Genomic DNA, 57,410 nt, shown 5'->3' with positions numbered 1-57,410 from the left:
AAAAGGCCGACTTTAAAGTAACTAAGGCTGAAAGTGAAGCATCGGCAGGCAATCAAGAGGCTAAAGATAAAATTTCAGGATATCTGCTTATTAATGAGGATGGCCAGGGACTGCCATCTGGTGTGTATAAGTCTGAAACCATATCGGATTCGACAATCAGCTCACAGCTTCAGTCGGCGCTTCAGCAGGTAAAAGGTTTACAGGCTACCCAGAAATTAAATTTGAAGCAGGATCAGATAGCTTCTTTATACGAACCCGTTCAATTTGATATTGTTCCTTTAAAAAAGGATGCAAAAACACAAGAAGAGCTTAATCAGGCCAGAGGATTGGTTTACATCATTTTGTTTGTGATTTATTTTTCGGTTCTCATGTATGGCAATATGATTGCAATGGAAGTAGCACAGGAGAAAACTTCCAGGGTCATGGAAATTTTAGTGTCCAGTGTTTCTCCTGTAAAACAAATGTTTGCTAAGATATTTGGTATTGCCTTACTGAGTATTTCACAGCTTGCTTTGTTTTTTATCGTCGGATATGCATCATTCAAAAAGAATCTCGACTCTATTAGAGAGAGCGGGATCCCATTCTTCAACTTTGACGAACTTCCGGTAGCGACCATATTTTATGGTATTTTATTTGCTATTCTTGGCTATTTTCTATACGCCACACTTGCTGCATTCTTAGGTTCACTGGTAAGCAGGGTGGAAGACCTTCAGCAAACCATCGGTCCAATGACATGGCTGGTAGTAATAGGTTTCACACTAGCGATGTTTGGGCTGGGAGATCCGGAGCTTTCATTTATTAAGATTATGTCGTTTATTCCTTTTTTCAGCCCCATGCTTATGTTTTTAAGGGTTGGGATGCTTGAAATCCCAATCTGGGAGGTACTGCTTAGTGTAGGGCTGCTTATCGTGACAATCATTGTGCTGGCCATCTTTGGTGCAAGAGTCTATAAAGGCGGTGTACTTCTTTACGGAAAATCAAGTTCCTTTAAAGATATTAAAAAAGCACTTTCACAAAATTAAAAGGGTCAGGCCAAATTTCTTCGTGAAGTTGGGCCTGTCCCTTTTTCCTATGATAAAATAAGATTAGGCGATCCTCTGTTCGTATGGGGACCTTGCTGGTGAAAGCGCCCTGTTTTAAGATCAAGTAGAAATTTATAAAAAATAACCTTTTTCAGGAAGGTGACTAATGAGCGAAATTACGTTTATTCATACGGCAGATTTACATTTGGACAGTCCGTTTTCTGGCCTTAAGCATATTCCAGGCGGACTAATGGAGCGATTAAGAGAATCGACATTTACTGCTTTTGAAAAAGTAGTAAACGCCGCAATTTTCCATAACGTAGATTTTATGCTGATAGCCGGAGACCTTTATGATGGAGAAAACAGAAGCATCCGGGCTCAGGTCCGTTTTCGGAGGGAAATGGAACGGCTCCAGGCTCATGACATACCGGTTTATATTATTCATGGAAATCATGATCATTTAAGCGGCAGCTGGGTTAAACTTACCTTTCCTCCCAATGTTCATGTTTTCTCAAGCGAGAATGAAGTAAAACGATTGGAAAAGCAGGATGGGACAAAAATACATATTTATGGTTTTAGCTATCCAAAGCGGCATGTATATGAACGCATGGCCGAAAAGTATATAAAATTGGAAGGGGCGGATTTTCATATTGGGATGCTTCATGGAAATCTGGATGGACACTCCGAACATGGCCAATATGCTCCTTTCACTATTCAAGAGTTAATAGACAAAGATCTAGATTACTGGGCTCTTGGGCATATTCATAAGCGGCAGGAGCTTTATCAGTTTCCTGCCATTCTATATCCGGGGAATATTCAGGGGCGGCATCGAAAGGAAACCGGTGCAAAAGGATGCTGCCTTGTAAAATTATCTTCTAATCACATTGAAAAATCCTTTATAGAAACTTCTGATATTATCTGGGACAGTAGAAAAATTGAGATAAGAGAGCAGATTAGTTTTGATTCGCTTGCAGCAATCTGCCAAGAAAATATTTTTGCGGCCGGCAGAGAGGGTAAGGGTATCTTACTAGAATTACATGTGGACCTGAACATAGACGCCGAAGATATTATGGCAGGAGCTGACGAACTTCTAGAAGTCCTTCAGGAGGAAGACCAGGGTGAAGAGGACTTTATCTGGCTTTATGCTTTAAAAATTACAGGTTCTGGAGAGGAGCTGTATGATTCTTCAAATCCCTTTATCCGCGAACTTGTGAACATGGCTGCCAGCGAAGAACTTGATACCATGTCTGCACTTGGAACTCTATTTAAACATCCACAGGCAAAAAAATACCTGGATGATTTTGATGAAGAAGAAATGCGGGAATTAAAAGAACAATCGGCTAAGATGGTTCTGAATCTTCTTAAGGGAGGTATAGAATGAAAATTAAGGAGCTTCACATTTATGGCTATGGAAAAATTGAAAATCGTTCCTTTACAGGCCTCCAGGATTTGCAAGTGTTTTTCGGAGAAAATGAGGCAGGCAAATCTACTATTATGTCATTCATTCATGGTATCTTTTTTGGGTTTCCCACAAAGCAGCAGAACATAGCCAGATATGAGCCGAAACTTCATTCGAAATACGGTGGAAGGATCGTGGTGGATACTAAAAGATATGGAACGGTAAGTATTGAAAGAGTTAAAGGCAAAGCTTCCGGGGATGTTACGGTTACACTCCCGGGTGGCGCGGCAGGAGGAGAAGAAATCCTTAAGAACATCGTTCACGGCCTTGATAAAACCACCTTTCAATCTATTTATTCTTTTGATTTAACAGGTCTGCAGGGGCTTCACAAATTAAATGAGAATGATATAGGGAAATATCTATTGTCAGCAGGAATGATTGGGAATGATGCTTTAGCTTTTGCGGAAAGTAAAATTCAAAAAGAAATGGATTCACTTTTTAAGCCTGCCGGGCAAAAGCCGGTCCTGAATGTCCAGCTTCAGGAGCTAAAGCAGATTCAGGCTGAATTGAAGAAATCTCTGGATGTCCAAAAAGATTACGAAACCCTTCAAGCAGAGCTGATTGATAAAAAAAAGCTGCTTGAAGACACACGAGATTCATCCGAATCAATAGAAAATCAATTATACACATACAAAGAATATCTCCGTGTCAGGCCTCTGTTAGAGCAAAAAGTCAACGCGTGTTCAAAGCTTGAGGAGATAGGAGATATTCATTTTCCTGTTGACGGAATGAGCCGCCTGAAGGAGCTTATAAATTTAAAAAGCCACTTTGATGCTGAGGAGGCAGCTAATACCGCTAAAGTGCAGGACCTATCAACAAGGCTTGCACAGGTGACTCCGAATGCTGTCATACAAGAAAAAGAGGCTGAAATGCAGCTGTTGGTAGAAAAATTGCCCCTACTGGAACAAAAAGAAATGGAAAGAGAACAAGTGGAGCTGCAAATTAAAAATAAGGTCCTTGTACATGAGAATCTGGTAACTGATATTCGATGTTCCTTAACTCCAAGCGAAGTGATGGAACTAGATACAAGTACATTTACAAGGGAAGCTATATATGCTTTGGATTTAGAAAGACAAAAAAGCCTGCATGTTAGGGAACAATTAGATGAACGGTTAAAAGAAGCGAGAGACTCTCTAGAAAGTACAGAAAAAAGCATAATTGACTTAAAATCGCAGCTTTTGCCTGAAGAACAAAAAAAGGTTTTGGACGAAAAGAAAGCCTTATTTAGGAATTCAGAAGCCGAAGAAATGAAAAAAGAGCTTCTTCTTACACAAATTAAAAGGATAAGCATGAGGTTAGATCAACAAAAGAAAGCACAGGAAGCGAGCAAGAAAAAACAGTCCTTATTTAAGATAACAGCTCTTATTTTCTTGGGTTTACTTGCTGCTTATGCCATTTATTCAGGTGAGTACCTGCTTACAGGGCTCTCTTTACTTGCAGGTATATTCCTTTTAGCTTCACGAGCTTTCAATAGTTCAGACCGTTTGGAAAAGGATCTGGAAGCAGAGCTGAGAGATCTTGAGAAGCAAAGACAGAAGCTGGATTCCTCTGGTGCACTTTCTTCGGAAAATTGGGATCCATCTATGGAGGCTGTTCTTAACCGGGATACGGAGCTTCGGAAGTTAGTCCGCGATAAAGAGATCAAATACCGTGAACAGGAGCTATCTTTTAACAGAATCATAGATTCCTTTGAAAAATGGGAAAAAGATTGGAAACAGATGGAGAATAGAATTAAAAGCTCATTTACAGGGCTGGGATTTCCTGAAACAACGGAGCTTCATCATCTGAAATTCATCTTTGATGTTCTTACAAAGGCAAAGGCTAATTTAATCGAACTTCAACAACTAAAAAAAGATCAGGAAGAACTAACAAAACTCACAAATATATTGAAGCAGGAGATTTATACGTATGCTGAGATGCTGGGTGCTTCCCATCACTCGTGGCGTGAAGCTGCCTCTTTCGTAAAAATGTCACTCCAAAAAAATAATGAGACCATTCAATTGTGGAAGCAGGTTCGTGACCAATATGACAGTGTTCTGCAAAATATAAAGGATAGTAAACAAAAAGTTTCATTTATCGAAAAAGAATTGGCAGATCTTTTTAGCCAGGCGGCTGTAAAAAGTGAGGATGAATTCAGGAAAGTGCATAAAAAATGGCAGGAAGCCGAAGAGGCGAAGGACGTTTATAGGGGTATTGAGATCCAGCTTGCTAATTCCATGCTCTCTGCCAGCGCTATTGAAGAATGTGAAAAACTCCTGGTAAATGAGTATACCATTGCCAATCTTGAAGAAAATCGGCGAAAAAAACTAGATGAAGCAGCATCTTTGATCAAAAGATTAGCAGAAATCGAGCTGAAAATCACCCAGTTGGAAGAAGGCGGAACCTATTCAGAGCTTCTCCATATATTCCACCAAAAAAAGTCCATTTTTCAAGAAGAAGCAAAAAAATGGGCTCAGTATGCACTGGCAAAAACCATGCTGACACATACGATCAATAAATTTAAGAATGAAAAATTCCCGAAAGTTCTGGAGCAGGCTGTTCATTACTTTACATTCCTGACTGAGGGCAATTATACAGCCATTCATTTGAATTCAGAGGTCAGCGGCCTTCTACTGGAACATAAAAGCGGGATCCTTTATGAGGCGGGGGAAGTAAGCAGGGGAACAGCAGAACAAGCTTATGCCGCGCTCCGTCTTGCACTTGCGCTGTTCACTGCAGAGGAAGACTCTTTTCCTATTATTATTGATGATGGGTTTGTAAACTTTGACCAGGCTAGAACGAAAAGAATGCTGCAGCTTCTTACTGATATTAAAAAGCATCACCAGATCATCTTTTTCACCTGCCATGAACATTTATTAATGTCCTTTTCTAAGGACGATGTCATCGATTTACAGAAAAAGGACCTCCACACGGAGGGTTTATAAAGTTCATTCAGCACGAGGACCAGAGACAAGGCTCATAGAGATCTCTTATGGATACTAGATTTCATCAGGCATCTATCAGTATGGTATACTATGAATTAGCAAAAATACGGAGGAGAATATGATGGAAAAAGGGATCGTCCATTATGGAGTTGGCGAGTCAATTGATGCATATATGTTTATTAAAAGCAGCGTGAAAGGTATTGCAAGTAATGGCAAACCATTCTTAACGCTTTATCTTTGTGATAAAACCGGAGAAATCGAAGCTAAATTATGGGATATAAGCGATGAAGATGAAAAAAATTACAGTCCGGAAAGCACAGTTAAGCTCTCAGGCGAAGTACAGAACTACCGAGGCAGAAGCCAGCTGAAAATCAGAAATATCAGGCTTACAAATGAAAATGATTCGGTAAATCTTTCTGAGCTGATTCCTACAGCTCCTATCAGCCAGGATATTATGGCAGACAAAATTACTCAGTATATCTTTGAAATGAGAAATCCTAATATACAGCGTGTTACACGTCATTTGCTTAAAAAGCATTATCAGGATTTCCTTACCTATCCGGCTGCAACGAAAAATCATCATGAATTTATGTCAGGGCTCGCCTATCATGTTGTATCCATGCTGGATTTAGCTAAAGGAATTGCAGCCTTATATCCTAACCTGGATAAAGACTTATTATTTGCTGGTGTCATTCTGCATGATTTAGGCAAAGTGATTGAGCTCTCCGGCCCTATCTCAACCAGTTATACAATAGAAGGCAACCTGCTTGGACATATAACGATTATGGTCAATGAAATTGGTAAAGCCGCAGATGAATTGGGAATCCAGGGAGAAGAAATTATGGTTTTGCAGCATCTTGTCCTATCTCATCATGGAAAGGCTGAATGGGGAAGCCCGAAACCTCCAATGATTAGAGAAGCAGAGGTTCTTCACTATATAGATAATTTAGATGCCAAAATCAATATGCTGGACAGAGCACTTGAAAGAGTAAAACCAGGAGAATTTTCAGAAAGGGTATTTGCCCTTGAGAATCGGTCTTTTTACAAGCCGATGTTCCAAAAATAATATCGAAATATATATTTGAATCGTTAGCGTATGCCTCTCCTGACTAGGAGGGGCATATTTTCTTTTAAAGAAGCATAGATTGGGAAGTAGAAGGACAAACCCGGAATTGAGAGGGGAGAAGCAGGATGCCTGTATGGATTTGGTTTGTCATAGCAGGGATAGTCAGCAGTGCATTTATGACCGTTAAAACAGCCAGGGAAGATAAAAAGCTGGAAATGGCCTGGATTGAAGAAGAAGGAAATAAGTATATGGCTAGAATGGAAGAAGAAAAGCGAAAGAGGCAGGGCTTTATTCAGACTGCCGAGGAAGAAATAAAGCCAGAACTAATTGTTTAATGGTTCCATTACAAACTGCTGCTTGTAAGCCTGCTTTAATGAAAGAAAAGGGACGAACCGTAAAAGTTCGTCCCTTTTCTTATTGGATGTATCTTATTGTGGAGTCTCAGCAGGAGCTGCATCTAATGCTTTCTTGAGATCCTTGTCTTTGATTTCAACTTTAGCAGCCTTCAGCTCACGATCCATTGCTTTTTGTACAATTTCAGGTGTAAGCTTGGACACTTTAACTTGATACTCAAGTTCTTTTTTCATTTTATCAAGAGACTCTTTCTCTTTTTTGTCAGTCAATTGAATAATGTGGTATCCGTGCTCCGTTTTAACTGGATTACTGATTTGATCTTTATTCAATTTGTAAGCTGCCGCTTCAAATTCCGGTACCATTTTTCCTGGGCCAAACCATCCTAAATCTCCGCCTTTTTCAGCAGAACCAGGATCTTTAGAATATTTCTTAGCTAGATCTTCGAATTTTTCACCTTTATCAAGCTTTTGTTTAACTTCTGCAGCTGTCTTTTCGTCCTGGACAAGGATGTGGCGCGCTTTGATCTCAGGAGTAAAGTTATCATATGCATCTTTTATTTCTTTATCTGTTGCTTTTACATCTTTGATGGCTGCTCTTTCCTGTAGCAAACCTATTTTGAAGGAGCGTTTCAAGTCAGCTTCATCTTTATAGCCGTATTGCTGAAGGGCCATGGCAAATTGAGGGCCAAGCTCTGCTTTAACCTTATCAACTTTTTCATTTACTTCTTTATTGGAAACCTTATATTTTTCAGTTAGTACTTTTTCATAAACAAGCTCTTGAAGTGCTTTATTACCGTAGCGGGTTTTCATTGAATTATATAGCTCGTCCTTAGTTACGTCTCCTGCTTTGGTTTCCACGACCGCATCGGAGCCTCCACCATTATTGTTACAGGCGGTTAATCCCAAAAGGCCAGCTGTAACGGCGATGGATAGTGCCCATTTCTTCATGCTTAACAACTCCCGTTCTTTATTTCGTGGCCTATGTAAATCCACAAATCTAACTATAACATAAATTAATTCGAAGGGAAAAAATTATTGATAATAATTGGTTTTTTTAAAAAAATTGATTAATTTGCCCATCCAATCAACCAAGAGGTACATATGATAACTTGAAGTGAAATAGGGAGGCTTTAACGCTGACAATGGACCCAGTTCTATGATTGGATATTCCATTTTCTGATTATTACATGCTGGGATATGGATACTTTCATGATTCCTGTGTCAGCATTGCCTTGCAGCCGCCTGAACAGCATTCACTTTTTTTCAAAAATGAAAGGAGGAAAAAGCATGTCTGGAGCTTACGGAGGAGGCTTTGCGTTACTTGTTGTACTTTTCATCCTTCTTATTATCATTGGTGCAGCATGGTGGAGCTAATAAAAATAGAAAAAATAAAAAGGGGAAGCGGACTGCTTCACCCTTTGTTTTATAGATACAAATTGCTTGCTTTATCACCTTAAAAGTTCACTATGTAAACAAAACTTCAATATAAGATGAAATAAGAAGAATGGTAATTAGTATATTAATCGTTCGAAAGACACCCGGCTGGCGGTCTTCAGGGATTTCTTTCTGTGTACATAGCGAGGCAGTCATTTGATTAGTAAAGAATAATATAATCATAGCAAGTAAACTGAAAAAAAGTGATATCAATTTGAAATCCCCTCCTTTATGAAAAAACACAAATTGTATAAATACGATATCAAAAATTGAGAAAAAAAGATAGTGAGAAGTGTGGGCGGAAGTGTAATATTCATAAATGGCCGGGGACTAGAGTGATTGAAAATAAGAATGAGCTGTAAACATTGTGAAATTCCGAACAATGGGCTTCGTACTAAAAGCGGATTCCATTCTTATCCGCTTTATTAGTTTTATAGCTGTCTAGAGGCAAAAAGAGTTAACTTTTTGTTTCATTTAAAGCTTCCTTTTTGGTGAGAGTGCCATTTATATCTGTAAATTCTTTTTCAATATTGGAAAAAGAGCGTTCGAAAATTTCCATAAAATGTTCTCCATATATATTTTTGATGACTGCCATCATCTCAAGCATATCGGGGAACTTGCCATAGAGTTCACGCAAGGGGAGGGCACCGGTAAATGCAGCATTATTAGCAGGGTCATATTTTTCCATAAGATCCAGGAGGATTTTCTCGCCCTCTTCGGTGATCTGGATATAAGTGTTTCTTTTATCCGTTTCCTTTTTAGAAAAAAGAAGGAGACCCCTTTCCTCCAGTTTCTTTGAAAAGTTAAAGGCGGTGGATACATGCATTACTCCGAATTTCGCCACATCTGAAATGGATGCCCCATTTAGATGATAAGCAATCCATAAGATATGATGTTCATTGATATTTAGATTGTAAGGCTTAATCCATTGCTGCCAATCTTTTTCAATTGATTTCCAGAGAGCTTTACTTAGCTGGGCTATTCTTTGGCTGAATAGCATCGCTTCTTTCATAGAATAATTTTTTTCAGGCATTCGAGATTCACCTACTTTTTAGTTGTGTACTTTTATTATGACAATAAAATAAAAACTTATAAAGTAAAAAAACAAAATTTTTTGAATTTAAAATGAATATTTTTCTTGAAATTAATAGAAATGGCTTGATATAGACATAAATAAGGATTTGAGAATGGTTATGTAGAACAGTCATAGATTGTTAACGACATGAAGGTGGTAAATAATTCTTTTTTCTAAAATAACGTTTGAAAAGCTGAAGGGCTGTTTAAAAAAGAAGACTTGGAGAACCAAGCCATTCCTTAGCTGTAGAAAATACTGAATGTTTATACTGCCTTTTTGAAGAAGAAAATCGGTTTACACGGTACTGACTAATAGGTGTAAACCGAGTTCAACTGTCAGGTTATTTATTATTTTCCTTTTCAGCGGAAGTGGGTTTGCTTACCACCCCTTCTAATTCCTGAATCGCTCCTTCAATTTCTGAAATTCTATGCTGAATTTCTTCCTTGTGCGGCTGAATGTCCTGTTTCCAGTTCTCCATCAAGGTTTTTACTTCAGAAGTAAAGGCCTTCACACTTTCTTTGCTTGTAAGGGTGGCTGATAAAGCTTCATTTTTTACATCCATGGCTTTACCCTTGATTTCATTCAGAATAGCAAGAATTTCTTCCTTATTCTCCAGGATTCGTTTTCTAAGATCTTTACCTGAAGCAGGAGTTGAAAGAAGAGTTCCTGCACCAGCAACTATCGTACCTGTAAGAATGCCCAGTAATAGCGATTTGACTTTCATAAGATCACCTCATATTTATATTTTTCTACAAAAAGGAAGAAAACTCCTTTTTTACACATTAAAAGCTTAAAAAGAAAATAATTCTCCTCTTAATTGTATATCACAAAAACTTTATCTTAAAACAACATATTTAAAATTAAGTTCCCTAAATAGACCAGGTTTTAATGCCAGCGCATGTACTTACAAGCTGTATAGGTGCATATATGATATTAAAAGGTTTTTTTACTGGGAGGAAAAATGGGAGCGATTGTATCAGCATTTTATTTTATAAGCTTCTTGTTTGCCATAGGTATGGTATATTTTTTTCTACATTCATTAAGAACCATCTTCTTTCCTGCAAAGAGGCTGTTTGTGAAAAAAGCAGCTCTTCTGGGGGCTGGAGGGGCAGCATTCTTTTTGATTGGCTTGTTATTAAGCAGCTAGTCTAGTTCATAAATAAGAAAAGCCGCCCGGTTATAGGGCGGCTTAATGTATATGTTCAGTTTTTTACGGCTGGCTGCAAGCTGGTCCGCTTTAAAATCTTTGTGACCATTGGGTAAATAATCGCCATGGCAGCTAAATTGAAAACAGCTGCAGGCAATACCACTATAGAGTAAAGTCCCAGAAAACCAGCTGAACCCGGAAGTCCGGAAATTAACAAGGCTGAACCTAGAAACACTGCACCAGAAATCAGTGTACCGATTCCAGTAAGGGCACAGACCATATAAGTGGAGCTGCTTTTTTTAACAGCTGTGTATAAAAAGTAGATCAAGAAGGCTGTAACAAATTTATCTATAATGTTTGGCAGTAATCCGCCTGGAAAAGTTGAAGTTAATCCCGATATGATTCCGGTAAGAAGGGCCAGCAATAAAACATTTTTCTTTTCAGTAAAAAGGAAGATTCCTAGAAACATCATAATTAACATTAAGTCTGGCTTCATTCCTAGAAAAAATCCAGGGATAATTAAATGCAAGGCTGCGCCAATCCCTACCAAAAGGGAAAGGGATACAAGTGTCTTCGTATTCATTTCTCATCTCTCCTATGCTTTGCTAAGCTAATTTTTTGTAAACTTCTCCGGCAGTGCACTCTTGCCTGACGCGAAAAGATTATGATGCAAATTATAGCATGTTAAAGGTGAAAGATAAAGCTAATTCCTACTCTTAAAACGAAGCATGAAATCTGCTAATCTTTCACAATGTGCTAATGGAATGGCATTGTAGATGGATGCGCGGCATCCTCCTATTGAACGGTGGCCATTTAAGCCTATAAAACCTTCCTCTTTTGCAAAAGAAAGAAACTTCTTAGTCATTTCTTCATTCTTTAATGTAAAGGTAACATTCATGTGAGATCTAAATGGTTTTTCAGCGTGACCGCTATAAAAACCCTCGCTTTCATCTATCGTTTTGTAAAGAAGATCTGCCTTTTGGCGGTTTATTTTTTCAATCCCGGATATGCCGCCTTTATCTTTTGTCCATTGTAATACTAGGGATAACAGATATATGGCGAAAGAAGGGGGAGTATTATAAAGAGAATTGTTTTTATAATACGTGTGGTAATTGAGCATCGTTGGCAAATGGGATGCATCTTCCCTTATTAGATCTTTTTTAATGATAACTACTGTCACACCCGAAGGGCCGAGGTTTTTTTGTGCACCCCCGTATATAACCCCAAATTTTGAAATATCTACAGGCCTGCTAAGGATGTCGCTGGACATATCAGCCACTAGCGGAATGGATCCTGTGACAGGGAAGGAGGTCCACTGTGTTCCATAAATCGTATTATTGCTTGTAATATGAAGATAGGCAGCATCGTCCCCCATTTGTATATCGTCTATAGATGGGATAAGGGTATAATTCATTGCCTTAGCAGATGCGGCTGTTTTTGGGTCTCCTAATTTCTTGGCTTCGTCCATCGCTTTTTCGGACCAGACACCAGTCAGAACATAGTATCCTCTTTTTTTTTCTTCTGTGATTAAATTATAAGGAACCATTGTAAATTGAAGGGATGCGCCTCCTTGAAGGAAAAGAACTTCATGAGTATCAGGAATATCTAGTAATTCGGCCAGCAGTCTTTTGGCATTATTTAGAACTGACTCGAATTCAGTGCTGCGATGGCTCAATTCTAGAATAGACATACCTGTTCCGTTGTAATTCAACCATTCTTCTTTTGCTTTTTCTAACACCTCAAAAGGCAGTGCAGCAGGACCTGCATTAAAATTTAATGCTCTTTTCATTCTTATCTCCTCCGCTTTAAATCACTAAAGTTAGAATATGTATCTTCATCCTATCAGAAATAGCAATTCATTTTAAAGTGCGAATTACCAAATTTTCAAAAAACATAAAATAGGAATTGAAGTTTCATGATAAGTATATGTAAGATTTATTCATATTTAATCAGAAACTTAGACTGATAACCTTGCAATTTAGTTTTTCTTACGGCCGGCTGGTTTTTTAGGAGGGGGAAGCAGTGCGAAGTGGCTAGTACCAATATGCTGACAACTATCGTTAGGTTACATTCCGGATGTTTTTACAAATATATAAGAAGACTGGTCAGTTATCCAATAGCTGAAATATTAGCTTAAAGAAGCCTGCAAAGAATGTTCCTTGCAGGCTGTGCGCTTTTATGTAAGATGCTTAGCGATCGAACCAGCAATTTTAGACAGGTCCTCAGATGTATAGTCGCTTGTGTGAGTTTTCCAGACCGCTCCAAATCCATCTCCTTTTCCATATCGTGGAATGAGGTGCATATGGTAGTGGAATACAGATTGTCCAGCATGCTCGCCATTGTTATTTAGAATGTTTAAGCCGATTGGATTGAATTCTTTTTTTATGGCGTTCGCTATATCGGGCACAGCAGAGAATAACTGGCTGGCTGTCTCGGATGTTAATTCATAAATATTTTCCTGGTGTACCTTAGGAATAACAAGAGTATGTCCTTTTGTTACCTGGCTGATATCCAAAAATGCCATAATATGCTCATTTTCATACACCTTTGATGCGGGGATATCTCCTTTTAGAATACTGCAAAAAATACAATTGCCCATTTATAAAACCATCCTTTCTTGAAACGGATACCCAAATTTTATCATAATGCTCAGAAGGCAGTAAAATAAATAGAAGACATTTTGATAAGCTGAGGGTCTGAAGGGGAGGATCCTGTAATAACCTATCGTCTTATGGCATAAAGAAAGCAGGATGGCTGCTGCCACCCTGCTTCTTGAGGAAGGAATCTAATGTTCAAACGTCTATTACAGGCAGAGTCCTCTTTGATAAACACCTCATTTTTTTAATGAATGGTTATCTCGGGAAGAGCTTCTTTGTCCATTCGGAACATCTCCTTGTCCTTTATAGGTTTCACAACTTATAAAGCGGTTGAAGTCTGCATCACTTCACTTTAATGAAGAATGCCTCAGTGGAACAAATATACCTTGTGCAAGAAAATCACGTCTCCTTCTTGCTAGACCAATTTGAATGATGAAATTCAGTTAAATATCTTTAACTGACACCTCATTTCAATGATGATAAAAACCACAAGTTTTTAAAACATCATTGCTGATTCCTTCCTCTACATTATCTTGGGCAATTTTGCTCGAAAACTTACTTGTAATTTTTGGTAATATGCTTTTATTCAGTTATGTACGCCATCAAAAAATTTGTTACTATAAGAGCAGGATCGTAAGAAGAAAGGAATGTATATATGGCATTGCTAGAAGTAAACCAGCTGACAGGCGGCTATACCAGAAATCCTGTAGTAAAGGAAATTAGCTTTTCAGTTAATAAAAATGAATTAGTTGGATTAATAGGCTTAAATGGTGCAGGGAAGAGTACCACAATCAAGCATATCATTGGGTTAATGGAGCCGAAAGCCGGCAGCATTCATATCAATGAGAAACTCTTCAGTGAAAATCCTGAGCAGTACCGCAGAGAATTCACCTTTGTACCTGAAACTCCTATTTTATATGATGAACTTACCCTAGAAGAGCATTTAAAACTGACTGCAATGGCATACGGATTAAGTGAGGCGGATTATAAGGAGCGTATCGAGTTTCTGCTTAAAGAGTTTCGGATGGAAAAGCGCCTTAAATGGTTCCCTGCTCACTTTTCTAAGGGAATGAAGCAAAAGGTAATGATTATGTGTGCTTTCTTAGTACAGCCTTCTCTCTATATAGTAGACGAACCATTTGTTGGCCTAGATCCTTTAGGCATACAGTCACTGCTGGACTTAATGAACAAAATGAAGGAAAGCGGTGCAGGTATTCTTATGTCTACTCATATTCTGGCGACTGCAGAACGATATTGCGACTCATTCATTATTCTTCACAATGGAAGAATAAGGGCAAAAGGAAAACTCGATGACCTGCAAAGAGAATTTTCAATGCCTGGCGCCAATCTTGATGAAATCTATATAGCGCTGACGAAAGAAGAACAAGACAATGAATAAAAATGCTTTGTGGCAGGATCGATTTAAAGGGTTTACAAAGGAGACCGGAAAATATCTTAAGTATATTTTTAATGGGCACCTTGTTTTTGTCATGATTTTTGCCGTCGGAGGCTTGAGCTTTTATTATAGTGAATGGGTTAAAACGCTCTCTCCAGATTTTCCGGCAGCTATTATTATGGCTGTAATACTGGGACTCGCAGTCACCAGCAGCCCGGTTATGACATTTTTAAAGGAGGCTGATGTTGTTTTTTTGCTTCCGTTAGAAACTAGGCTTACTCAATATTTTAGTAAATGCATTAGGGTCAGTTTTATACTGCAGAGTTATTTCTTATTAATGATTCTAGCTGCTTTTATGCCAATACATGCAAAAGTAAACGGAGCATCGCTGGCTGATTTTTTAACTGCTTTTATCCTGCTGGCTGTTTTGAAGTATCTTAACGTCCAGATACGATGGAGAATCCTAAGGTATGACGTGAGGGAAGTATTATTTATCGACAGCCTGATCCGGCTTTGCCTGAATATAGCCTGTTTATATTTATTTTTTAGGGGGGCATCCATTTTCTTCGCTGTTATGATAGCAGGGATACTGATTTTGCTGCTATTCTACTTTGAACGTGAAACCAGGAAGAAATCTTTGAAATGGGAGCGTCTGATTAGTCTGGAAGGCAAAAGGATGTCTGCATTTTATAGAGTGGCTAATTTATTTACGGATGTGCCGAAATTAAAGGAAAAAGTATCTAGAAGAAAGTGGCTTGACTGGATAGTGTCCTATATTAAATTTAAAAATTCTTCCTCGTATATCTACCTTTATGCCAGGACATTTTTAAGGTCGAATGATTATTTAGGATTATCCGTTAGGCTCACTATTATAGGAGCAGCTCTCAGCATTGTATTTGTTTCAATCTGGGCTAAAGCGATAACGGTGCTATTCATCCTTTATCTAACGGGTATCCAGATTCTTCCCATAGCCCGCCATCATGATTTAAAGATCTGGCTGGATCTCTATCCGCTGACCGAGGATATGAAAAAACGAGCTGTCGCGGCTATTATCAATCGCGTTCTGCTCCTTCAAAATATGATATTGTGCTTAGTTATTTTAACAGCTGGGAATATTATTGACGCTGTTTTTTGCTTCGCTGGGGGAATTCTGTTTTTGTTAGTTTTTTCTGGCTATGCCCGAAAAAAAATGACTGGATTAAGATAACTGATATGAAAAGGCCGGTGCTCCATCGGCCTTTTTCTGATGCACATTGAAACTTTTAACAGCTTAATGCGTAAAAAGATTACTAACCTTAAGGAGCTGCCTATGGAAACTTATGAACAGCTAATAAGCACAGAATTGGATAAATGGAAAAGCAAGATGCAGACCCGTTCATCCATTTTAAATAGATTATCTAAAAAGGCTCAAACCAAAATCAATAGCTATATTCCAGAAAAAGCTCATCAAATCATAACTGACAGCATTAAAAACATGGTAAAAGTGACCCTTGCAGGTTCAGACTGGACTACTAAGGAAAAGTCAGTGGAAGGTCTGTCTCTCGAGGAAAAAGAAAAACTAGTGAGAGAGGCTATTGTCCGTTACCGTAAAACCGCTTTGTGGGAAGGAGCAGGGACCGGTGCAGCAGGGTTATTAGTGGGATTAGCCGATTTCCCCTTACTGCTGGGAATTAAAATGAAGTTTTTATTCGAAACAGGAAGTTTGTATGGATTCGACGTCAAAACTTATGAAGAACGCTTATTCATCCTGCATATTTTTCAGCTCGCCTTTTCAAGCGATGACCGAAAAAGAGAAACTTTCTCCATCATCAATAACTGGGATGAACATAAAAGCACGCTGAGAGAAATGGACTGGAGAGTATTCCAGCAGGAATATCGCGATTATATTGACTTTGTCAAAATGCTCCAGCTCGTGCCGGGCATAGGAGCATTTGTAGGGGCCTACGCCAATTACAACCTTCTCGACCATCTCGGCGAAACCGCCATGAACTGCTACCGTCTCAGAATATTGAACTAGGATGAGGGCTCGCAAGCTGGCGGTCTGCCAGCAGCTTTGGAAAGCTGCTCGTTGGCTGGGAGATTGCTCGTAAGATTTTAATTTTTGCGCGCAGACTAAGTGAACTTGCCCGCAAGTGGCGGGCCTGCTCGCAAATTCGGAAAGCTGCTCGCATTGGCTGGAGTTTGCTCGTAAGGTTTTAATTTTTTCTCGCAAACTAAGTGAACTTAATCGCAAGCTGTCGGCCTGCTCGCAAATTTAGAAATCTGCTCACATTGGCTGGAGTTTGCTCGTAAGGATTGAATTTTTTCTCGCAAACTAAGTGAACTTGATCGCAAGCTGTCGGCCTGCTCGCAAATTTGGAAAGTTGCTCGCATTGGCTGGGAGATTGCTCGTAAGGATTGAACTTTTGCTCTCAAACTCAGTAAACTTGCTCCGCAAGCTGGCGGTCTGCTCGCAAATTCGGAAAAGTGCTCGCATTGGCTGGGAGTTTGCTCGTAAGGATTGAATTTATGCTCGCAGCCAAGTTTACCGCTTAATACATTTTGTTTTTCAATTAAAGTGTATTTTATAACGTGTATATCATCTTTATTTTTCCAGCGGATATAATAATAGGAGCGTTTAAAAAAATTAATGTTCCTGGACGCTTTGGGTCTGGTAAAGTAATTTTGTATATATAGTTGAAAGAGGAGAGAGTGTATGGAAGGCAAATCGGTGAAAAGTACAAACCTGCTGTCGATAATATTTGCTGGATTTCTGTTTTTATCAGTTCTTATATTTTTTTTGATTGTAAAAACGGTGCACGGCGGGTCATCCTTAGAAATGGATGGGAGCTTTCAAAAAGGGCTGATGCATGTTGTGGGAGATTCTTATTCCGGCTTTTTTACTTTCATAACTGAATTTGGTTCTAAAACGATCATCGGATCAGGGACTCTATTGCTGTTAGCTTTTTTGTGGTTTAAAAGCAGAAATTATTTGGCTATGGCAGCAGTTATTCTTGCAGTGGCAGGCGGGGATCAAATAAATAAGCTTGTAAAAAGGGTGCTAGAGAGAGAACGCCCATCTATTTTAGCCAATGTTGATGGGGTGGGCTATAGCTTTCCTTCGGGACACGCGATGGTTGGGTTTATTTTTTATTTTGTTACTGCGTATTTTTTAACTAAATATTGTAAGTCTCAGGGAGTTAAAATATTAATTTGGGCTGCTGCATTTATTATGATCCTGATTGTAGGATTAAGCCGGATTTATCTTAATGTTCATTATCCTTCTGATGTTTTGGGAGGCTATGCCCTTGGTTTTATTGTCGTAGCTGTATTGCTGCATTTTTATGAAATGATATATGAATATATGAAAAACAAAAGAGAGATTCATGACGATTCTGAGAAGACAGCCTAACCATCTGGTTAGGCTGTTTTTAGTGTAGTCCGGAGCAGAGAAATACTCATATAGTAATGAAAAGATATTATTCGCCAAAGGGTGTGATTTTATATTTTCTTTACAATCACTTTCAGGATATGTACAGCAATGGTTTGGGAAACCTGAACCTGCATCACGGCCGATTCTCGATTGTGAACAATTTGAAGCTATAAAGTACGATTTACTGCAGGATTTGCTGCGTCCAGATAACAGTCCGAAAGTGCTGCTCTCAGGAGAAAAAGGACTGATTAAGAAGGTAAGGGATAAAACGGAAGAGTATAATCGGAATAACGTAACAAGGACTAAAGCCTATTTAGACTTTTACCTGAGAAATCCTGAGGTTCACTGGGCTTTTTTGGCACATATGGTCTCTCGAAATGGAGGTTACCATATGACAGACTTAAGAGGATCGGCTATGGATCATCTTTTAACGGAAAATGAAAAAGAAAAGTATTTTGTTTTTTTGGAAAGAGCAAATTCTTCGATATTCTCAGATGCTTATCCCCAGCTGCTTCTTTATGAAGAAGCGAAAAAGAATCCAGTTTCTCTTCGAACATTCCTGCGTTTTTTTCATGTTTCACGGTTTATGTACTCCATATGGGAATTGTTCTTAAAAGAACAGAATTCTAAGCTGTTGACGATGGCCCTGATTATCAATGAACAAAGAATGCTTGAGGACAGAATTATAAAGCGCTTTGGATATGCTGAACTTCTGGCTGGAATCGATTTTCAGCTTCAGGAATTTTTCGGCTTTACCACGGTTGTTTTTCCTTATAAGCAAAAAAAGCCAAGCAAATTTTATAAGTTAACAGGATTGTCAGTTGAGAGGTTTGAAGATCCATTACATCGCATTCTTACCGGAAAAAAACTGTACAGCCTTTTGTTTCATAAAAAAGATGTCTTTGAAGGTGTCCTGAAGTTCGCTGCAAGCAGCACGCATTCTGCTTCAAGGGCAGATTATTGGAACACAATTTTCACAAGCAGCTTAGCCCACAGCAGCAAAAAGATTTATAGTCCCGTGCTTAATTCTGCCTGGAAAGACAGGACCCTTGATTCTGCAGCTCTATCAGACTGGTTTATTAGTGAAACCTTCATAGAGGATTTAAGGACGGAGATCATGGCGGGCAGAGAGGATATTACAAATAAAGTAAAAGATAATCTTACAGCGATTAAAGTCATGAATGAAATAAAGTCTATTATATAGAAAAAACGACGGTATTCCCGTCGTTTTTTGCTATTAGATAAGGAACATAGCCACGATCGTAGTGGCAGCTAAACCAATTAACACTGGGATTAGATTTCTTCTAGCAAGCTCAAAGGGATCAACATTACAGATGGCTGCGGCAGGAATCAAGGCCCATGGAATGATGGTTCCTCCTCCTACCCAGATAGCGGCTGTCTGGCCTAAAGCTGTAAGGGTGGCAAGGCCCGAGCCGATGGCATGAGAAAACAAATTGGCAACAGAACCTGCTAATGAAATACCAGAGAATCCTGAGCCATCCAGACCGGTGATCGCACCTATGCCTGTTAATGTTACAGCCGCTATTCCTGCATTTAAAGGCACGGCATGTGCAAGCGCGACTCCTAAATCATTTACAATACCATGGGATCCCTTTGGAAGAAAGTCACCCAGTATTTTAACAAAGCCTGAATCTCCAAGGTAAAAAAAAGCGGCGATCGGAATGACGGGACCAAACACTTTAAATCCAAACTGAAAGCCCTCAATAAGGAAAGCAGTCGATTTTTCAAATCCCTTGGATTTATGAGCTGTCAGGGCAAGCAGCGCTAGGATAACAATGGAGGTACCGCCTACGAGCGCTGTCGCATCTCCTCCTTGAAGATTAAAAACAATCATGGCAGCTACGTCCAGCAAGAAGGCAATCGGTATTAAGATGGCGAACAATCGCTTCTGAAAAGAGGTCAATAATTCCCTATCTTGAGATTCCTTTCCAGTGTGTACATCAACAGAAGATGAAGTGACAGTCAGGACTCCTTTTTTCATATCTTTTCTTAACATAACGAAGGCGGTGATGGTTGTGACTAATCCCATGGTGATCACGAGAGGAATACTGGCTTCAATTACCTGTGTGACCTGCAGACCTGCGGCATCAGCGGTGAGCTTTGGAGCCGCCTGGATAATATAATCACCTGAAAGAGCTATTCCATGGCCGAAGAGGTTCATTGCCATAGCCACTCCAAGTGCAGGGAGTCCAGCTCTAAGCGCCACAGGAAGCAGAACGGCTCCTATCAAGGCAACTGCAGGAGAAGGCCAGAAAAACCAGGACATAACCATCATCAAGGTTCCAATAATCCAATAGGCTTGACCTGGCGATCGGATTAGCTTTGCAAATGGAGAAATCATGGTATCATTAACTCCGGTGCTTGAAAGAATTTTACTCATGGCGACGATTATGGAAATAACTAATATGGTGGGGAGCAGTTCGGTAATGGCATAGGCAAAGCTATTAAATATGCTGCTGATTGAGGAAGATAAATTGCCTGTTGCCAGCAGAGCGATGGAGACAATTCCTGCTATGGACACTAGAGTCGTATCTTTTTTCATAACCATGAAGCCTATAATAAGGACAATAAATAAAACATAAATCCAATGTATAAGAGTTATCTCGATGGCCATAGTGATCTCCTCCTGTAAAGACAGGGCGAATGCCCTGAATTAATACAGAATATGAAAAACTGCGGCTGAGGTGATTAAAAGGAATATAGAAGAGCGGTCCCATTTTCATGAACACCGCTCTTAGAGTATTATTCCTCACTTATCGAATATTTCGTAACATAAGAAGAACCGGAAAAGATCGTCTGCTGCGGTGCATGATCTGCAGGCGCCCCTTCCTTTTTAGCATGAGCTTTTGAGAAGGACTGCGAGTTTTGCCAGTTCGCGAAATCTTCCGGTTTATTCCAAACAGTTAAAATAACATATGTGTTTGAATTTAAAGGACGAAGGACTCTAATCGCTATGAATCCGGGTTCGTTCTCAATTAATCCTGCCCGGTTTTTGAACCGATATTCAAAAATGGGCCTGCCCTCATCTGTGACCGGAATATTATTCATAACCACAAAGCCATGCTCGCTAAGCTCACCGGCAGATTCGACGACTTCATACTTTCTGGGCTGGCTGAATACTGATTTCCCTTCGGTTTCATGAAGCAGAAGGGCATCTTCCATTCCGTTCATTAAAATCATATGTTCCTGGGTATGTTTCTTCTTTATGATACTTAAGTAATCTGCAGTTCCTGCGGTAATAAATACATTCATACATGTACACCCCTTTTTTTCGTATAACTCACTCTTAATTGTACCTCAGTCCCTTTTTTGTAAACAATAAAGAAGGCCGTATATAAAAACGTCGATTTTTTGACAATTTTCGTTGTTATCTATACAACAATAGTAGAAAAGTCTATATTGATAACATAAATTAAAATAAATATAATTTAGCTTTATTTTTGGGTAATTTTGAAAGGTGGATATATTCTAATGACAAAAGTGATTAATGAAACATTCTTAAAGGCAGCAAAAGGGGAAAAAACGGATCATGTACCAGTCTGGTATATGAGACAAGCAGGAAGATCGCAGCCTGAATATCGCGAGTTAAAAGAAAAATATTCGCTTTTCGAAATTACTCACCAGCCGGAACTTTGTGCCTATGTGACAAGGCTTCCCGTTGAGCAGTATAACGTTGATGCTGCCATTCTATATAAGGACATCATGACACCTCTTCCTGCTTTAGGCGTGGATGTGGAAATTGTTTCGGGCATTGGCCCTGTCATTTCTAACCCGATCCGCTCTCTAAAGGATGTTGAAAAACTTGGGGAAATCCATCCTGAACAGGATATACCCTATGTACTAGATACGATTAAGCTGCTGGTAAACGAACAGCTGAATGTTCCGCTTATCGGTTTTACAGGGGCTCCATTTACGGTTGCTTCGTATATGATAGAAGGCGGACCCTCAAAAAATTACAATAAAACGAAAGCATTCATGTATACAGAACCTAAAGCATGGTTCGCCCTTATGGACAAGCTTGGTGATATGGCAATTACATATGTAAAAGCCCAGATTAATGCAGGCGCTAAAGCAATCCAGATTTTCGATTCATGGGTCGGCGCTCTTAATGTGGAGGATTATCGTACATTTATTAAGCCGACAATGAACCGTATCTTCTCTAGTTTAAGAGGGGAAAACGTTCCGCTGATCATGTTTGGAGTGGGAGCAAGCCATTTAGCAATGGAATGGAATGACCTGCCGCTCGATGTAGTAGGACTCGACTGGAGACTGCCAATAAACCAGGCTAGAGAAATGGGCATTCATAAAACGGTTATGGGAAATCTTGATCCAGCCATTCTTCTTTCTTCATGGGACGTAATTGAAGACCGGGCAAAAGCCATTCTTGACCAAGGAATGCAGCAGCCTGGATACATCTTTAATCTAGGCCACGGAGTATTTCCGGAGGTACAGCCTGAAACCCTAAAACGTTTAACTGCTTTTATCCATGAATACTCAGCAAATAAAAAGTAAACGAACTCTTTTAATATAGTGAACGAGGTGCAAGCAAAAATGGGAAAAAAGAAAGTCGGGTTATTGGTAATGGCCTACGGTACTCCATACAAAGAGTCTGATATAGAAAGGTACTATACTCACATCCGGCACGGAAGACGGCCGGATGATGAAGCACTGGAAGATTTGAGATTAAGATATGAAGCAATCGGCGGGATTTCTCCGCTGGCGAAAATTACCGAAGAACAGGCACAGGCACTGGAACAAAGATTAAATGCCGTGCAGGATGAAGGGGAATTTAAATATTATTTGGGACTAAAGCATATAGAGCCATTCGTTGAAGACGCGGTTCAGCAAATGAACCAGGATGGTATTCAGGAAGCAGTCAGTATCGTTCTTGCCCCCCATTTCTCGACGTTCAGCGTTAAGTCTTACAACGGGCGTGCCCAGGAAACAGCCGAAAAGCTTGGCGGACCAGTGATTAAAAGTGTTGAAAGCTGGTATGACGAACCTAAATTTATCGGCTACTGGGTGGACCGGATCAAAGAAACGTATCAATCCATGTCCCAGGAGGAAAGAGACTCTGCAGTCCTTGTGGTTTCCGCCCACAGCCTTCCTGAAAAAATCTTAAAGGCCGGAGATCCATATCCTGATCAGCTTCAGCAAACGGCTGATTTAATCGCAAAAGGTGTCGGTATTGACAAGTATGAATTAGGCTGGCAAAGTGCGGGCAATACACCGGAGCCTTGGCTGGGGCCGGATGTTCAGGACTTAACGAGAGACCTTTATGAAAAAAATGGCTACCAGGCGTTTGTTTACGCACCCGTTGGATTTGTATCCGACCATTTAGAAGTGTTATTTGATAATGATGTAGAATGTAAAATTGTGACCGATGAGATTGGAGCGTCTTATTATCGTCCGGAAATGCCCAACACACGTGAACAATTTATCGATGCGCTGGCGACAGTCGTTCTCAGAAAATATGAGGAGTAAACTATGCCTTTTTTTACAGTAACCTGAGTGAATTGGTTCCTCGCGGGCGGCGGATCGAAAGGTAAATAATCCATTGCTGCATTGAGCATGGCGGTCTGAAAAAGCTATGCTTGCAGCACAAGGGACCAGCTTTTTAAGAAATTGAAAAAAGAAGGCGATGAACTGTGAATCAGCAAAAGCAAAAAGTTGTAGTCATCGGCGGTGGAATAACCGGCTTGGTTTCAGCTTACTATTTGCTAAAGAGGGCAAGAGAAGACAAGCTTTCTCTTGATGTGATTCTAATAGAAGCTGGTCAGCGGTTAGGCGGAAAGATACAGACAACAATAAAGGACGGATTCGTCATTGAAAAGGGACCAGAGTCAATTCTAGCCCGCAAACAGAGTGCATCGCGGCTTGCAAAGGAAATAGGCATGGAAGATCAGCTCGTCTACAATACCGAGGGTAAGTCCTTTGTGCTTGTAAGAGACAGATTGCATGGACTGCCCGGCGGTTCGGCAGGAATTCCCCCAAAGATTGGACCATTCGTTACCACGGGACTAATCAGTCCTATTGGGAAATTAAGGGCGGCAGCGGACTTTTACCTGCCGCGCTCTAATAGTTCTTCCGACCAATCACTTGGAGGGTTTTTCAGACGAAGATTTGGAGACGAAGTAGTTGAGAACTTAATTGAACCTTTATTATCCGGCATCTACGCAGGTGATATTGACCGAATTAGCTTAATGGCGACTTTTCCTGAATTTTATCAGGCAGAACAGCAATACCGCAGTATGATTTTAGGATTAAAAAAGGACAACCCGGCTGGAGAAACATTAAATACAAAAGACGGCTTTTTAACCTTTACAGGCGGGCTTGAATCCTTTGTGAATGCAATTGAATCCAAGCTTAAGGCTGCATCTATCCTGAAAGGGGTCAAAGTAGAGAAGGTGATAAAAGAGGGAGCAGACTACACTCTCACTCTTAACAGCGGTCATGTGATGACCGCAGACGCTGTTATTGCCGCTGTCCCCCACCTGGCTGTACAGCAGATGTTTTCAGCGTATCCATTTTTCGATCACCTGAAGGAAATGCCCGCCAACAGTGTAGCGACCATCGCCATGGCATTCGATGCATCGGCCATCAAAAAAGATTTCGATGGCACAGGCTTCGTTGTCTCCCGCAACAGTGACTATTCCATCACCGCCTGTACCTGGATCCACAAAAAATGGCCTCACTCCACACCAGCAGGAAAGGTACTGCTGCGCACCCAAGTAGGCCGGGCCGGCGATCAAACAATAGTGGACCTTTCAGACGAAGAAATCGAAAAAATCGTCCTGGAAGACCTGAACAAAACCATGGACATCACCTCTCACCCAGACTTCACAATCGTCTCCCGCTGGAAAGATGCCATGCCGCAATACAACGTAGGCCACAAACAACGAGTCGCTGCACTCAAGCAGCACGCAGCAGACGAACTGCCCGGCGTCATCCTGGCCGGAAGCTCCTACGAAGGCCAAGGCCTGCCAGACTGCATTGACCAGGGAGAAGAAGCCGTCGAACTGGTTCTGGAATATTTGGTCAAGAAATAATTAATTTGGATGAAGAGACCTGTCCCGAGGGTGTGTGGGGCGGGTTTCTTTAGTGAATGATATTATATTAAGTTCTAACTTAAATGCATGTAGTAAGCAGGTCTCTGAGCATAAGCATAAATTCTAATGGGCAAGCAAAAATTTGAAAAGATCAGCGCACGTCTTAGGCGATAAGCATACTCCTGAGAAACTAAGCATGGAATCCGAAGACATAAGCATAAAACCCGAAAACATAAGCGTAAAACTCGAAAACTTAAGCATAAAACTCCAAAACTTAAGCGTAAATTTCAATAAGTTAAGCATAAATCTTTTTATTACTAATAACACATGATCAAAGTCTGCCTTCTTAATGTTTACCAGCAGGAATTTCCACCTTAAAAGTAGAAATCTACTAAGATATTAAAAGGAGAGTGATAAAATTGATTGTAAAAGAAAGAAAAATCCCCATACACATTTTAAAGCTCGAAGCATTACTAAGAAGATTACCAGACAGCCATCCTAAGTATTCTAAAATAGAAGGAGACTTAGCAAAAAGGTGGGCTGGTTATAGAGGTGAGCAGTCTTTAGAATATTATTTAGAATCTTTATCAGAGAATGAATATTTTATCCTTCACGATCTCCGATTGAAAAATGGGAATTACTTCTTTCAAATTGATACTTTGATCTTGTCTACTAAGTTTGCTTTAATTCTGGAAGTTAAAAACATTGCTGGAGAACTATTTTTTGATAAATCATTTAATCAGTTAATTAGAAAACAAAACAATAAGGAAGAAGGATTTAGTAACCCAATAACACAAACAAAACGCCAGCAAATGCAGTTGAATTCATGGCTGGCCCTCAACAAAATATCCCCTCTGCCAGTTGAATACCTTATAGTAATTTCAAACTCGGCTTCCATAATTAAAACTCAAACTTGGAATACAGAAGCATTCAAGAAAGTCTGCCATGCTGGAGAAGTCGTTGAAAAAATTGAGAGAATAGAAAATTTGTATAATAAATATGAAATTTCTTCTAAAGAAATACGAAAGTTAATTAAGGTACTATTAAAAAGCCATCATCCACAAACCCAAGATATCCTCCATTCATATGACATAAATAGATCTGAAATTAGAACGGGCATACAGTGTCCTTCTTGTGCAGTATTTTCCCTCATCAGGGCATATGGCAGATGGTTATGTAACTCGTGTTTTCAAAAGTTTAAAGACGCTCACCGAAGTGCTCTTGCCGATTATTTTCTTTTGATAAATGGTACTATTAAGAATCAAGATTTTAGAGAGTTCTGTCATATTCCTTCAAGACATATTGCCACCCAGCTCCTTAACTCCCTCAACCTCCCCCACACAGGAACCAACAAATCTCGTATCTATCACGAGCCCCCAAATTTCCTGGAATCCATGAATGAAGTGAATTAATTTCTCTTTGTCGAAAACTTTTATAAAAAGTTAACGATATTTGTAATAAAATAGCAGTATATGGCGGGAAGGGTAGTGGGCAGATGAGAAGGAAAGGCCGTATAAAGCAGAAGGAGAGATCGAGTGCTGTCCGTATATGGGATGGACTGGTCACTATGTTTTTAAACTGTTGTTTTTTTATTTTCATTGCTTGTATGATTATGTACCTTTTACAATCCTGAACCGTGGCTTTAACAGAGAACATCCTAGAAGGGTGCCTTGACATCAAGAAAACTGCCCCGAAGAGAGGTGCCTCTAGGAATCATAAAAAATAACCATCCAGCTTGCTTTTGCGTTAATACGTAAACAACAAAAGTACCATCCTTGCTGTTTCTTTTTTACAAAGTGCCATAACATCTCTGCAAGAAGACCAATTATTTCAGAGGTTCTACCCAACCCGATTCCTTTTAGCACGCTTGCCTCCCTCTGTTCATTTTGTTATGATACTTAATAAAAATGACTGCTTTGTTCATTGGGTCATAACAGCGGAGGATAAGGGATGTCCGTTAATAGAAAACAGTTGATATTGGATGCTGCTGCAAAATCCTTTTCTTTGTTTGGGTATAAAGCAACTACTATGGATCAGGTTGCGAAGATAGCGAATGTAGGAAAAGGGACGATTTATACGTTTTTTCGTAACAAGGAAGAGCTGTTTAAGGAGATTGTTCACCGGCTGATTGACGAAATGAAGGCAGCTGCCGATGAAACCCTGGATCCTTCCTTATCACTTCATGAAAACATTCATCAAGTTTTGTATAAGATGCTGGAGTATCGGCGTGATCATCAGTTCATGATTAAGCTGATTCAGGAAAAAAGAGAAATGGGTACACTAGCTGTTATACAAATGGTCGATGAGATTGAAGAGGCGGTTATTTCCTTTATCAGCGGGCGAATAAAGAAAGGGATTGAGAACGGCAAAATTGTGGAGTGTGATCCTGAACTTACTTCGTTTTTATTATTTAAAATGTATATTACTCTAATTTTTGACTGGGAGAAAAAACATAAGCCTCTGGAAAAAGAGGAAATAGCCCAATTATTGGAGCTGTATGTTTTTAGAGGACTCTCCTATCCTTAATACACATATGACAAAAGGCCATCTGTTTTACAACAGCTGGCCTTTTATTATAATCAACGGGTAATCTGTAAGCAAGTTTCGCATTTGCTGCCATAGCATTCATGCTGTTCCTGAATATGTTCACCACATTCTGTACATTGTTTGGCTGGAAGGTTTTTAAAAAATTCGATACTGCTTTGAATCATTTCGGCCGCCTCCTTTATTTTTGATTATTCAGAATTTATTAAGTTATTAATATTGTATTATAACAGGGTTGATTGGTCAACTGATGTGATATAACAAATTTTAAAAAGATGAAAAAATAGGCACAATGATTTATAGTTTATATCATCCAAGTCATTTTGAGAGAGGACGGTCAAAAATGAAACTTACTATTCTAGGCTGCTGGGGCGGGTATCCGGCCCAAAATGAGGCTTCTTCTGGATATTTACTTGAGCATGAAGAATTTACGCTTCTGCTTGACTGTGGAAGCGGAGTTCTTTCTAAACTTCAGAATCATACAGCACCAGCTAATTTGAGTGCTGTTATTTTAACTCACTATCATGCAGATCATGTGGCAGACATAGGCGTTTTACAGCATGCTCTTTTGATTCAGGGAATGCTTGGGAATAAGCAAGATACCCTGCCGATTTATGGGCATAAAGAGGATGAGGCCGGGTTTAACAGTTTAACGTATAAGGACATTACAAAAGGCATTGCTTACAATCCGGATGAGACCTTGGAAATAGGTCCGTTTTCCATAACCTTTTTAAAAACCCGCCATCCGGCTCCCTGCTTTGCCATGAGAATTGAATGTGAAGGCCGGTCTCTGGTTTATACTGGTGATACATCCTATATCGATGAATTGGCTGAGTTTGCATCTGAGGCTGACCTGCTTTTGTGTGAGAGCAATTTTTACCATGGCATGGACGGCAGCAAAGCCGGTCATATGACCAGTATGGATGCAGGAAAACTGGCTCAAGGGGCGGAAGTCAAGCTGCTGGTATTAACCCATCTGCCTCATTTTGGTGAATTGAACAAACTTCAAGAAGAGGCTTCCCAGGAGTTCGACAGGCAGATCATTATTGCCAGAAGCAGCATGGAGTATTATATCTAACTCAGGAGGAAATAGAAGAATGCTTTTTATTGATAACAAAGGAATTACCGATCCGCGTATTAATTTAGCTATAGAAGAGTATGCATTGAAAAATCTAGATATCGGGGAATCATACCTGCTGTTTTATATTAATGAGCCATCTATTATAATCGGCAAAAACCAAAATACGATTGAAGAAATTAACAAAGATTATGTGGAGAGCAATGGGATTCATGTTGTCCGCAGGCTTTCAGGCGGGGGAGCTGTATATCATGACACAGGCAACCTCAACTTTAGCTTTATTACTAAGGACGATGGAGACAGCTTTCATAATTTCAGGAAATTTACAGAGCCTGTTGTTGAGGCATTAAAAAAATTGGGTGTAAATGCAGAATTAAGCGGCCGGAATGATCTCATTGCAGAAGGCAGAAAAATTTCCGGGAATGCGCAATTCTCGACTCGCGGCAGAATGTTCAGCCATGGCACCTTATTATTTAACTCCGAAATGGAAAATGTGGTATCGGCCTTAAATGTGAAGCAGGAAAAAATAGCATCCAAAGGGATTAAATCGATCCGCTCCCGAGTTGCCAATATATCAGAATTCTTGAAGGAACCAATGAAGATTGAGGAATTTAGAAGTACGTTATTGCGCTATATTTTCGGTGAAGAAGAAATTTCTGAATATGTATTAACAGAAGAGGATTGGAAAAATATCCATGAATTATCCGAACAGAGATACCGCAATTGGGATTGGAATTACGGTAAATCACCTAAATTTAATTTGCAGCGTACACATCGATTTCCTGTTGGGGGCATAGATGTCCGCTTAGAAGTAAATAAAGGCAGAATAGAAGAATGTAAAATATTTGGCGATTTCTTTGGTGTAGGTGATGTGCAGGATATCGAAGAAAAGCTGATTGGCAGAAGATATGAAAAAGAAGAAATTATTGAGGCATTAGAGGATATAAGCATCCAGCACTACTTTGGAAATATATCAAAAGAAGACTTTATTCAATTCATTTACTAATGAGAAAGCGGCTCCTATATGCAGGAGCTGCTATTTTTGTGAAAAAAATCCCTTATTTTTCTACTATTTTGAAAAAGAATAGTTGAAGAAGAGATTTTCTTTTAATATAATATATTTTGAAAATTAAAAATATGAATGACTATTCATTCAGGAAGCAGCAGGGAGGGAAAGTATGAACTTATCACAAAAACTTCACGAGACCGCTGAAGTCTCAGCTGATAAAACGGCTTATATTTTTATGGATCAAAAGACGAATTATCGAGAATTAGACATGGCTGTTTCAAAATTTTCTAATGGAATAAAGAAATTGGGAATTAAAAAAGGCGATCATATTGCGTTGATTGTTGGAAATACCCCGCATTTTATTATCGGGATGTATGGGGCTTTAAGAGCAGGTGCTACAGTTATTCCTATTAATCCAATTTATACTCCTGATGAGATTGGGTTTATCATCAACAATGGCGATGTAAAATTGGTTGTGACTTTAGATGTTCTTCTGCCATTGATGGAGGGAATAAATCGCGTAACTCCACAGGTCGAACATATTGTGGTCTGCCCGACATCTAAAGAAGCAAGCAGCGAAGATCTGGAAACATTAAATATTTATCCAAAAATGAAACCGATTACATATGTTCTGGAATCCGGTGAAGCTGTTTATGAAGAAATATCCGTAGATGATGATGACACTGCCGTTATTCTTTATACCTCGGGAACGACAGGCAAACCAAAAGGAGCCATGCTTACTCATAAAAACCTCTACTCAAATGCTTCTGATGTTGGCTCTTATTTAAAAATGAATGAATCTGATTACGTTATTACTGCTCTCCCTATGTTTCATGTCTTTTGCCTCACAGTGGTGCTGAATGCTCCTCTTATGACTGGTGCCACCTTGCTGATTATGCCTAAATTCAGCCCAAAGGAAGTATTTCACTTTGCAAAAGAATATTCGGCAACGGTTTTCGCCGGAGTACCAACCATGTATAACTTCCTGTATCAATACCCGGATGGAACAGCTGAAGATTTAAAGTCTTTAAGATTATGCATTTCAGGAGGTGCTTCTCTTCCTGTCTCGCTTCTCAAGGCTTTTGAGCAGAAATTTAGCGTTCTTGTGTCAGAAGGCTATGGATTATCTGAGGCTTCGCCTGTAACATGCTTTAATCCTTTAGATCGTCCAAGAAAACCGGGCTCCATCGGAATGAATATTTTAAATGTCCAGAATCGGGTGGTTAATGAATTAGGTGAAGAGGTTCCCGTCGGGCAGGTTGGTGAACTAATTGTTAAGGGGCCGAACGTTATGAAGGGGTATTATAAGCTTCCTGAAGAAACAGCTGCAGCTCTTAAAGACGGATGGCTTTATACAGGAGACCTTGCAAGAGTGGATGAGGAGGGCTACTTTTATATCGTTGATAGAAAGAAAGATATGATTATTGTCGGCGGCTATAATGTGTATCCACGTGAAGTTGAGGAAGTTCTGTTTGCTCATCCGAATTTAGTTGAGGCAGCGGTTATCGGCGTACCTGATCCAAATCTTGGTGAAGCCATTCATGCTTATGTAGTTTCTAACATAGAAACTCTTACAGCAGAAGATCTGGCCCTATATTGCAGAGATCGTTTAGCCAAATATAAAGTGCCGGCTGTCTTTGAATTTCTGGAGGAGCTTCCTAAGAATACCACAGGAAAAATACTCAGGAGAGCATTAAAAAATCAGGTTTCTCAGACTATATAAAACAAGGAGTAAAAGCAGTTTTGCTTTTACTCTTTTTTTCTGGTTACTTTACCCTAGATAACAAAATTTGTAAAATTTATATATTCCTGTTTTTTATGATATTCATTTGGGAAAAGAATAAGCAATAGATTAGGAGGGTGGAAGGAAGGTGTCATCCCATGAACATATCAAGAGAAAGAGAAGAGTCTTATACACAGAATGCACCTTTTCGTACAGACAGCAGGTCAACGATCCTTTATGAGGTGGATTCTTTCGTTGCTTATGTTACTCTGAACAGGGAAAAAAACCTGAATGCCGTTAATTCTTCTATGCTCGCTAGATTAGCTGAAGTAGTTGGTGACATTAAACACAATAAGCAGGTACGGGCTGTTGTATTTTCGGGAGCCGGCAAACGGGCCTTCAGTGTAGGGAAAGATTTGCAGGAAAGAAGGGAATCTACGCCCCAGCAGGCAATTGAATTTAATGAGAGACTTAATACTGTACTTAATGCAATTGAAAGTCTGCCACAGCCTACTATAGCGGCTATTAATGGCTACGCCTTCGGCTTGGGTCTCGAGCTTGCCTTAGCCTGTGACTTCAGAATTGGCATCGAACAAACTTTGATGGGCTTCACAGAGGCAGGCTTTGGATTAATACCGGGAGGCGGAGGAACACAGAGACTTCCCAGACTGATCGGTGAATCAAAAGCATTGGAATTAATTTTGACCGCAAAGAGAATTTCCTCTGCGGAAGCGCACAGCTATGGGCTGCTGACTAAAGCGGCTGCAAAGAATATCTTTGATGAGGTTTGCCAGGACTTTGTAAAATTATTGTTAGAGAATGCTCCTATCGCGGTCCAGCAGGCCAAATATGCAGTAAAGCAGGGAATGAAGGAGAGTTTTCAGCAAGCGCTGCAGATCGAGGAGAGGGCATTTCACGCAGCTGTATTTACGGAGGATAGTCAAGAAGCGCTGGACGCTTATATGGAGAAACGAAAACCTGTATTCAGGGCAAAATAATATTCAAATCCCATCAGACAATTCTCTGATGGGATTTTTTATTAGTTAAAACTACCGAATTTTATCAAGAAAGGTTGAATAATAGATTTATATATAAGTATAATTTTAAGAAAACATCCGTAATTAAGGAGACTTAGAGTCAATTAGAGGAGATGCTTGCATGGCTGATTTAGCTTTTGAAAGAGAACTATCCTCCTTTCGCAGAGGCGTACAGGAGGGAACCAGTATTGCAATCGGATATTTTCCTATTGCGATTACGTTTGGATTAATTGCAAAGAGTACAGGCCTTTCTTTATCAGAAACGGTACTAATGAGCCTGATCGTATTTGCAGGGGCTTCTCAGTATATGGCACTGAATTTGCTGACATTAGGAACAGGAATCTACGAAATCATTTTAACGACATTTATAGTGAATATCAGACATTTTCTTATGTCTGCCTCTCTAAATGAAAAAGCAGAGGACGACCATCTACTAAAAAAAGCGGGCTATGCTTTTGGAATTACAGATGAAACCTTTTCGGTTGCATCCATGAATAACAAAGAAGTCACTTCAGGATATATGTATGGAGTGAATGGAATCTCTTATGCCAGCTGGGTCGTAAGTTCTGGCCTTGGATTTATTTTTGGAGCGGCTCTGCCGCATGTTTTGCAGGAGAGTATGTCTATTGCGCTGTATGCGATGTTTATAGGGCTGCTTGTCCCGTCTTTAAAGGGCCATGTAAAGGTCGTTCTGCTCTCCCTTACAGCCGCGTGTTTGAATAGTGCGTTTACCCTTTCACATCTTCTAAGTACAGGGTGGTCCATTGTGGCGGCTACTCTCTTATCTGCCGTTGCAATTGAAGCGGCAGCAGTTTTAAAAAAGAAGAGGGGAGGTCAGGAGATTGAATAATCCTATCATCTGGATGATTATTGGAATGGGCATTGTTACCTACATACCGAGGCTGCTTCCGTTTATTTTATTTAAAGGAAAAGAACTTCCTCCATTTTGGCAGGGAGTTTTGAAAAATATACCCTTCGCCACTCTTGGCGCCCTCATTTTTCCAGCAGTTCTATTCATTCAGGATAATGTCCTATATGGTCTGCTGGGAGCTGCATCAGCGTTTCTCTTGTCCTATTTAGGTCTAAACGTCATAGTCTCGGTCCTCGGTTCCATCGTAGTGCTGACTGTGTATTCATCTTTCGTATAGGCTGTTTTCGCAAACTTTGTTGCTATCAAACAAGGAGGTTGATTTCCTCTCCAGGATGCTCGCTTTCCGCGGGGCGGGCGGTGAGCCTCCTCGGCTTTGCCTGCGGGGTCTCACCTGTCCCGCTGCTCCCGCAGGAGTCTCGCACCTTACGCTCCAATCAACCTAATTTAACAATGAGATGACTTTGTAAGACTTATTAAATAACAACAATCTTTAAGAAAAGAGCCTTCGTACAAAACGCAAGAGCCGCTTAATTCGGAGAGCGGCTCTTAAGATTCTTACTCTGCTAAATCTCATCCATTATCCTTTCAAACACCCAATCCTGGCTAAAGCTTTTGGCTCCCATGCCGAATTCCTCAATTACCTTATTTTCTTCGTTAAGTAAATAGACCGTGCTTGTATGTGTGAGCATACCCGTCCCTGAATCACGGAAGGTAAAATTGAATTCCTCAGCGAGTTTTTTAGTGCCGCTTTTGTTCCCGCGCAGAAGTTTCCATCCCTCCGTTTCTTTTATATCAAATGTCATTGCATAATGCTTTAAAACTTCATCTGTATCCCTGTCAGGATCTATGGTAACCGTAAGAAACTCGACCTTATTTCCAAATGCCTTTTCTTTGATAAGCCGGTCTTTGACTTTTTGCATCTGAAAGGTTGTACTTGGGCATATATCCGGGCACCGAGTATACATAAACTCGAGGAGCCGCACTTTAGGCTTCATAGTGTTAAAGCTAAACGGAACGCCTGATGGTGTCTTCATAACGATATTCTCTGGGAAATTCATTTTTGACTGTTTATAATCGAAAAAAGAATAAACACCTAAAAAGGCGCCTGTACATACAAGACAGCACAATAATATATATACTATTTTCATCCTACACCTCGAATTGATCCTGTTAAGGAAAGCTATATAATGATGATACATAAGATTGACAAGGATTGGTAAAACAATAGATACAAGCCTTTTAAATCTGGTTCTAAAACGATGCCTTGTCTGCTACATTTATAAGGAAAAGATAATCAAGAAGGGAGGATTTTATGTCTAGAAAATGGGCTTCAAGGACAATAATTGTTTATTTGATATTCATTGCGGCCATATACTGGTATTTATTTTATGGAGCGGATACAGAGATACCAGCGGCTTTAAAAGGGACAAGCGCTGATCCTGCTGTATTCTTAAATGGGCGTGAACAGGAAATCAGCAGCGAATACTCAAAGATAAGAAATTTCCTTTTCTTTTTATCCACTCCTTATGAATGGGTCTTTTATATGTTAATTCTTTTGGCAGGGCTGCCCCGTCTTTTTGAACGGTGGGCCCAATCTTCCTCTAAGAAGACGGTTGTGCAAAACGGGATATTTCTATTTTGGATTTCTGCGTCAACTTTGCTGGCAACCATGCCTTTGAATTATATAGGCTATCGGCTGTCCAGGTTTTACCATATCTCTACGCAGACCGTCCCATCCTGGATGAAGGACGAGCTTATTGGTTTCTGGGTGAATTTTGGTTTAATGTGGATTGTCTTGACTGTCCTTTACTGGCTGATTCGCAAATATGAAAAAAAATGGTGGCTGTACGCCTGGCTCCTATCCGTTCCATTTACTTTATTTCTTATGTTTATTCAGCCTGTAATCATTGATCCATTATACAATGATTTTTATCCTCTGAAGGATAAACAGCTTGAGAAACAAATATTACAGCTGGCTGCAAAAGCTGATATCCCTGCTGAACATGTATATGAAGTGAATATGTCGGAAAAAACCAACTCTATGAATGCATATGTGAATGGAATCGGCTCGAATTCTAGAATCGTATTATGGGATACAACTTTAGAAAAACTGAGCGATGATGAAATTCTGTTCATAATGGCTCACGAGATGGGCCATTATGTAGAAAAACACCTGTACTTCGGTATAGCGGGCTATCTGTCACTATCGCTTGCCGGCTTATGGCTGGCCTCGCGTATTATGAATTACTTTATTAGAAGATGGGGAAGGACCTTTAAGATTTCTTCCGTTTCCAGTCTTGCATCCTTTCCATTGTTTCTGCTCATTACTTCTGTTCTTCTCTTTATTTCGAGTCCGCTCGCAAATTACGTGGCACGGTATGAGGAAATGAGAGCCGATACATATGCCATTAAGATGACAGAGGATAAGGAAGCAGGAATTCACTCCTTCCAGGAACTTACGAAATCCGGATTAAGCGAGGTTAATCCACCTTTCTTAGTCAAGCTGTTTCGGTATACGCATCCAACTATGCTAGAAAGAATTCAAATGCTTGAGAACTGGGAGGAGAAGAATTGATGGGGCCTGAGCCGGATTTGTGCTGCTGACAACTATGTATAAATCATAAGCGAATAATTTTAATATAAAGAACAAAATCTGAAGATCCAGAATAAGCGATAAGGTTAATAAATAAGCATTTAGACTGTACCTTCAGCATAAGATTGTGAAGGTAAGCAAAGATAAGCATATAATTTTAAAACTTAAGCATAATTTCCGGGTTCTTAAGCATAAATTTCCAAAAGCTAAGCATAAAAGAGAAGAACAGAAGCATAAGTCTTTGGTATAAACTTCTATAGTCAAAAAGTAAAGCAGACTTGGTTAAAAACATTAATTTTTGAGGGCAAATCAGCAAATAAAGGGGATTTAAAGCTCGAGAAGCTTTAAATCCCTTATTTTCTGCTATGAAAGTTTCTTGTTAATCTGCCGTTCACTACGTACCCAGCCTTTTTAACAGCGCTGTTTTTTCGGTGGAAAGCTGATGAAATAAAGCTTGATCTTTGCTGTCTAAGGCGGAGTCAATCTGCCTGCTTATTTTATCTAAAGAGTGGCTGAGAAGTACTTCATTAAGGAGCATTTCTATAAATAAATTCTGCATGTAATTTATGTTGTGCTTCTGGCGGTCCATGACTGTTTTTTTCATTAAATCAGTGTAGGAATTTTTTTTACTCATCCAGATCACCCCGGGTCCTTTTTTTTATTATATGGGGTTTTAGAGAAATACTAAACAATAATTTTAAATTTTCAAAAAATAATTTTAGTCTATATTGAGGAATCGTGATATGATAAAAATACATATATATACCATAAATTGGATATGTAGAAAGGAGAAGGCTATGACAAGCCTGAAATCGACTTTAGTTGAGGAATATGAAATCAACCCGTATACATTAGTAGTGATGCCTTTGGAGTATGGAAGTAAAATATACTCTCATGTGCTTGAGGTAAATGGAGAATTTACTTCACCGTTTAAGCCTATGGATATTATAAAAAAAAGCTGTGAATATTTCTATAGTTCTTTAACGATAAATTAATTAAAAACAAAACACTACATACTATACGCGAAAGAGTTTAAAATCAGTGAATTTATGTAATGGTTAAATGGTTTTTGAAGGAGGACGTAGCCCAAAGCGGGAGGCGTTCCACAGATGCGTTAGCATCGAGGACCTTAGAAAACAAAATAATGAACTAAACAAAGGGTAGAAAATCTATAAGTACATAATATTGAGTCCGTTCTCTGAAGGCAGCTCAATTTTTATTAAAAAATTTTTCTCCCAGAAAACCACAAAAGGAAGCTTCTCAGCTCCCTCTTCTGCTAATCTTTCTCAATTGTAAGCTGAAAACAGCTATCGCTAACGATTTTTTATTTACTAACAGCCATAAATAACCTTTAGAAATTATGGACAAATACACACCTGTTACATATAATGGAAATAGCCAATGTAACTGTATCCAAAATGTGGGTACGCTTAGTAGCTGTAACTCTTGTGAATATATTGGAGCATTGGCATACATATATAGACGATTGAATGTTTAGAATATATAATATAATGGCTAGTGCAGCCCTCTGTTAAATGTTGGAACTACTTACAAGTAGTATCTCTTTAAAATATTTTGGAGCATTAGCAAACCTAAGAAAAGGCTCAGTAATGGGTCTTTTTTTATTTCTTGAAAGTAGAATGTATGTTCTGATATGATGAATAAAAAAAGGTTATTGCTAAAAATAACCAGTTCAATTCTTAAATGAGGGTGTGCAGAGCCTTGCACTATAGTGGAGTGCCCCACATTAATATAAGAGGTCTAGGAATTAATAATACTAGCCCCAATCCAATTGTGGTCGGAAACACCTTAAAAGGTCACTGCACAGTATTATTATAACAAGAAATAAATAAAAATTTTAGTTATTTTGACAGAAAAGAAGGAAAAGTCGTACTTTAGAACGAATTTTATTTTTTAAGAGTTTTAAAGACTATATTAAAGCGTAAAAGATACTTAATATAGCTTTATATTTAACGATTGAAACCTTTTGACAATTTGGGGCTAGTTTTCGCTAGACCTCTTTACAAAATGTGGGATTTTCCATCTGACGTTATAGTCCTGACATACTACATTGGGCATTAAGCTCTAATAGAAAATTGGACAGTCGGATGTTATATATCGTTATGGAGGCTTTAAAATGAGTGGAAAACCAATAGTACCATTTAGCTTTGTAGAACCTGAAAAAGAAGAAAAAAAGATTACTAGAAAAATGTATCAATTCTTTGTTGGCGTTGATATAGGAGCAAAGTTTCACGTTGCAGCTTGTATCCCATTTCAAGCTTTTACCGACCCAAAAGGGGTTGAATGGAAGCGTTCTAAAACAATGAAGTTCAACGCAAATAGCGTAGGATTAGCAGGGTTCCTTCAAGCATTAAAACATACTGAAGAAATAACTGGATCCAAAAAGGATGAATTCCTCATACTTTTAGAGCCCACAGGTGGTCATTATTCATATCTGGTTCAGCAAGTGCTTTTACAAGAAAAATATGAAGTCTATTTGGTGGAAAATTCGGCAGTAAAAGACTTCCGTGAAAAAACTTTGGGTATCACTGAAAAATCGGACTCAGTAGATGCAAGAGTTATGGCTTATATGGGTTGGCACAAGATTTTACATCCTAGCATGAAAGGAGTTAGTCTCCTTAAACCTGCCTCTGTAGCGCAGTCCATTTTTCGTACCGTAACCCGTGACCGGTGGTTAATGAATACTCAATTGACACGTCGAAAAAACCAGGTTCAACAACTATTAACCGTTACACATCCGGACCTGGGTGTAGCATTTAAAAATCTCGGTTCAATTTCTGTTATGAAATTTGTTTTAAAGTATCCTACAGGGCAAGATTTAAAGAATCAATCACAAGAGAATATTCGTAAAGCAATGATTGAAGCAGGAGCAAAGAAGGTAGCTACAAAAGCTTCTCAAGCACTAGCCGAAGTTGTACCTAATTCCATAGGTACAAACGTACCACACTTAGTTGGAAGACAAATGTGGGTTATCGATGAAGCTTTACGGATTGAAGAAAGTATTAAAGGGATTGATGAGTATATCAAGGAATTGCTTCACGGAAATCCTGACAAAGGCACTAAACCTCATCCCTATACCGAGTTATTGTTTACTTTTCCTTTTATGAGTGATGTCTGGGCTTGTACTCTTATTGGAGCAATAGGTGATGTGGAACGCTTTAATACATATAAGCAATTTAAAAAGTACCTCGGTGTTTCGGCGGAAAACAAACAATCGGGTATATCAGTAAAAGGAGCAAGAATGACATTCAGTGGCGTTCGAGATGCTCGTCGTGTACTCTACCAAATGGCGATGATAATAATTGCGACTAAATCTCAGCCCTCTGTATTTAGTGTCTATTTTCACCGTTTGAAGGACCGTAATATGAACGGAAAAACAGCAATTGGACATATGTGTGGTAAGATAGCCAAAATCCTTTATACAATGCTTAAAAACGGTCAAAAATACGACCCTAAGGCACACGCATTAGCAGCAGGTATTCCTTGGGACTCAATCTATGATAAAAGAACCAAAGAGATTGATTCGGAGCAGTTTTATGAAGGAGCATTAAGATTAGCAGGTGGTTCCACATCTGACGATATTGAATTAGAAGAGACATAAGAATGGATTATCATATTAGGTTAACGGTGTTAAAGCAGCCTCGGACGAAGACTTATGAAACTTTGTACTTCAACTAACGGGTGCGTTAGTTCCTTTAGAAACAAGCAAAGACTGCAAAAGAGCAGTCTTTTTTATATGCTCCAAAATAGAATTTAACAGAGCCAAAATAAAAGGCTATTTTCATAAACTTTGTTGTTTTTGTAAGTAAAGGTGAAGAATAATTGAAGATAACTCACTAAATATTCTTCTGTATTAATGGGGAAGAATATTGAGTAAATAGGTCTAAGGTGCGTGGATAATGAATAAAAATACTTTTTTTGTACTTTTAAAAATCTTTATTACTTTTTCTATACCAGTTAATAATGCAGTGTATGCTAACACAAACGATACACCCCCGTCTCTTGAGGAAATGTATACTCAAATTGGATATAAATCTGTTGAAGAAGCCGTAAAGGAATATGAAAATCATTTAAAGAAAGATTTAACATTGCCATTGAAAATGCCATCCCTAGCTTTTACTCTTCAAGTAGGGAGATTTGAAGAAGATAAGAAATATGACATCAACGATTCTTTAGATGTACACTTTATGAGTGACAAATTACCAGAAAATCACTTCACAATTACTGTTCGACCTTTGAAGAATAAATTTGATTTTAAGGATAGAGGTAGTCAGAAAGTCTTTACACTAAATAATGGAGAGAAAGCCATTTATTTTGAACATCAAATATTTAATTTTTTAGTTTTTGAAAAAGATAATTGGCAATATATGTTTGGGATTGATAAAAGGGTATCTAAGAAGGTCACCCCCGATATATTAGTCGAAATTGCTAATTCAATTGATTATAAATCACAATAAAGGTATTCTTCTTCACTAACGGGTGCGTTCGTTAAAAGTGGCTGCTTCGGCAGCTTTTTTATTTGAGTTCACTTATGGAATTGTAAAAAGAAGGTAAATAGCATCCTTAAAGCGAATTAAATCACTTATTGATTAGACTACAGGAGTGATTAGGATGTGCATATAGTAAACGGGCAAAAGTGTTATCGAATCTTTAAAGGTTAGAGAGGTGTGATACTATATGAATTTTGATACAAAACATCTAGTAAGATGGGGGATTCCTGGATGGATTATGATAATGATGCTTGGTCCATTTATTTCTTTTGCTTTTGAAGGTCTTTCAAATATTTTAACTTCTAAAAATACAGTGGCTATAGGAGCATTCCTTACACTTATAGGAGTGCCGCTGGGATACTTATTAAATCAAATACACCATTCTTTATTTTGGGTGCTCCCAAGAAGGAAGTTATTAAGGAAAATAGATAGGTTTAGGAAGAAAGGCAGCTGGAATCAATATTTTATTAATGAAATCAATATAGATGAAATCTTCTTCTTTGATGAAATAGGAAAAAAGAAGAAGGAAAGATATCAATACTTACTATCCAGAAAGCATGAACTTGGCGGTGTCACTGTTAGTCTAGGGATAACAGCACTAATTATTTTAAGTGTCAATTTGGGTAGACATTTACATGAAGTATGGTCTTGGAGTTATTTTGTAGTGGTTTTTATACTTTGTCTTCTTTTATGGAATAGTAGGAATTACTCTAGCAGCAACATTCAAATTTATTATGATCATTATTTGATTGAAAGTAATGAACATCGGGATAATCTACCGACACCGACACCAGATCAAGATTAAAGCATTAGGTATTCGAGGGTACTTCAAGGCTACTGGGTAGGGTAGCTGAAAAAGGAAAGTGTATATTCTCGCTTATGTGCAATTAATTATTGCCTTATAACGTGTTTCCAGTTAGGTGGAAGATCGTAAGTTTTTACGTGTTCAAACTTAATAAGTTTAACTGAATTTGGTATTGTGGGTTCAATTTCATATACTAAATAATCTTTACCCACTGAAAGATGGGGACCTACTGTCGGTACTACTTCTAGTGTATATAAAAAGTGAAATGAACGTAAACCGCCAACTCTCTGAACTTGTCTCACTTTAATTTCATAGGGATAAACAGTAGGATCTATAGTTAATATTTTTGAGTAGTATTCCTTAATTGAATGTTCAATGGGTAATAAAAGCATTAATGTATCTTGATACTGAAGCTCCCTAGAATCTTGAATGGTATTAATATCTTCTGCTTTGATAGCAGGTTGAAATGAAAAGATTAGCGATATAAATAAAGGGAAAACAACTAACTTTTTAATCATAAAATACCACCTCTGAGAGTGAATTTTTTATAGTTAGTTTTCCAAGTAGCAAATAATCGATACTAGTTGTTGTATATCATAAGAATTATAAGCAGTTTAAGAGACCATAAAGGAACATAATTAATCCTTTTTGGTAAAGACAGTTTAATGTGAAAGGATGATTTTCTGTAAGTGTTTTAAAAGGTACAAAACAGCCATTTTCATCTCAAAAAAAGGTGTTACCCTAGGCTGAAATTTTTATTTTAGCTTAGGATAACACTACACTACATTTTGGAAGCAGCTACGAAGGGAGAAAGGACGGCACCCGGCAGCTGATCGGAATCACTCATAAGCTTCCAATTACGATTGATCCGACAAGCAACATCTTTGTCTTTCCTACTAATTCTCCCGGGAGAGAAGACTGTATATGGATTTCTCATGAACATGTAGATTTCTACCAGCGGACAGAAAAGGGAGAGACAGTGGTTACGTTTAGAAATAAAAAGCAGATAACGATTCCTATTTCATTTTCCTCTTTTGAAAGCCAGATGTTCCGTACTGCAATGCTTCGTACAAAGCTGATTCAAAGGATTGAAGAAACCCAGAGAAAATCTATGTATTTATTTACAAATTCTGCAGGAGAAGCTTCGGATTTAAAAGCCAATTATTTTTTAATGAATAAGCGCCATTAAACTTACGCAGTCTGGAATATGCTGAAATGATTGAGGGAATCCTGCAATTTTTAACAATCGGCCATAATCCAGCAAGTAAATAAAATTCCGCAAACACATCCCCTGTTTATACGCATGTTTAACAAATCTGAAGCGGAAGCATGACAGCTTTCTCCTGCCGCCTCCAATAAACATCAAGGCATGCTTCCATGGAAGTGAATTCAGTTCGAATGGGAATGAAATCTTTTAAACAAGTAATAAGCCATTAACTCTTCCACTTTGTTTCGCAGGCGGGGGTTAAAGTAATTGTGGTGTTCTTCATATCCCTTATACATGAACAAGTACATAGTAAAAGCTTCATCCCTCTTGATTTCACTGACTTTTATATTTTCCTTCCTCAAATACAGCCTTGTTTTCTTTAAGTCTGTCTGTACAATCTTCATCGTTTCTTCCACGAGGTCTAAGTACGGGCGTTTTAATTTAAACGGGCTCTGTCCAAAAACATGTAAATCCCTATTTAAGATAGTAAGCACCATCGGCAGATAAATTTCATTTTCAATGATGTCTCGATCCTCTTCAGGTATTCTTGTCATCGTTCCAAAGCCTCCATTACCATCCAATTAGAACGTTTGTTCTTATTATATCCTAAATAAAAAATTTTATGTTGGCAATAGATTATGATAATTTTAAAAATATCCCTATGTAGAGGTATGTTTTTTCTAACTAGTCATGTTACCTTATGCCAAAAATGGGTTATGATGAGAAAAGTGGGGAAAACATTATAATAAAATAATCTCTGTGGAGCAGAAATGGTCCTGCTCTCAGGAAGAATCAGGCTAAGGAGCTTAGAATGGACTTTAATGATCTAAAAGAATGGATGACTCTTGAAAATATATATGATTTAATTCATGAATATCGGTCGCTGGGACCGCTGCCGGGAATTCTGCTTCCTATGCTGGAGGCTTTCCTGCCATTCCTGCCTCTCGTTGTCTTTGTGCTGGCAAATGCCAATGCGTTTGGATTATGGCTGGGATTTCTGGTTTCCTGGATAGGATCATGTGCCGGGGCTCTTCTGGTTTTTTGGCTGGTAAGAAAGTATGGTCAGGGGAAGGTTCTGAGCTTTTTTCAGAAACACCGTCAATTCCAAAGATTAATGGATTGGGTTGACCGCCATGGATTTGGACCGCTCTTTTTAATGCTGTGCTTCCCCTTTACTCCTTCTGCCATGGTTAATATTGTAGCCGGTCTTTCCCATATCAGCCCCCTGCAATATGGATTGGCTGTACTGGCGGGTAAAATGGTTATGGTATTTTCCATTAGCTTTGTCGGGTATGATCTCGCATCTCTCGTGCATAAACCGTTACGAACAGTAATTGTCCTATCAGTTATCTTTCTGCTATGGTTTATTGGAAAAAGAATTGAAGCAAGATTAAACAAAAGCGTAAGTAGGGATAATGGTTAGTATAAAATAACCGATTCCTTTAGCTGGAGTGATAATCATGGCGGAAAGCCGTTCAAATATCGTATTTCAATGGGTGAAGTCGTTTTTTTGGGGCTTTCTCCTTTATTTATTCATAACCACCTTTTTATTTTCAAGTTATGTGGTTGATGGAAATTCCATGCAGCCGTCATTAAGTGACAGAGACAGACTGATTGTCAGTAAAATCAGTTATGAACTGCACACCATTAAAAGGTTTGATATTATTGTTTTTCACGGGATTAACAAACAAGATTATGTAAAAAGAGTTATAGGCCTGCCTGGGGACTCAATCAGGTATCATAATGACGAGCTCTTTATTAACGGGCGAAAATATGCCGAACCTTATCTTGATAAGCAGAGACATCCATTGGTCGGCCAAAAATATACGGGTGATTTTACGATCAAAGAAGCGACCGGCAGGAAGAAGGTGCCGCCGAACCAGCTTTTTACGCTCGGGGATAATCGGTTAAGCAGTATGGACAGCCGGCATTTTGGGTTTGTCCCCATGAAAAAAGTGGTAGGTAAGGTTAGTGCACGATTCTGGCCGGTTAGAGATATAACGGCTCGTTTTTAGAGACCCGTTTCTATAAAGACAGATCAAATAAACAGAATTCAGAGCTTTTAAACAGCTATTCCAGCAAGGGGTGCTGTTTTTTTTTGTGTAAAAAATTAACATATAAAACAGAACGTTTGTTTGAGTTTATTGTTATTTAGTGTCTAGTATTTATGATAAAATATAAATATAGAATTGAATTATAGGAGGCAAAAAATGTCCCTTCGTTTTATGCTGGGCAGATCTGGTACAGGAAAGACCAAACGTATCCTGGATGAAATCACGGATAAGCTGATGGAGAACCCTGCGGGGCATCCTATCATTTATTTAGTTCCAGACCAGATGACCTTTCAATCAGAATATAAATTAATAACAACGCCCGGGCTGAATGGCATGATTCGGGCTCAAGTATACAGCTTCAGCAGGCTTGCCTGGAGAGTTCTTCAGGAAACAGGCGGCATGACCCGCACCCATCTTAATAGTGTGGGAATAACCATGCTGATCCAAAAAATTCTGGAGGATAAGAAGGACGAGCTTAAAATTTTCCAGCGTTCATCCGATAAGCAGGGCTTTATTGGGCATGTGGAGGAAATATTAACGGAGTTTAAAAGGTATTGTATCAGTCCAGGAAAGCTGAAAGAATACAATGGTATAGAGCAGCCGGGAAATGGAGCTGTTACTGATAAACTGCATGACCTGCAGCTTATATATGAAACCTTCGAAAACGAATTGCTTGGTAAATATATAGATTCTGAAGACTATTTTACATTGCTTGCTGAAAAAATCGATCATTCAAGCTATCTTAGGAATGCAGAAATTTACATGGATGGATTCTACAGCTTAACACCGCAGGAGCTGCTTGTGCTGGACGGGCTTATGAAGGTGTGTCCTAATATAACCGTTTCACTTACCATGGACAAGCCTGCGGGCCATCCTGAGGAATCCCATCTTTTCAGGCAGACGGAAAACACGTATCATACCCTCTATTCAATGGCCTTAAAGAATCATATTTCCGTAGATGAACAGATTCTTGATCAGCCAAATAGATTTAGAGATCCAAGTCTTAGACATTTAGAAGCAGCATTCAGCATGCGGCCGCTTGTGCCATATACCGATTCTGCCAAGATAACAATCTGCCAGGCGGTCAGCCGAAGGGCTGAAGTGGAGGGGACAGCCAGGAAAATTGCAGAGCTTGCCCGGGAGAAGAATTACAGATGGAGAGATATTGCTATTCTGGTCAGAAACTCTGCGTCCTATCAGGATATTATCCAGACCATATTCAAGGATTATGAAATCCCCATATTTATAGATGCAAAGAGATCCATGCTCAACCACCCGGTAATTGAATTAATTCGTTCTGTGTTAGAGGTTCTTGCTACGAACTGGAGGTACGAACCGGTATTCAGGGCGATTAAAACTGAGCTGTTTTTCCCAGTCGAGAATAACCCTGAAACCATGCGCAGAAAAGCGGATATACTAGAAAATTACGTGCTTTCAAGAGGAATTAAAGGCGGGAAATGGACGGGCAAAGAGCGCTGGTCGTATCGGAAAATCCGTGGACTTGATTTTCATGAACGGGGACAGACCGATGAGGAAAAGCAAACGGAAGCACTATTGAATGAACTGAAGGATTTGGTTGCAGGTCCTATTATGAAACTATTCAGGCGCTTAAAACGTGCGGTTGATGGCAGGGATTACTGTGAAGCCATTTACTTGTTTCTCGAAGAACTCCGCATTCCGGAAAAACTTGAGAAATTAAAGCTGGGTGCAGAGGAAGATGGAGATTTAGCGGAAGCCAGGGAGCATGAACAAGCTTGGAATGCTATAATCGAGCTCCTTGACCAGTTTGTTGAAATGCTCGGCGATGACAGGATTACATTAAAAAAGTTTATCACCATATTAGATGCAGGGATGGAAAATATGAAGTTTTCACTTGTTCCTCCGGCTATCGACCAGGTGCTCGTAACTAATGTTGACTTATCCCGATTAAGTGATATAAAAGCAGCCTTTGCGATTGGCTTAAACGAAGGAGTATTGCCTGCTAAGATCATCGAAGAAGGTGTCTTTTCCGATAATGACCGGGAAAAGCTTCTTTCTGATGGCATCGAAATAGCACCGAATACAAAAGTTCGTCTTTTAGATGAAGAGTTTACGGCTTATAAGCTTTTTACTACTCCATCTGAACGTTTATATCTTTCTTACCCTCTTGCGGATGAGGAAGGAAAGTCGCTTATTCCATCTTCTTATATCAAGAGAGTTAAAGAGCTTTTCCCAGAGGCTCCTGAAACGTACTGGGTGAATGATCCTTCTGAAGCGCTGCCAGAAGACCAGCTTGGATTTGCAGTAAATTACGATACGGCATTATCTTATTTAGCTTCACAGCTTCAATTGAAGAAGCGGAATTATCCGATCCATCCAATGTGGTGGGATGTGTATAACGCCTACCTGGAAAGGCCGGACCTGAAGCGGGATGTTTCTCTTGTGCTATCCAGTCTCTTTTATAAAAACAAAACAAAGAAATTATCGAGCGATACAAGCAAAATGCTGTATGGAGATACCATACAGGCCAGCGTCTCGAGGATGGAAATGTTTAACAGCTGTCCATTTTCCCATTTTGCTGCTCACGGGTTAAAGCTTGAAGAGCGAAAAATTTTCCGCCTGGATGCTCCGGATATCGGTGAAATGTTCCATGCGGCATTAAAGCTTATAGCCGACCATTTACAAGAAAGGAATATCTCCTGGGCAGCTTTAACGAAACAGGAATGCATGGAGCTTGCAGCACATGCGGTAGAAAGTCTTGCTCCAAAGCTCCAGAATCAGATTCTGTTAAGCTCCAACAGACACCATTATATTGCGCGGAAGCTGCAGCAGGTTATCGGGCGTGCTTCCATCGTTCTTAGTGAACATGCCCGGGCAAGTGGATTTAGTCCAGTCGGCCTAGAGCTTGGATTCGGAAAAAACGGGGAGCTGCCTCCGCTCACGTTCAGCTTGAAGAATGGAACCAGAATGGAATTGGCAGGCCGTATTGACCGAGTAGATAAAGCAGAAGACCAAAATGGCTTATATTTAAGGGTATTAGATTATAAATCGAGCTCAAGAGAATTAAATTTGAGTGAAGTGTACTACGGGCTAGCCCTTCAAATGCTGACTTATCTGGATATTATCGTCACTCATTCAAAATCTCTAGTCGGCAAGGAAGCAATGCCTGCAGGTGTGCTGTATTTCCACGTTCACAATCCTGTTGTTAAAAGCAGCGGCATGCTTTCAAAGGAGCAGATTGAGGAGGAAATATTTAAAAGCTTCAAGATGAAAGGGCTGCTGTTAGGTGAAAGAGGCGTTCTGGAATTAATGGATTCGAGCCTTGAAAATGGAAGCTCCCATATCATTCAGGCTGGTTTTAAAAAAGATGGAAATCTTAATTCTTCATCTAAAGTGGCTAGCAGCCAGGAATTTTCTAATTTGAATAAATATGTACGCAATGTCTATCAGCAGGCTGGCGACGAAATTGTCAGCGGAAATGTAGAAATAGCGCCTTATAAGCTAAAGGAACAGATTCCCTGCACATTTTGTTCGTATAAATCTGTCTGCCAGTTTGATGCTTCACTTGAAGATAACGAGTATAGAGTGTTAACCCCTAAAAAAGAGGATGAAATTCTCTCGCTAATAAAAGGGGGGAACGCATAGTGTCAAAAATATTAATTCCTGAAAAACCTGCAGATGCAGCGTGGACTGATGCACAATGGAAAGCAATCTGGGCTAAAGACCAGGATATTCTTGTGGCGGCTGCAGCAGGTTCTGGAAAAACTGCTGTATTGGTTACCCGTATCATTCAGAAGCTTTTGTCTGAAGAAGATCCGATGAATATAGATGAATTGCTTGTGGTGACCTTTACGAATGCCTCTGCTGCAGAGATGAGACACCGGATAGCAGAGGCGCTTGAGGGGGCAATTAGTGATAATCACGCCTCTTTGCATATTAGGAAACAGTTGAGTCTCATCAACAGGGCATCCATATCTACTCTGCATTCTTTTTGTCTGGAAGTAATCCGCAAGTATTATTACTTAATTGATGTAGACCCTGGTTTCAGAATTGCAGATTCAACTGAAGCTGAAATTATGAAGGATGAAGCCATGGAAGAATTATTTGAAGAGCATTATGCCCAGGCAGATAATGAGCGCTTCTTTAAAGTGGTTGATGCGTATTCGAATGACAGGAGTGATGCCGCACTTCAGGACATCATCCGGGCTTTATATGAGTTTTCCATGTCACACCCGGATCCTGGCAGATGGCTTTCAAGTCTGGTCGAGTTATATAACGTGGACGAATTGGGCTCTATAGATAACCTGCCCTTCATGAATCATCTGAAAATGGATATCTCCCTCAAACTGCAGGCGGCAAGAGACTTGCTGGATGAAGCAATGGATCTGGCAAAACAGCCGGGCGGCCCTGCTCCAAGGGCAGAAAATTTTCTCGAAGACTTAGCAGTGATAGAGAAGCTTCAAAAAGCGGAAAGCTGGGCTGAGTTATATACGGCTATGCAGACAGTCAGTTTTGGCACTCTTAAACGGTGCTCAGGAGCTGATTTTATCAAAGACCTTGTTGATGAAGCGAAAAAACACCGTGACCGGGCGAAAAAAATCGTGGAAGATCTGAAAAAAGAACTGTTCTCGAGGAAACCGGAGAGCTTTTTACGGGATATGAACGAGCTGAAGGGCTATGCAGAAACCATGGTCCTGCTGGTAAGACAGTTTGCTGTTAAGTTTTCTGAGGCAAAAAAGGAGAAAGGCCTCGTGGATTTTTCCGATCTCGAACATTTCAGCCTTAACATATTGACCGCTGCGGACAGTGAGGGGAATACCGTTCCTTCAAGTCCGGCTTTAGAGTATAGGAATAGGTTTAAAGAAGTTTTAGTAGACGAGTATCAGGATACCAATATGGTTCAAGAGACCATACTAAATCTGGTTACCTCTGACGGTGAATATACTGGGAATCTTTTTATGGTGGGGGATGTAAAACAGTCGATCTATAGATTTCGTTTGGCAGAACCTAATCTGTTCCTGCAGAAATACTCACGCTTCACTCAAGATGGTGAAAATACCGGCCTCAAAATTGATTTAAACCAGAACTTCCGGAGCAGAAGGGAAGTACTAGATGCAACAAACTTCTTGTTTAAGCAGATCATGGGTGCCGCGGTCGGAGAAATAGACTATGACCTGGATGCAGAGCTGAAAAAAGGAGCCTCGTATCCAGAAGAAGAACCATACCCTGTCCATTTATATTTAATTGACCAAAGTTCTGAAGACCATTCACAAAGCCTTCTTGAAAAAAAGGCGGCAGAAGAAGAGGAAGCGGAATTTGCCGGAGAAGAGCTCGATAAAGCTCAGGGAGAAGCGCGGTTAATGGCTAAGCTTATAAAAGCAGCAATCGAAGAAAAACGGCAAATTTATGACGCTAAAACCAAAACCCACCGAAATGTAACATATAAGGATATGGTTATCCTGCTGCGATCGATGCCATGGGCCGGCCAAATTATGGAGGAATTTAAGAAACAGGGCATTCCCATTCATACTAACTTATCTACAGGATACTTTGAAGCAACGGAAATTGCGATCATGATGTCTCTGTTAAAGATTATTGATAATCCGCTTCAGGATATTCCGCTTGCTTCTGTCTTAAGATCTCCTATTGTGGGATTGGATGAAGAGGAAATGGCTGAAATCAGGCTGTATGCCAAAGGTTCGTCCTTCTATGACGCTCTCCTGGCTTATTGCCAGGAAGGAAATCAGGACGAAAATGCTGGAATGTATGATAAAGTTCTCCGCTTTCACAGCCAGTTAGCCAGGTGGAGGAGATTGGCTAGGCAGGGATCTTTGTCCGAACTGATCTGGCAGCTATTCAGCGAAACCAAATTTTATGATTTTGCGGGCGGCATGCCTGGCGGGCGGCAGCGTCAGGCCAACCTCAGGGCTTTATATGACCGGGCCAGGCAATATGAAGCAAGCTCCTTTAGAGGGCTGTTCCGCTTTCTGCGCTTTATTGAAAGGATGCAGGAAAGAGGCAGCGATCTGGGTGCAGCAAGGGCGCTTGGTGAACAGGAAGATGTAGTAAGGATCATGACCATTCATTCCAGTAAGGGCCTTGAGTTCCCTGTTGTTTTTGTGGCTGGGCTTTCAAAGGAATTTAACTTTATGGACCTTAGAAAAAATTATTTGCTTGATAAGGACCTTGGTTTTGCTTCGAAGTATGTGAATCCGGAGCTGCAAATAACCTATCCTTCCCTGCCGCAGATAGCCTTTAAGAAGAAAAAGCATTTGGAAACAATAGCAGAAGAAATGCGGGTGCTGTATGTTGCACTTACCCGCGCTAAGGAACAGCTTTATCTTATCGGCACTTTAAAGGATGCGGGGAAAAGCTTGAAGGAATGGTCCGGACATTTATCTGAAAAGGAATGGCTCCTTAAAGATTATATAAGAGCAAATGCCAAAAGTTATTTAGATTGGGTAGGGCCTGCCATCATCCGGCATAATGACTGCCAGGAATTGATCCCTGAGTCTGGTTTGGCAGCACAAAAGGATGTCGGTCAGCATCCGTCAAGCTGGAGGGTTAAGCTTGTACCAACAGAAGAGCTGCAGGCTCCTGAAGAAGCTGCTCAGGAACAAGATGACTGGCTTGAGGCAGTTAAGAATTCGAACCCCATCCCGGGTGCTTCAGAATTCCAAGCAGCTATCAAATATCAGCTCGAATGGATCTATTCAAATAAGCTCGCTTCTGTTTTCCGGTCAAAGCAGTCTGTTTCTGAATTAAAGCGGCAGCTGGAAACCAGGGATGCAGAAAGTTCGACAGATTTATTAGATAAATATAAAAAGCCTTATCTGACAAGACCAAGATTCATGCAGGAAAAATCAATCAGCCCAGCTGAAAGAGGAACTATTATGCATCTTGTTATGCAGCATATTAATCTTGGTGAATCCGTAACAATAGAGCTTATTGATGAAAAAGTAAAAGAGCTCATCAAAAACGAATTGCTGACTGAGGATCAGGCATCCGCTGTGAATTCAGCAATGGTCAGCCATTTTTTTACTACGGAAGTTGGGAAAAGGCTGCAGAGAGCTTCTATGGTCCTCCGAGAGGTTCCGTTTAATCTCTCTTTGCCCGCTAAGGAAGTTTATAGAGAGTGGGAGGATGGGGATGAACAGATTCTTGTCCAGGGAGTTATTGATTGTATATTTGAAGATGAACAGGGTACGGTCTTATTAGATTATAAAACAGACACGATTGAAGGGAAATTTTACAGTGGATTTGAAGGCGCAAAAGACATCCTCGCCGATAGATACCGCACACAGATTGCTTTCTATACAAGGGCTGTTGAACAAATTCTTCAAAAATCTGTGCAAGAGAGATACCTCTTTTTCTTTGATGGTGCACATTTGTTAAAGATATGAATTCTTTTGGCCCATAATAGGATTATGGGCCATTTACTATCCAGAATATTTATCGTTTTTGAGATTGTATGGAAAAAGGGTCAGTGAAAAGAAAAAGGTGAAAAAAATGGCTAAAAGAAAGCAGACAGGTATATGTGAGCTTTGCGGACGGGAAGAAGTAGAAACGACGATTCATCACCTGACGCCTAGAGAAATGGGAGGAAGCTTTCTCCCTACCGCGCATTTATGCATTCCATGCCATAAACAAATCCATGCATTATATTCCAACGCTGAGCTTGCTTTAGGGCTCTCATCGATAAGCCTTCTGAAGCAGGATGTGCAAATACAAAAATTTCTGAAGTGGATTAGGAAACAAGCTCCAGGAAAGTATCCGAAAATTAGTAAATCAAGACAAAAGAGAAGATAAAATAGCAAAAAGCAAGTGCTGGTTTAATTAAAGCACTTGCTTTTTTGCTGAGTAAGCTGTTAACCGTTTCCTAATATAGGCTGGTCGACTAGATTTGCATCATTGACGAGATTACCATTTGCTAAATTATTGGTTAAGATCAGGAGCCCGGTATTTCCGCCGCCAGAGCCGCTGACGGATTTTGTTGCTTCTTTAGGTGATATAACAACTGCATCGCCAAAATGTGCTATTCCGCCTGAATCTACACTTGTAATTTGAACTGGACCTACGAAAGAAGGCATGAGTGGCACCCTTTCTTATGATAAGACGTTAACCGTAAAGGTATAGGTATCTGTACCTGTAATAAGGTATGCGTGGTCCTTAAAAAGGTGCTTTGTCAGCGGCTGGATTTACTCGGTCTTTCTTCATATAGGTGCCTGATATTTTTAATTTTTGCCTGCATCCTTACGTTCCGGCTTGAGCCTATATGGACCATAGAAGAAGCTGAAGCTCCTCCTAAGTCAATCAAGCCTACATGAATAAAAGGGTTTGCATGGCAGATATGAAAATCTAACTTTTCGTGTAAAGGCTGAACATGTATGTCTTCTGTAAATACAGGGTCGTTAAAACCGCCTTCATTACTAATGAATAGTTCCTGTTCCCGCTGTACCGCTAATGTATAGTTTGTCGCATCAATAAATGTTGAATCGCCAATTTGAACAGTGGAGCAAAAAACCAAAGTATTCATGTGCAGCCCGTTTACATGAGAGATTCTTCTTGAGAACATAGTATATTATCCTTTTGGCACAAACGGCACTAAAGGACCAACAATTAACGATTCAGGAGGGGTATCAAAAGCGGAAGAAAGCTGGATACTTTTGGTATCTCCAACTAAAAGCAGAGAAGAACTTGCGATAGCTCTCACTTTAATGCTTCCTACACAAATATCTTTATTTACAACATTAAAAATCATTTGGCTGTCCCCCTATTGCTGTTTTGGTGCAGAATTTAAAAATGTAAAGAACGCCTGTGAAAGGTCGACCTTCAATTTTTCGGTAATGTTTTCTATCTGGACTGAAAGCTCTTCAGGAGTACGTTCGTTAACTGGAACTGAGTCTAAATAGTAGATAATTTTTTGAGGAAGCTGCGAACTGATATCCTCTTTTATAAAGTTTAAATAAGAAGGGTCTATACTGGGTGAATCTGCTCCCGCCCTAGCCAGATTTTCTGCGAGTTCGGTATTCATATAGGTTTGGAGAGTACGGCAAATATGTTCTATAACCTGATCCCGCTGCGGGAAAACATAAGGTATGTGTACAGGTTCAGAATTGACAGCAAATTCATCAATATTCTGCAGCTCCTGCGGATTTAAGCCGATATTAAGTGTGCCATCAAGCCTTTCAACTTTCAATTGGTCAAATCTGTATTCAATCCGTTCAACATTGACTGCAGGCTTTTCTTTTAGCTGCCGTAATTCAGTAGAAAGCGTATGAACAGCAGCTTCGAGGTCTTTTATTCTTTTGTCCTGAAACTCAAGATAGCTTTGGAGCTGGCAAAAGTAAGTGTGATAATCTGCGTTCATTTTTATCCACCTCATTTTCCCTCAGTTCTAAAAGGGAGCGTCATGCTGTTTTCCTATATGATATGTGACAGCGCAAAATGGGTGATTGCCTAATTATTAATAGATCTGGCTGTTGTGAAAGGGACTACTGGAATGGCTTCAGGAGCGGGCTCTGTAAAGCCTCCCGTGTTAGATAATGAAGAAGAGGGTTTAATAATGCCGGCACTTCCTATTTGGAACACGGAAGAGTTGCTAATCCCATCAATCCGAATCATGTTAATTTGAATGGTCTGCTGAATATTGAAGGTCACTCCCATACTCTCAACTCCTCTTAAGCAATTATTTGACGCACGGATTAAATATTCGCGAAAATAGGCTGATCCGCTCCATCCGCATCATACGTATTGGTGCTGCTTACCTGGTTATTAACCGAAATCCTGTCACCTGTATTAAAAGAGCCGGCACCAGCGAAGGTTTTAGAAAAAGAAAAAGGAGCAATTTTATATACGTCGCCTATGTTAAAAACGCCGCTGTCTCCAATTGAAATTACTTGTACAGCTCCTACAATGGCAGGCATAAATGTTCAGTCCTTTATAAAAATATCTATTCTATCCTATGCCCATTGAATGGGTATGTGATAATGGGGAAGGCGATTGTTCCGATTAGTGAGTAAATAAAGGTATTCATTTGGAATAAAGATTAGTTTAAGATAATAATAGAAGGGAGTGATTGGCTTTCAAAATGTCTGGGATACATGAGAAAGACAGAATTATATCTATAGATATATTGAGAGGATTCTCAATATTGGGAATATTCCTTGTTAACATGCCTTATTTTCATTCCCCGACTGTCCAAGATCCTTTAGTCTGGTGGCGAGGGGAATTGGATCGAATGATATATATAGGCATAGATATTCTGGCCCAGGCCAGTTTTTACCCGCTCTTTGCATTTCTATTTGGATTTGGTGCGGTCATCATATCGGAAAGAACTTCACAAAAAGGACTTTCTTATCCCTCCGTATTCTCAAGAAGGCTTCTCATTTTGCTCTTCATGGGCGGAGTCCATGCGTTTCTAATCTGGCACGGTGATATTCTTTTAAACTACGCTGTTTTTGGCTTTGTATTTTTACTTTTTTATAAGAAAAGCGGAAAGAAACTTATAGGTACCGGAATGGTAATGACCCTGTTATTTACCGGAGCCATTTCGCTCTTATACATTGCCGGATCTGCTGCAGATGGAGAGATGAGTGCACCGCAGAATAATGTACCGCTGCTTCAGCAGTCCATGGAAATCTACCAGAATGGGTCATTTTCTGAAATTACCAGCGAACGATTCAAGGAATGGTATAAGGTGAACAATCCCGGGTATTCTATTATTCTTTTTTTATCTATATTCCCGCTGTTTTTAATTGGAGCAGGATTTGCTAAATTAAAGTATCTGAGCGAGCCAGCCATACATAAAAAAGTTCTAAAGCGTGTTTTTATGGCTTCCATATTCTCAGGTTTTGCCATAAAACTCCTTCCTTATTATGCGGACTATACCTATTTTTATCTTTTCCTGCAGGACAATCTGGGGGGCCCTCTCGTATCCATAGGATATATTACAGGAATGGCATTACTTCTTGAAAACAAAAAGGCCATGCGTCTGCTTCGCCCATTTTCTTTTGTGGGCAGGCTTTCCTTAAGCAATTATTTGTTTCAGTCCATTCTATGTACCTTTCTTTTTTATTCCTATGGCTTAGGGTTATATGGCAGCATCTCGTTCGCCGGGGGCACACTGCTGGCGCTGGGTATTTTTATCCTGCAGATCTGCTTGAGCTTCTTATGGCTTCGGCATTTCAGGATGGGGCCGGTTGAATATGTATGGCGGATGTGTTCGTATGGAGAACGCCCTTCTATAAGGAAACGTAAAGAAGGTGATCGTGGATGAAGAAAATCATGATTATTGGCTGCGGCGGTGCCGGCAAATCAACTCTTGCAAAAAGATTAGCCGAGCAGCTGAATATACCAGTGTATCATCTCGATGCTTACTTCTGGAAAAAAGGATGGATTGCGACTCCCCGGGCTGAGTGGACAGGGGTTATCCAGAATATAATAGCTCGTGATTCCTGGATCATGGACGGAAATTTTGGCAGTACGATGGACATGAGAATAAAGGAAGCAGACACGGTTATATTTCTCGATTTTCCAACTCTGCAGTGTTTATACGGAGTGATTAGCCGGCGAATTAAATACCATGGAAAAACCAGACCAGATATGGCTGAGGACTGTCCAGAAAAACTGGATTGGGAATTTATAAGCTGGGTAGCCAGCTATAAAAAACAGAGAGCACCTAAAATCAGGGAAAACTTAGCGGGCTTTACGGAAAAGAATATTTTTATATTAAAAAACAGAAAAGAAATCGAAACATTCCTTCAAAATCTAAAGTGATAAGGGGCAGATCATATGAAATTAGCAACCATATTGCATAACAATGAGCAGATGGCAGTTGTGGCTGATGATCAGAATAAACAATACCTGCATATTGGCCAGGCTGCTGAACAGCTTTTGAATAAAAAATTAAACACTTCAAGCATGCTGGACTGTATTAGAATGGGTGAGGAATTTACGGATGCAGTCGTAAATGTACAGGAAGCTGTGAATTCAGCTGAAAATCCCAATTTATTTTACATAAGCTTTGACCATGCAGAATTACTTGCTCCTATCCCCCGGCCGAATAAAAATATCTTTTGTGTTGGCAAAAATTATGCAGAGCATGCAATCGAAATGGGAAGCGAAGCAGATATCCCCGAGCATGTTATGCTGTTCTCAAAAACGCCGACCACAGTCATTGGTGCGGGAGAGTATGTACCGAACCATGAGGGCGTAACAGACTCTCTCGATTATGAAGGAGAGCTCGCCGTTATCATCGGAAAAACCGGAAAAGACATTGAGGCTCATTCTGCATTAGAATATATTTTTGGATATACAATTATTAATGATGTTACGGCAAGAGACCTGCAAGCCAAGCATAAACAATTTTTACTCGGAAAGAGCCTGGATGGCTCCTGTCCGATGGGTCCTTATATTGTCCATCATTCAGCAGTCCCAGACCCCTCCAATTTAGATATAGAAACAAAAATAAATGGGGAAGTCCGCCAGAAGTCAAATACCAGCCGCTTTATCTTCAGTATAGAGGATATCATCTCAACTATTTCTAAGGGGATGACGCTTGAAGCAGGCGATATTATTGCAACCGGAACTCCAGCAGGGGTCGGAAAGGGATTTCAACCGCCAAAGTATCTCAAATCAGGAGATACGATGGAAATAAGCATTGAAGGAATAGGTACACTTACGAACATCGTAAAATAAAAAAAGGCAATAGCCGGCCCGTCATTACGGGACAGCTATTGCCTTTTGGTCTGAGTGGACTTAGAATGTTAATCGGCTGGGTGGAAGTGTATGCGACCCGTACCAGCATTTTGTCTAGAATCTGTGTTTACACACCGAATCATTCAGCCCGGACCTGTGATCCCCAAAATGATATGGAATTAACTTGAGCAGCTTCAAAGAGCCGGGATGAGGATCGAAGAACCGCGTTTCCGCACTAAAGCCGGGTGGCCAAACTCTCTGCTTTACATGGGCATCAGGCTGATGATGGAATCGCGCACTAAATTAAAAAATCGCGCATAAAGCAATAATAATCCCACTTAAATT

The 57,410-nt window shown here is 39.7% G+C and carries 56 protein-coding genes and 1 pseudogene (1 of these 57 only partly in view); 37 read left to right on the top strand and 20 right to left on the bottom strand.

Annotation, left to right across the window (positions count from 1 at the left end; all coding sequences use genetic code 11):
- The 5 genes from JOC77_RS16815 to JOC77_RS16795 all read left to right on the top strand — a co-directional run.
- Positions 1 to 1,022, top strand: the 3' portion of a protein-coding gene (locus JOC77_RS16815) for an ABC transporter permease (protein WP_204545597.1). Its footprint begins 220 nt before the window's first position; only the last 1,022 of its 1,242 coding nucleotides appear in the window; its start codon lies off the left edge, out of view; it ends in the stop codon at positions 1,020 to 1,022.
- 166 nt (positions 1,023 to 1,188) lie between these two features.
- Positions 1,189 to 2,403: a metallophosphoesterase family protein gene (locus JOC77_RS16810; RefSeq protein ID WP_204545588.1), complete on the top strand. Its 1,215-nt coding sequence runs from the start codon at positions 1,189 to 1,191 to the stop codon at positions 2,401 to 2,403.
- Complete coding sequence (locus JOC77_RS16805) at positions 2,400 to 5,405, top strand: ATP-binding protein (protein ID WP_204545585.1); 3,006 nt, start codon at positions 2,400 to 2,402, stop codon at positions 5,403 to 5,405. The genes JOC77_RS16810 and JOC77_RS16805 overlap by 4 nt, the downstream gene beginning before the upstream one ends.
- A 121-nt stretch (positions 5,406 to 5,526) precedes the next feature.
- Entirely contained in the window at positions 5,527 to 6,471 is a 945-nt protein-coding gene (yhaM, locus tag JOC77_RS16800) for a 3'-5' exoribonuclease YhaM (protein ID WP_204545652.1), read from the top strand.
- Between the two features lie 125 nt (positions 6,472 to 6,596).
- On the top strand, positions 6,597 to 6,806 hold the full coding sequence (locus JOC77_RS16795) for a sporulation YhaL family protein (protein ID WP_204545582.1): 210 nt from the start codon (positions 6,597 to 6,599) through the stop codon (positions 6,804 to 6,806).
- Between the two features lie 93 nt (positions 6,807 to 6,899).
- On the opposite strand, the gene JOC77_RS16790 is transcribed toward JOC77_RS16795, so the two are convergent.
- A complete protein-coding gene (locus JOC77_RS16790) occupies positions 6,900 to 7,772 on the bottom strand; it encodes a peptidylprolyl isomerase (protein WP_204545579.1) in 873 nt (290 codons plus the stop codon).
- A gap of 339 nt (positions 7,773 to 8,111) precedes the next feature.
- Between JOC77_RS16790 and JOC77_RS16785 the strand changes: the two genes are divergently transcribed.
- Positions 8,112 to 8,198, top strand: coding sequence for a YjcZ family sporulation protein (locus JOC77_RS16785; protein ID WP_204545640.1), 87 nt, complete (start codon positions 8,112 to 8,114; stop codon positions 8,196 to 8,198).
- A gap of 90 nt (positions 8,199 to 8,288) precedes the next feature.
- Here JOC77_RS16785 and JOC77_RS16780 read toward each other — a convergent pair whose 3' ends face one another.
- From JOC77_RS16780 to JOC77_RS16770, 3 genes are all read right to left on the bottom strand, one after another.
- Complete coding sequence (locus JOC77_RS16780; RefSeq protein ID WP_239558850.1) at positions 8,289 to 8,471, bottom strand: hypothetical protein; 183 nt, start codon at positions 8,469 to 8,471, stop codon at positions 8,289 to 8,291.
- Positions 8,472 to 8,715: 244 nt separating this feature from the next.
- Entirely contained in the window at positions 8,716 to 9,291 is a 576-nt protein-coding gene (locus JOC77_RS16775) for an HTH-type transcriptional regulator Hpr (protein WP_204545576.1), read from the bottom strand.
- Between the two features lie 382 nt (positions 9,292 to 9,673).
- Positions 9,674 to 10,057, bottom strand: a complete 384-nt coding sequence (locus JOC77_RS16770; RefSeq protein WP_204545563.1) for a YtxH domain-containing protein — start codon at positions 10,055 to 10,057, stop codon at positions 9,674 to 9,676.
- A gap of 237 nt (positions 10,058 to 10,294) precedes the next feature.
- Here JOC77_RS16770 and yhzF point away from each other — a divergent pair, with 237 nt between their 5' ends.
- The gene (gene yhzF, locus JOC77_RS21935; protein ID WP_377337409.1) at positions 10,295 to 10,480 is read left to right on the top strand and encodes a membrane protein YhzF; all 186 of its coding nucleotides are present in this window, start codon (positions 10,295 to 10,297) and stop codon (positions 10,478 to 10,480) included.
- 55 nt (positions 10,481 to 10,535) lie between these two features.
- Here yhzF and JOC77_RS16765 read toward each other — a convergent pair whose 3' ends face one another.
- The 3 genes from JOC77_RS16765 to JOC77_RS16755 all read right to left on the bottom strand — a co-directional run bounded on the left by JOC77_RS16765 (position 10,536) and on the right by JOC77_RS16755 (position 13,079).
- Positions 10,536 to 11,063, bottom strand: a complete 528-nt coding sequence (locus tag JOC77_RS16765; protein WP_204545560.1) for a tryptophan transporter — start codon at positions 11,061 to 11,063, stop codon at positions 10,536 to 10,538.
- A 120-nt stretch (positions 11,064 to 11,183) separates the two neighbouring features.
- Positions 11,184 to 12,269, bottom strand: coding sequence for a 3-phosphoserine/phosphohydroxythreonine transaminase (gene serC, locus JOC77_RS16760; protein WP_204545557.1), 1,086 nt, complete (start codon positions 12,267 to 12,269; stop codon positions 11,184 to 11,186).
- A 387-nt stretch (positions 12,270 to 12,656) separates the two neighbouring features.
- The gene (locus JOC77_RS16755) at positions 12,657 to 13,079 is read right to left on the bottom strand and encodes an HIT family protein (protein ID WP_204545555.1); all 423 of its coding nucleotides are present in this window, start codon (positions 13,077 to 13,079) and stop codon (positions 12,657 to 12,659) included.
- A gap of 653 nt (positions 13,080 to 13,732) precedes the next feature.
- Here JOC77_RS16755 and JOC77_RS16750 point away from each other — a divergent pair.
- From JOC77_RS16750 to JOC77_RS16730, 5 genes are all read left to right on the top strand, one after another.
- Positions 13,733 to 14,476, top strand: coding sequence for an ABC transporter ATP-binding protein (locus tag JOC77_RS16750; protein WP_204545552.1), 744 nt, complete (start codon positions 13,733 to 13,735; stop codon positions 14,474 to 14,476).
- Positions 14,469 to 15,680 carry an ABC transporter permease gene (locus tag JOC77_RS16745; protein ID WP_204545549.1) on the top strand — a complete coding sequence of 404 codons (1,212 nt, stop codon included), beginning with the start codon at positions 14,469 to 14,471 and terminating at the stop codon, positions 15,678 to 15,680. The genes JOC77_RS16750 and JOC77_RS16745 overlap by 8 nt, the downstream gene beginning before the upstream one ends.
- A 102-nt stretch (positions 15,681 to 15,782) precedes the next feature.
- Positions 15,783 to 16,490: an EcsC family protein gene (locus JOC77_RS16740; RefSeq protein ID WP_204545547.1), complete on the top strand. Its 708-nt coding sequence runs from the start codon at positions 15,783 to 15,785 to the stop codon at positions 16,488 to 16,490.
- Positions 16,491 to 17,168: 678 nt separating this feature from the next.
- Positions 17,169 to 17,864, top strand: a complete 696-nt coding sequence (locus tag JOC77_RS16735) for a phosphatase PAP2 family protein (RefSeq protein WP_204545545.1) — start codon at positions 17,169 to 17,171, stop codon at positions 17,862 to 17,864.
- A gap of 241 nt (positions 17,865 to 18,105) precedes the next feature.
- Positions 18,106 to 19,089, top strand: a complete 984-nt coding sequence (locus JOC77_RS16730) for a DUF2515 family protein (RefSeq protein ID WP_338047243.1) — start codon at positions 18,106 to 18,108, stop codon at positions 19,087 to 19,089.
- Positions 19,090 to 19,122: 33 nt separating this feature from the next.
- On the opposite strand, the gene JOC77_RS16725 is transcribed toward JOC77_RS16730, so the two are convergent.
- Together JOC77_RS16725 and JOC77_RS16720 are read right to left on the bottom strand one after the other, a co-directional pair.
- Positions 19,123 to 20,520 carry a hypothetical protein gene (locus JOC77_RS16725; protein WP_204545540.1) on the bottom strand — a complete coding sequence of 466 codons (1,398 nt, stop codon included), beginning with the start codon at positions 20,518 to 20,520 and terminating at the stop codon, positions 19,123 to 19,125.
- A gap of 128 nt (positions 20,521 to 20,648) precedes the next feature.
- Positions 20,649 to 21,158 carry an antibiotic biosynthesis monooxygenase family protein gene (locus JOC77_RS16720; protein WP_204545538.1) on the bottom strand — a complete coding sequence of 170 codons (510 nt, stop codon included), beginning with the start codon at positions 21,156 to 21,158 and terminating at the stop codon, positions 20,649 to 20,651.
- Positions 21,159 to 21,377: 219 nt separating this feature from the next.
- Here JOC77_RS16720 and hemE point away from each other — a divergent pair, with 219 nt between their 5' ends.
- From hemE to JOC77_RS16695, 5 genes are all read left to right on the top strand, one after another.
- Positions 21,378 to 22,418 (top strand): uroporphyrinogen decarboxylase, encoded by a 1,041-nt coding sequence (hemE, locus tag JOC77_RS16715; RefSeq protein ID WP_204545535.1) that lies wholly within the window; start codon positions 21,378 to 21,380, stop codon positions 22,416 to 22,418.
- 39 nt (positions 22,419 to 22,457) lie between these two features.
- A complete protein-coding gene (hemH, locus tag JOC77_RS16710) occupies positions 22,458 to 23,390 on the top strand; it encodes a ferrochelatase (protein WP_204545526.1) in 933 nt (310 codons plus the stop codon).
- 164 nt (positions 23,391 to 23,554) lie between these two features.
- Positions 23,555 to 24,955, top strand: coding sequence for a protoporphyrinogen oxidase (gene hemY / locus JOC77_RS16705; protein WP_204545512.1), 1,401 nt, complete (start codon positions 23,555 to 23,557; stop codon positions 24,953 to 24,955).
- Positions 24,956 to 25,374: 419 nt separating this feature from the next.
- The gene (locus JOC77_RS16700) at positions 25,375 to 26,367 is read left to right on the top strand and encodes a nuclease-related domain-containing protein (RefSeq protein WP_204545510.1); all 993 of its coding nucleotides are present in this window, start codon (positions 25,375 to 25,377) and stop codon (positions 26,365 to 26,367) included.
- Between the two features lie 538 nt (positions 26,368 to 26,905).
- Complete coding sequence (locus JOC77_RS16695) at positions 26,906 to 27,481, top strand: TetR/AcrR family transcriptional regulator (RefSeq protein ID WP_204545508.1); 576 nt, start codon at positions 26,906 to 26,908, stop codon at positions 27,479 to 27,481.
- A 53-nt stretch (positions 27,482 to 27,534) separates the two neighbouring features.
- On the opposite strand, the gene yhfH is transcribed toward JOC77_RS16695, so the two are convergent.
- Entirely contained in the window at positions 27,535 to 27,666 is a 132-nt protein-coding gene (gene yhfH / locus JOC77_RS16690) for a protein YhfH (RefSeq protein ID WP_204545506.1), read from the bottom strand.
- Positions 27,667 to 27,842: 176 nt separating this feature from the next.
- On the opposite strand from yhfH, the gene JOC77_RS16685 reads away from it, so the two are divergent.
- From JOC77_RS16685 to JOC77_RS16660, 6 genes are all read left to right on the top strand, one after another.
- On the top strand, positions 27,843 to 28,577 hold the full coding sequence (locus tag JOC77_RS16685; protein ID WP_204545504.1) for an MBL fold metallo-hydrolase: 735 nt from the start codon (positions 27,843 to 27,845) through the stop codon (positions 28,575 to 28,577).
- A 19-nt stretch (positions 28,578 to 28,596) separates the two neighbouring features.
- Complete coding sequence (locus tag JOC77_RS16680; RefSeq protein ID WP_204545501.1) at positions 28,597 to 29,583, top strand: lipoate--protein ligase; 987 nt, start codon at positions 28,597 to 28,599, stop codon at positions 29,581 to 29,583.
- 172 nt (positions 29,584 to 29,755) lie between these two features.
- Positions 29,756 to 31,309 carry a fatty acid--CoA ligase family protein gene (locus tag JOC77_RS16675; RefSeq protein ID WP_204545476.1) on the top strand — a complete coding sequence of 518 codons (1,554 nt, stop codon included), beginning with the start codon at positions 29,756 to 29,758 and terminating at the stop codon, positions 31,307 to 31,309.
- 158 nt (positions 31,310 to 31,467) lie between these two features.
- Positions 31,468 to 32,307: an enoyl-CoA hydratase/isomerase family protein gene (locus JOC77_RS16670; RefSeq protein ID WP_204545473.1), complete on the top strand. Its 840-nt coding sequence runs from the start codon at positions 31,468 to 31,470 to the stop codon at positions 32,305 to 32,307.
- A 160-nt stretch (positions 32,308 to 32,467) separates the two neighbouring features.
- The gene (locus JOC77_RS16665; RefSeq protein ID WP_204545464.1) at positions 32,468 to 33,196 is read left to right on the top strand and encodes an AzlC family ABC transporter permease; all 729 of its coding nucleotides are present in this window, start codon (positions 32,468 to 32,470) and stop codon (positions 33,194 to 33,196) included.
- Positions 33,189 to 33,494: an AzlD domain-containing protein gene (locus JOC77_RS16660; RefSeq protein WP_204545462.1), complete on the top strand. Its 306-nt coding sequence runs from the start codon at positions 33,189 to 33,191 to the stop codon at positions 33,492 to 33,494. The genes JOC77_RS16665 and JOC77_RS16660 overlap by 8 nt, the downstream gene beginning before the upstream one ends.
- 286 nt (positions 33,495 to 33,780) lie before the next feature.
- Here the strand turns inward: JOC77_RS16660 and JOC77_RS16655 are convergent, their stop codons facing one another.
- A complete protein-coding gene (locus JOC77_RS16655) occupies positions 33,781 to 34,365 on the bottom strand; it encodes an SCO family protein (RefSeq protein ID WP_204545460.1) in 585 nt (194 codons plus the stop codon).
- A 164-nt stretch (positions 34,366 to 34,529) separates the two neighbouring features.
- Here JOC77_RS16655 and JOC77_RS16650 point away from each other — a divergent pair, with 164 nt between their 5' ends.
- Positions 34,530 to 35,792, top strand: coding sequence for a M48 family metallopeptidase (locus JOC77_RS16650; RefSeq protein WP_204545452.1), 1,263 nt, complete (start codon positions 34,530 to 34,532; stop codon positions 35,790 to 35,792).
- 412 nt (positions 35,793 to 36,204) lie between these two features.
- Here JOC77_RS16650 and JOC77_RS16645 read toward each other — a convergent pair whose 3' ends face one another.
- Positions 36,205 to 36,444 (bottom strand): IDEAL domain-containing protein, encoded by a 240-nt coding sequence (locus JOC77_RS16645; protein WP_204545450.1) that lies wholly within the window; start codon positions 36,442 to 36,444, stop codon positions 36,205 to 36,207.
- Positions 36,445 to 36,607: 163 nt separating this feature from the next.
- On the opposite strand from JOC77_RS16645, the gene JOC77_RS16640 reads away from it, so the two are divergent.
- From JOC77_RS16640 to JOC77_RS16625, 4 genes are all read left to right on the top strand, one after another.
- Entirely contained in the window at positions 36,608 to 36,805 is a 198-nt protein-coding gene (locus JOC77_RS16640) for a competence protein ComK (RefSeq protein ID WP_204545448.1), read from the top strand.
- Positions 36,806 to 37,947: 1,142 nt separating this feature from the next.
- Complete coding sequence (locus tag JOC77_RS16635) at positions 37,948 to 39,432, top strand: IS110 family transposase (protein WP_204545447.1); 1,485 nt, start codon at positions 37,948 to 37,950, stop codon at positions 39,430 to 39,432.
- Between the two features lie 298 nt (positions 39,433 to 39,730).
- Positions 39,731 to 40,288 (top strand): hypothetical protein, encoded by a 558-nt coding sequence (locus tag JOC77_RS16630; protein WP_204545446.1) that lies wholly within the window; start codon positions 39,731 to 39,733, stop codon positions 40,286 to 40,288.
- Positions 40,289 to 40,508: 220 nt separating this feature from the next.
- Positions 40,509 to 41,126, top strand: a complete 618-nt coding sequence (locus JOC77_RS16625; protein ID WP_204545445.1) for a BA5345 family protein — start codon at positions 40,509 to 40,511, stop codon at positions 41,124 to 41,126.
- Between the two features lie 86 nt (positions 41,127 to 41,212).
- On the opposite strand, the gene JOC77_RS16620 is transcribed toward JOC77_RS16625, so the two are convergent.
- Positions 41,213 to 41,644 (bottom strand): DUF3888 domain-containing protein, encoded by a 432-nt coding sequence (locus JOC77_RS16620; protein ID WP_204545444.1) that lies wholly within the window; start codon positions 41,642 to 41,644, stop codon positions 41,213 to 41,215.
- A 275-nt stretch (positions 41,645 to 41,919) separates the two neighbouring features.
- Between JOC77_RS16620 and JOC77_RS16615 the strand changes: the two are divergent.
- Positions 41,920 to 42,315: pseudogene (locus JOC77_RS16615) on the top strand (competence protein ComK); the annotation flags it as partial.
- 200 nt (positions 42,316 to 42,515) lie between these two features.
- Here JOC77_RS16615 and JOC77_RS16610 read toward each other — a convergent pair.
- Positions 42,516 to 42,887, bottom strand: coding sequence for a YhjD family protein (locus JOC77_RS16610; RefSeq protein WP_204545443.1), 372 nt, complete (start codon positions 42,885 to 42,887; stop codon positions 42,516 to 42,518).
- A 257-nt stretch (positions 42,888 to 43,144) separates the two neighbouring features.
- Here JOC77_RS16610 and JOC77_RS16605 point away from each other — a divergent pair, with 257 nt between their 5' ends.
- From JOC77_RS16605 to JOC77_RS16585, 5 genes are all read left to right on the top strand, one after another.
- Positions 43,145 to 43,756, top strand: a complete 612-nt coding sequence (locus tag JOC77_RS16605; protein ID WP_204545442.1) for a TVP38/TMEM64 family protein — start codon at positions 43,145 to 43,147, stop codon at positions 43,754 to 43,756.
- A 37-nt stretch (positions 43,757 to 43,793) separates the two neighbouring features.
- The gene (gene lepB / locus JOC77_RS16600; protein WP_204545439.1) at positions 43,794 to 44,348 is read left to right on the top strand and encodes a signal peptidase I; all 555 of its coding nucleotides are present in this window, start codon (positions 43,794 to 43,796) and stop codon (positions 44,346 to 44,348) included.
- 195 nt (positions 44,349 to 44,543) lie between these two features.
- Positions 44,544 to 48,011 (top strand): helicase-exonuclease AddAB subunit AddB, encoded by a 3,468-nt coding sequence (gene addB / locus JOC77_RS16595; RefSeq protein ID WP_204545437.1) that lies wholly within the window; start codon positions 44,544 to 44,546, stop codon positions 48,009 to 48,011.
- A complete protein-coding gene (addA, locus tag JOC77_RS16590) occupies positions 48,011 to 51,769 on the top strand; it encodes a helicase-exonuclease AddAB subunit AddA (RefSeq protein WP_204545435.1) in 3,759 nt (1,252 codons plus the stop codon). Before addB ends, addA begins: the two co-directional genes overlap by 1 nt.
- A gap of 106 nt (positions 51,770 to 51,875) precedes the next feature.
- Positions 51,876 to 52,175 carry an HNH endonuclease gene (locus tag JOC77_RS16585; RefSeq protein WP_204545433.1) on the top strand — a complete coding sequence of 100 codons (300 nt, stop codon included), beginning with the start codon at positions 51,876 to 51,878 and terminating at the stop codon, positions 52,173 to 52,175.
- A gap of 59 nt (positions 52,176 to 52,234) precedes the next feature.
- Here the strand turns inward: JOC77_RS16585 and JOC77_RS16580 are convergent, their stop codons facing one another.
- The 6 genes from JOC77_RS16580 to JOC77_RS16555 all read right to left on the bottom strand — a co-directional run bounded on the left by JOC77_RS16580 (position 52,235) and on the right by JOC77_RS16555 (position 54,292).
- On the bottom strand, positions 52,235 to 52,456 hold the full coding sequence (locus JOC77_RS16580; protein WP_204545431.1) for a spore germination protein: 222 nt from the start codon (positions 52,454 to 52,456) through the stop codon (positions 52,235 to 52,237).
- Positions 52,457 to 52,551: 95 nt separating this feature from the next.
- Complete coding sequence (locus JOC77_RS16575; RefSeq protein WP_204545429.1) at positions 52,552 to 52,941, bottom strand: spore germination protein GerPE; 390 nt, start codon at positions 52,939 to 52,941, stop codon at positions 52,552 to 52,554.
- Between the two features lie 6 nt (positions 52,942 to 52,947).
- Complete coding sequence (locus JOC77_RS16570) at positions 52,948 to 53,127, bottom strand: spore gernimation protein GerPD (RefSeq protein WP_204545427.1); 180 nt, start codon at positions 53,125 to 53,127, stop codon at positions 52,948 to 52,950.
- Between the two features lie 12 nt (positions 53,128 to 53,139).
- Positions 53,140 to 53,736, bottom strand: a complete 597-nt coding sequence (gene gerPC, locus JOC77_RS16565) for a spore germination protein GerPC (protein ID WP_204545425.1) — start codon at positions 53,734 to 53,736, stop codon at positions 53,140 to 53,142.
- An 89-nt stretch (positions 53,737 to 53,825) separates the two neighbouring features.
- A complete protein-coding gene (locus tag JOC77_RS16560) occupies positions 53,826 to 54,026 on the bottom strand; it encodes a spore germination protein GerPB (RefSeq protein ID WP_204545609.1) in 201 nt (66 codons plus the stop codon).
- 44 nt (positions 54,027 to 54,070) lie between these two features.
- Positions 54,071 to 54,292 carry a spore germination protein gene (locus JOC77_RS16555; protein ID WP_204545422.1) on the bottom strand — a complete coding sequence of 74 codons (222 nt, stop codon included), beginning with the start codon at positions 54,290 to 54,292 and terminating at the stop codon, positions 54,071 to 54,073.
- A gap of 314 nt (positions 54,293 to 54,606) precedes the next feature.
- Here JOC77_RS16555 and JOC77_RS16550 point away from each other — a divergent pair, with 314 nt between their 5' ends.
- From JOC77_RS16550 to JOC77_RS16540, 3 genes are read left to right on the top strand one after another with little or no spacing between them, the layout of a single operon-like run.
- Complete coding sequence (locus JOC77_RS16550; protein ID WP_239558847.1) at positions 54,607 to 55,644, top strand: DUF418 domain-containing protein; 1,038 nt, start codon at positions 54,607 to 54,609, stop codon at positions 55,642 to 55,644.
- Positions 55,641 to 56,144 (top strand): DNA topology modulation protein, encoded by a 504-nt coding sequence (locus tag JOC77_RS16545; protein WP_204545416.1) that lies wholly within the window; start codon positions 55,641 to 55,643, stop codon positions 56,142 to 56,144. The genes JOC77_RS16550 and JOC77_RS16545 overlap by 4 nt, the downstream gene beginning before the upstream one ends.
- Positions 56,145 to 56,159: 15 nt before the next feature.
- Positions 56,160 to 57,065, top strand: a complete 906-nt coding sequence (locus JOC77_RS16540) for a fumarylacetoacetate hydrolase family protein (RefSeq protein ID WP_204545413.1) — start codon at positions 56,160 to 56,162, stop codon at positions 57,063 to 57,065.
- Positions 57,066 to 57,410 lie beyond the last annotated feature (345 nt).

Source organism: Peribacillus deserti (genome assembly GCF_016909175.1).
In the GTDB taxonomy this organism is placed as follows: Bacteria; Bacillota; Bacilli; order Bacillales; family DSM-1321; genus Paraperibacillus; species Paraperibacillus deserti.
This window is presented reverse-complemented; position numbering and strand designations above follow the sequence as displayed.

What these genes read in the sequence shown, in the direction of transcription:
- JOC77_RS16810 (WP_204545588.1), top strand. Translation starts at nt 1,189, where the DNA reads ATGAGCGAAATTACGTTTATTCATACGGCAGATTTACATTTGGACAGT.
- JOC77_RS16805 (WP_204545585.1), top strand. Translation starts at nt 2,400, where the DNA reads ATGAAAATTAAGGAGCTTCACATTTATGGCTATGGAAAAATTGAAAAT.
- yhaM (WP_204545652.1), top strand. Translation starts at nt 5,527, where the DNA reads ATGGAAAAAGGGATCGTCCATTATGGAGTTGGCGAGTCAATTGATGCA.
- JOC77_RS16795 (WP_204545582.1), top strand. Translation starts at nt 6,597, where the DNA reads ATGCCTGTATGGATTTGGTTTGTCATAGCAGGGATAGTCAGCAGTGCA.
- JOC77_RS16790 (WP_204545579.1), bottom strand. Translation starts at nt 7,772, where the DNA reads ATGAAGAAATGGGCACTATCCATCGCCGTTACAGCTGGCCTTTTGGGA.
- JOC77_RS16785 (WP_204545640.1), top strand. Translation starts at nt 8,112, where the DNA reads ATGTCTGGAGCTTACGGAGGAGGCTTTGCGTTACTTGTTGTACTTTTC.
- JOC77_RS16775 (WP_204545576.1), bottom strand. Translation starts at nt 9,291, where the DNA reads ATGCCTGAAAAAAATTATTCTATGAAAGAAGCGATGCTATTCAGCCAA.
- JOC77_RS16770 (WP_204545563.1), bottom strand. Translation starts at nt 10,057, where the DNA reads ATGAAAGTCAAATCGCTATTACTGGGCATTCTTACAGGTACGATAGTT.
- yhzF (WP_377337409.1), top strand. Translation starts at nt 10,295, where the DNA reads ATGGGAGCGATTGTATCAGCATTTTATTTTATAAGCTTCTTGTTTGCC.
- JOC77_RS16765 (WP_204545560.1), bottom strand. Translation starts at nt 11,063, where the DNA reads ATGAATACGAAGACACTTGTATCCCTTTCCCTTTTGGTAGGGATTGGC.
- serC (WP_204545557.1), bottom strand. Translation starts at nt 12,269, where the DNA reads ATGAAAAGAGCATTAAATTTTAATGCAGGTCCTGCTGCACTGCCTTTT.
- JOC77_RS16755 (WP_204545555.1), bottom strand. Translation starts at nt 13,079, where the DNA reads ATGGGCAATTGTATTTTTTGCAGTATTCTAAAAGGAGATATCCCCGCA.
- JOC77_RS16750 (WP_204545552.1), top strand. Translation starts at nt 13,733, where the DNA reads ATGGCATTGCTAGAAGTAAACCAGCTGACAGGCGGCTATACCAGAAAT.
- JOC77_RS16745 (WP_204545549.1), top strand. Translation starts at nt 14,469, where the DNA reads ATGAATAAAAATGCTTTGTGGCAGGATCGATTTAAAGGGTTTACAAAG.
- JOC77_RS16740 (WP_204545547.1), top strand. Translation starts at nt 15,783, where the DNA reads ATGGAAACTTATGAACAGCTAATAAGCACAGAATTGGATAAATGGAAA.
- JOC77_RS16735 (WP_204545545.1), top strand. Translation starts at nt 17,169, where the DNA reads ATGGAAGGCAAATCGGTGAAAAGTACAAACCTGCTGTCGATAATATTT.
- JOC77_RS16725 (WP_204545540.1), bottom strand. Translation starts at nt 20,520, where the DNA reads ATGGCCATCGAGATAACTCTTATACATTGGATTTATGTTTTATTTATT.
- JOC77_RS16720 (WP_204545538.1), bottom strand. Translation starts at nt 21,158, where the DNA reads ATGAATGTATTTATTACCGCAGGAACTGCAGATTACTTAAGTATCATA.
- hemE (WP_204545535.1), top strand. Translation starts at nt 21,378, where the DNA reads ATGACAAAAGTGATTAATGAAACATTCTTAAAGGCAGCAAAAGGGGAA.
- hemH (WP_204545526.1), top strand. Translation starts at nt 22,458, where the DNA reads ATGGGAAAAAAGAAAGTCGGGTTATTGGTAATGGCCTACGGTACTCCA.
- JOC77_RS16695 (WP_204545508.1), top strand. Translation starts at nt 26,906, where the DNA reads ATGTCCGTTAATAGAAAACAGTTGATATTGGATGCTGCTGCAAAATCC.
- yhfH (WP_204545506.1), bottom strand. Translation starts at nt 27,666, where the DNA reads ATGATTCAAAGCAGTATCGAATTTTTTAAAAACCTTCCAGCCAAACAA.
- JOC77_RS16685 (WP_204545504.1), top strand. Translation starts at nt 27,843, where the DNA reads ATGAAACTTACTATTCTAGGCTGCTGGGGCGGGTATCCGGCCCAAAAT.
- JOC77_RS16680 (WP_204545501.1), top strand. Translation starts at nt 28,597, where the DNA reads ATGCTTTTTATTGATAACAAAGGAATTACCGATCCGCGTATTAATTTA.
- JOC77_RS16675 (WP_204545476.1), top strand. Translation starts at nt 29,756, where the DNA reads ATGAACTTATCACAAAAACTTCACGAGACCGCTGAAGTCTCAGCTGAT.
- JOC77_RS16670 (WP_204545473.1), top strand. Translation starts at nt 31,468, where the DNA reads ATGAACATATCAAGAGAAAGAGAAGAGTCTTATACACAGAATGCACCT.
- JOC77_RS16665 (WP_204545464.1), top strand. Translation starts at nt 32,468, where the DNA reads ATGGCTGATTTAGCTTTTGAAAGAGAACTATCCTCCTTTCGCAGAGGC.
- JOC77_RS16655 (WP_204545460.1), bottom strand. Translation starts at nt 34,365, where the DNA reads ATGAAAATAGTATATATATTATTGTGCTGTCTTGTATGTACAGGCGCC.
- JOC77_RS16650 (WP_204545452.1), top strand. Translation starts at nt 34,530, where the DNA reads ATGTCTAGAAAATGGGCTTCAAGGACAATAATTGTTTATTTGATATTC.
- JOC77_RS16645 (WP_204545450.1), bottom strand. Translation starts at nt 36,444, where the DNA reads ATGAGTAAAAAAAATTCCTACACTGATTTAATGAAAAAAACAGTCATG.
- JOC77_RS16640 (WP_204545448.1), top strand. Translation starts at nt 36,608, where the DNA reads ATGACAAGCCTGAAATCGACTTTAGTTGAGGAATATGAAATCAACCCG.
- JOC77_RS16635 (WP_204545447.1), top strand. Translation starts at nt 37,948, where the DNA reads ATGAGTGGAAAACCAATAGTACCATTTAGCTTTGTAGAACCTGAAAAA.
- JOC77_RS16630 (WP_204545446.1), top strand. Translation starts at nt 39,731, where the DNA reads ATGAATAAAAATACTTTTTTTGTACTTTTAAAAATCTTTATTACTTTT.
- JOC77_RS16625 (WP_204545445.1), top strand. Translation starts at nt 40,509, where the DNA reads ATGAATTTTGATACAAAACATCTAGTAAGATGGGGGATTCCTGGATGG.
- JOC77_RS16620 (WP_204545444.1), bottom strand. Translation starts at nt 41,644, where the DNA reads ATGATTAAAAAGTTAGTTGTTTTCCCTTTATTTATATCGCTAATCTTT.
- JOC77_RS16610 (WP_204545443.1), bottom strand. Translation starts at nt 42,887, where the DNA reads ATGACAAGAATACCTGAAGAGGATCGAGACATCATTGAAAATGAAATT.
- JOC77_RS16605 (WP_204545442.1), top strand. Translation starts at nt 43,145, where the DNA reads ATGGACTTTAATGATCTAAAAGAATGGATGACTCTTGAAAATATATAT.
- lepB (WP_204545439.1), top strand. Translation starts at nt 43,794, where the DNA reads ATGGCGGAAAGCCGTTCAAATATCGTATTTCAATGGGTGAAGTCGTTT.
- addB (WP_204545437.1), top strand. Translation starts at nt 44,544, where the DNA reads ATGTCCCTTCGTTTTATGCTGGGCAGATCTGGTACAGGAAAGACCAAA.
- JOC77_RS16585 (WP_204545433.1), top strand. Translation starts at nt 51,876, where the DNA reads ATGGCTAAAAGAAAGCAGACAGGTATATGTGAGCTTTGCGGACGGGAA.
- JOC77_RS16580 (WP_204545431.1), bottom strand. Translation starts at nt 52,456, where the DNA reads ATGCCTTCTTTCGTAGGTCCAGTTCAAATTACAAGTGTAGATTCAGGC.
- JOC77_RS16575 (WP_204545429.1), bottom strand. Translation starts at nt 52,941, where the DNA reads ATGTTCTCAAGAAGAATCTCTCATGTAAACGGGCTGCACATGAATACT.
- JOC77_RS16570 (WP_204545427.1), bottom strand. Translation starts at nt 53,127, where the DNA reads ATGATTTTTAATGTTGTAAATAAAGATATTTGTGTAGGAAGCATTAAA.
- gerPC (WP_204545425.1), bottom strand. Translation starts at nt 53,736, where the DNA reads ATGAACGCAGATTATCACACTTACTTTTGCCAGCTCCAAAGCTATCTT.
- JOC77_RS16555 (WP_204545422.1), bottom strand. Translation starts at nt 54,292, where the DNA reads ATGCCTGCCATTGTAGGAGCTGTACAAGTAATTTCAATTGGAGACAGC.
- JOC77_RS16550 (WP_239558847.1), top strand. Translation starts at nt 54,607, where the DNA reads ATGATATATATAGGCATAGATATTCTGGCCCAGGCCAGTTTTTACCCG.
- JOC77_RS16545 (WP_204545416.1), top strand. Translation starts at nt 55,641, where the DNA reads ATGAAGAAAATCATGATTATTGGCTGCGGCGGTGCCGGCAAATCAACT.
- JOC77_RS16540 (WP_204545413.1), top strand. Translation starts at nt 56,160, where the DNA reads ATGAAATTAGCAACCATATTGCATAACAATGAGCAGATGGCAGTTGTG.